This window comes from Rothia sp. LK2492 (assembly GCF_040946345.1).
Classification (GTDB): Bacteria; Actinomycetota; Actinomycetes; order Actinomycetales; family Micrococcaceae; genus Rothia; species Rothia endophytica.
Genome location: NZ_JAYWLX010000005.1, coordinates 1 through 57,671, shown reverse-complemented (window position 1 = coordinate 57,671; position 57,671 = coordinate 1). Strand labels below are relative to the sequence as shown.

The 57,671-nt window shown below is 55.7% G+C and carries 50 protein-coding genes and 1 riboswitch; of the genes, 15 read left to right on the top strand and 35 right to left on the bottom strand.

Annotation, left to right across the window (positions count from 1 at the left end; translation table 11 throughout):
- Positions 1-322 precede the first annotated feature (322 nt).
- Both VVR27_RS07300 and VVR27_RS07295 read left to right on the top strand, forming a co-directional pair.
- Complete coding sequence (locus VVR27_RS07300) at positions 323-907, top strand: flavodoxin domain-containing protein (RefSeq protein ID WP_237202641.1); 585 nt, start codon at positions 323-325, stop codon at positions 905-907.
- Between the two features lie 30 nt (positions 908-937).
- Positions 938-1,501, top strand: coding sequence for a flavodoxin domain-containing protein (locus tag VVR27_RS07295; protein WP_368547755.1), 564 nt, complete (start codon positions 938-940; stop codon positions 1,499-1,501).
- A gap of 79 nt (positions 1,502-1,580) precedes the next feature.
- Here the strand turns inward: VVR27_RS07295 and VVR27_RS07290 are convergent, their stop codons facing one another.
- The 3 genes from VVR27_RS07290 to adhP all read right to left on the bottom strand — a co-directional run bounded on the left by VVR27_RS07290 (position 1,581) and on the right by adhP (position 9,139).
- A complete protein-coding gene (locus VVR27_RS07290) occupies positions 1,581-3,044 on the bottom strand; it encodes a glutamate synthase subunit beta (protein WP_368547754.1) in 1,464 nt (487 codons plus the stop codon).
- Entirely contained in the window at positions 3,037-7,734 is a 4,698-nt protein-coding gene (gene gltB, locus VVR27_RS07285; RefSeq protein ID WP_368547753.1) for a glutamate synthase large subunit, read from the bottom strand. Before gltB ends, VVR27_RS07290 begins: the two co-directional genes overlap by 8 nt.
- Before the next feature lie 361 nt (positions 7,735-8,095).
- On the bottom strand, positions 8,096-9,139 hold the full coding sequence (gene adhP, locus VVR27_RS07280) for an alcohol dehydrogenase AdhP (protein ID WP_368547752.1): 1,044 nt from the start codon (positions 9,137-9,139) through the stop codon (positions 8,096-8,098).
- 302 nt (positions 9,140-9,441) lie between these two features.
- On the opposite strand from adhP, the gene VVR27_RS07275 reads away from it, so the two are divergent.
- Positions 9,442-9,930 (top strand): hypothetical protein, encoded by a 489-nt coding sequence (locus VVR27_RS07275; protein ID WP_368547751.1) that lies wholly within the window; start codon positions 9,442-9,444, stop codon positions 9,928-9,930.
- A gap of 7 nt (positions 9,931-9,937) precedes the next feature.
- Here the strand turns inward: VVR27_RS07275 and lgt are convergent, their stop codons facing one another.
- From lgt to hutU, 9 genes are all read right to left on the bottom strand, one after another.
- Positions 9,938-10,804, bottom strand: a complete 867-nt coding sequence (lgt, locus tag VVR27_RS07270) for a prolipoprotein diacylglyceryl transferase (RefSeq protein WP_368547750.1) — start codon at positions 10,802-10,804, stop codon at positions 9,938-9,940.
- Between the two features lie 13 nt (positions 10,805-10,817).
- The gene (trpA, locus tag VVR27_RS07265; RefSeq protein WP_346872888.1) at positions 10,818-11,663 is read right to left on the bottom strand and encodes a tryptophan synthase subunit alpha; all 846 of its coding nucleotides are present in this window, start codon (positions 11,661-11,663) and stop codon (positions 10,818-10,820) included.
- 3 nt (positions 11,664-11,666) lie between these two features.
- Positions 11,667-12,992 (bottom strand): tryptophan synthase subunit beta, encoded by a 1,326-nt coding sequence (trpB, locus tag VVR27_RS07260; RefSeq protein WP_368547749.1) that lies wholly within the window; start codon positions 12,990-12,992, stop codon positions 11,667-11,669.
- A gap of 46 nt (positions 12,993-13,038) precedes the next feature.
- Positions 13,039-13,857: an indole-3-glycerol phosphate synthase TrpC gene (gene trpC, locus VVR27_RS07255; RefSeq protein WP_368547748.1), complete on the bottom strand. Its 819-nt coding sequence runs from the start codon at positions 13,855-13,857 to the stop codon at positions 13,039-13,041.
- Between the two features lie 208 nt (positions 13,858-14,065).
- Entirely contained in the window at positions 14,066-14,314 is a 249-nt protein-coding gene (locus tag VVR27_RS07250; RefSeq protein ID WP_368547747.1) for an HGxxPAAW family protein, read from the bottom strand.
- Positions 14,315-14,455: 141 nt separating this feature from the next.
- A complete protein-coding gene (gene hutH, locus VVR27_RS07245) occupies positions 14,456-16,000 on the bottom strand; it encodes a histidine ammonia-lyase (RefSeq protein ID WP_368547746.1) in 1,545 nt (514 codons plus the stop codon).
- 27 nt (positions 16,001-16,027) lie between these two features.
- A complete protein-coding gene (gene hutG, locus VVR27_RS07240; protein ID WP_368547745.1) occupies positions 16,028-17,080 on the bottom strand; it encodes a formimidoylglutamase in 1,053 nt (350 codons plus the stop codon).
- Complete coding sequence (hutI, locus tag VVR27_RS07235; RefSeq protein WP_368547744.1) at positions 17,080-18,300, bottom strand: imidazolonepropionase; 1,221 nt, start codon at positions 18,298-18,300, stop codon at positions 17,080-17,082. Before hutI ends, hutG begins: the two co-directional genes overlap by 1 nt.
- 2 nt (positions 18,301-18,302) lie before the next feature.
- Complete coding sequence (gene hutU, locus VVR27_RS07230) at positions 18,303-19,967, bottom strand: urocanate hydratase (protein ID WP_368547743.1); 1,665 nt, start codon at positions 19,965-19,967, stop codon at positions 18,303-18,305.
- A 144-nt stretch (positions 19,968-20,111) separates the two neighbouring features.
- On the opposite strand from hutU, the gene hutC reads away from it, so the two are divergent.
- Positions 20,112-20,858, top strand: coding sequence for a histidine utilization repressor (hutC, locus tag VVR27_RS07225; RefSeq protein WP_368547742.1), 747 nt, complete (start codon positions 20,112-20,114; stop codon positions 20,856-20,858).
- A gap of 14 nt (positions 20,859-20,872) precedes the next feature.
- On the opposite strand, the gene VVR27_RS07220 is transcribed toward hutC, so the two are convergent.
- The 4 genes from VVR27_RS07220 to VVR27_RS07205 form a co-directional block, all read right to left on the bottom strand.
- Entirely contained in the window at positions 20,873-21,514 is a 642-nt protein-coding gene (locus tag VVR27_RS07220) for a Trp biosynthesis-associated membrane protein (RefSeq protein ID WP_368547741.1), read from the bottom strand.
- Entirely contained in the window at positions 21,515-23,083 is a 1,569-nt protein-coding gene (locus VVR27_RS07215) for an anthranilate synthase component I (RefSeq protein WP_368547848.1), read from the bottom strand.
- Between the two features lie 108 nt (positions 23,084-23,191).
- Positions 23,192-23,584 carry a phosphoribosyl-AMP cyclohydrolase gene (hisI, locus tag VVR27_RS07210; RefSeq protein ID WP_345445533.1) on the bottom strand — a complete coding sequence of 131 codons (393 nt, stop codon included), beginning with the start codon at positions 23,582-23,584 and terminating at the stop codon, positions 23,192-23,194.
- Positions 23,585-23,656: 72 nt separating this feature from the next.
- A complete protein-coding gene (locus VVR27_RS07205) occupies positions 23,657-24,427 on the bottom strand; it encodes a lytic murein transglycosylase (protein ID WP_368547740.1) in 771 nt (256 codons plus the stop codon).
- Positions 24,428-24,578: 151 nt separating this feature from the next.
- Here VVR27_RS07205 and VVR27_RS07200 point away from each other — a divergent pair, with 151 nt between their 5' ends.
- The gene (locus VVR27_RS07200) at positions 24,579-25,217 is read left to right on the top strand and encodes a TIGR03085 family metal-binding protein (RefSeq protein ID WP_368547739.1); all 639 of its coding nucleotides are present in this window, start codon (positions 24,579-24,581) and stop codon (positions 25,215-25,217) included.
- A 174-nt stretch (positions 25,218-25,391) separates the two neighbouring features.
- On the opposite strand, the gene VVR27_RS07195 is transcribed toward VVR27_RS07200, so the two are convergent.
- On the bottom strand, positions 25,392-26,246 hold the full coding sequence (locus tag VVR27_RS07195) for a PhzF family phenazine biosynthesis protein (RefSeq protein WP_368547738.1): 855 nt from the start codon (positions 26,244-26,246) through the stop codon (positions 25,392-25,394).
- A gap of 222 nt (positions 26,247-26,468) precedes the next feature.
- On the opposite strand from VVR27_RS07195, the gene VVR27_RS07190 reads away from it, so the two are divergent.
- The 4 genes from VVR27_RS07190 to VVR27_RS07175 all read left to right on the top strand — a co-directional run bounded on the left by VVR27_RS07190 (position 26,469) and on the right by VVR27_RS07175 (position 31,660).
- Positions 26,469-28,460: an N-6 DNA methylase gene (locus VVR27_RS07190; protein ID WP_368547737.1), complete on the top strand. Its 1,992-nt coding sequence runs from the start codon at positions 26,469-26,471 to the stop codon at positions 28,458-28,460.
- Positions 28,460-29,644, top strand: coding sequence for a restriction endonuclease subunit S (locus VVR27_RS07185; protein ID WP_368547736.1), 1,185 nt, complete (start codon positions 28,460-28,462; stop codon positions 29,642-29,644). The genes VVR27_RS07190 and VVR27_RS07185 overlap by 1 nt, the downstream gene beginning before the upstream one ends.
- 35 nt (positions 29,645-29,679) lie before the next feature.
- Positions 29,680-30,993, top strand: coding sequence for a hypothetical protein (locus VVR27_RS07180; RefSeq protein WP_368547735.1), 1,314 nt, complete (start codon positions 29,680-29,682; stop codon positions 30,991-30,993).
- A gap of 106 nt (positions 30,994-31,099) precedes the next feature.
- The gene (locus tag VVR27_RS07175; RefSeq protein WP_368547734.1) at positions 31,100-31,660 is read left to right on the top strand and encodes a hypothetical protein; all 561 of its coding nucleotides are present in this window, start codon (positions 31,100-31,102) and stop codon (positions 31,658-31,660) included.
- Between the two features lie 62 nt (positions 31,661-31,722).
- Here the strand turns inward: VVR27_RS07175 and VVR27_RS07170 are convergent, their stop codons facing one another.
- The gene (locus tag VVR27_RS07170) at positions 31,723-31,914 is read right to left on the bottom strand and encodes a hypothetical protein (protein ID WP_368547733.1); all 192 of its coding nucleotides are present in this window, start codon (positions 31,912-31,914) and stop codon (positions 31,723-31,725) included.
- A 263-nt stretch (positions 31,915-32,177) separates the two neighbouring features.
- Here VVR27_RS07170 and VVR27_RS07165 point away from each other — a divergent pair, with 263 nt between their 5' ends.
- The 3 genes from VVR27_RS07165 (at position 32,178) to VVR27_RS07155 (ending at position 36,464) form a co-directional block, all read left to right on the top strand.
- Positions 32,178-32,444, top strand: a complete 267-nt coding sequence (locus VVR27_RS07165; RefSeq protein WP_368547732.1) for a hypothetical protein — start codon at positions 32,178-32,180, stop codon at positions 32,442-32,444.
- Positions 32,445-32,573: 129 nt separating this feature from the next.
- A complete protein-coding gene (locus tag VVR27_RS07160; protein WP_368547847.1) occupies positions 32,574-35,324 on the top strand; it encodes a type I restriction endonuclease subunit R in 2,751 nt (916 codons plus the stop codon).
- 138 nt (positions 35,325-35,462) lie between these two features.
- A complete protein-coding gene (locus VVR27_RS07155) occupies positions 35,463-36,464 on the top strand; it encodes an Abi family protein (RefSeq protein WP_368547731.1) in 1,002 nt (333 codons plus the stop codon).
- Between the two features lie 1,005 nt (positions 36,465-37,469).
- Here the strand turns inward: VVR27_RS07155 and hisF are convergent.
- From hisF to pnuC, 10 genes are all read right to left on the bottom strand, one after another.
- Positions 37,470-38,231, bottom strand: a complete 762-nt coding sequence (hisF, locus tag VVR27_RS07150; RefSeq protein WP_368547730.1) for an imidazole glycerol phosphate synthase subunit HisF — start codon at positions 38,229-38,231, stop codon at positions 37,470-37,472.
- Between the two features lie 79 nt (positions 38,232-38,310).
- Positions 38,311-39,156, bottom strand: coding sequence for an ATP phosphoribosyltransferase (gene hisG / locus VVR27_RS07145; protein ID WP_346872873.1), 846 nt, complete (start codon positions 39,154-39,156; stop codon positions 38,311-38,313).
- Between the two features lie 17 nt (positions 39,157-39,173).
- Complete coding sequence (locus VVR27_RS07140) at positions 39,174-39,437, bottom strand: phosphoribosyl-ATP diphosphatase (protein WP_251379910.1); 264 nt, start codon at positions 39,435-39,437, stop codon at positions 39,174-39,176.
- A gap of 87 nt (positions 39,438-39,524) precedes the next feature.
- Complete coding sequence (locus tag VVR27_RS07135) at positions 39,525-40,898, bottom strand: threonine/serine exporter family protein (protein WP_368547729.1); 1,374 nt, start codon at positions 40,896-40,898, stop codon at positions 39,525-39,527.
- Positions 40,899-41,056: 158 nt separating this feature from the next.
- A complete protein-coding gene (locus VVR27_RS07130; RefSeq protein WP_368547728.1) occupies positions 41,057-42,175 on the bottom strand; it encodes a thermonuclease family protein in 1,119 nt (372 codons plus the stop codon).
- A 247-nt stretch (positions 42,176-42,422) separates the two neighbouring features.
- Positions 42,423-42,896, bottom strand: a complete 474-nt coding sequence (gene ribH / locus VVR27_RS07125; RefSeq protein WP_368547727.1) for a 6,7-dimethyl-8-ribityllumazine synthase — start codon at positions 42,894-42,896, stop codon at positions 42,423-42,425.
- A 32-nt stretch (positions 42,897-42,928) separates the two neighbouring features.
- On the bottom strand, positions 42,929-43,555 hold the full coding sequence (locus tag VVR27_RS07120; RefSeq protein ID WP_368547726.1) for a GTP cyclohydrolase II: 627 nt from the start codon (positions 43,553-43,555) through the stop codon (positions 42,929-42,931).
- Positions 43,548-44,861, bottom strand: a complete 1,314-nt coding sequence (ribB, locus tag VVR27_RS07115) for a 3,4-dihydroxy-2-butanone-4-phosphate synthase (RefSeq protein WP_368547725.1) — start codon at positions 44,859-44,861, stop codon at positions 43,548-43,550. Before ribB ends, VVR27_RS07120 begins: the two co-directional genes overlap by 8 nt.
- A 5-nt stretch (positions 44,862-44,866) precedes the next feature.
- Complete coding sequence (gene ribD / locus VVR27_RS07110) at positions 44,867-45,946, bottom strand: bifunctional diaminohydroxyphosphoribosylaminopyrimidine deaminase/5-amino-6-(5-phosphoribosylamino)uracil reductase RibD (protein WP_368547724.1); 1,080 nt, start codon at positions 45,944-45,946, stop codon at positions 44,867-44,869.
- Positions 45,946-46,653 carry a nicotinamide riboside transporter PnuC gene (pnuC, locus tag VVR27_RS07105; RefSeq protein WP_368547723.1) on the bottom strand — a complete coding sequence of 236 codons (708 nt, stop codon included), beginning with the start codon at positions 46,651-46,653 and terminating at the stop codon, positions 45,946-45,948. The genes ribD and pnuC overlap by 1 nt, the downstream gene beginning before the upstream one ends.
- 144 nt (positions 46,654-46,797) lie before the next feature.
- Positions 46,798-46,931: riboswitch (FMN riboswitch) on the bottom strand.
- A 206-nt stretch (positions 46,932-47,137) separates the two neighbouring features.
- Between pnuC and VVR27_RS07100 the strand changes: the two genes are divergently transcribed.
- Together VVR27_RS07100 and VVR27_RS07095 are read left to right on the top strand one after the other, a co-directional pair.
- Positions 47,138-48,499 carry an MFS transporter gene (locus VVR27_RS07100; protein ID WP_368547722.1) on the top strand — a complete coding sequence of 454 codons (1,362 nt, stop codon included), beginning with the start codon at positions 47,138-47,140 and terminating at the stop codon, positions 48,497-48,499.
- A 204-nt stretch (positions 48,500-48,703) separates the two neighbouring features.
- Positions 48,704-49,396, top strand: coding sequence for a DUF6318 family protein (locus VVR27_RS07095; RefSeq protein ID WP_368547721.1), 693 nt, complete (start codon positions 48,704-48,706; stop codon positions 49,394-49,396).
- Positions 49,397-49,400: 4 nt separating this feature from the next.
- Here the strand turns inward: VVR27_RS07095 and VVR27_RS07090 are convergent, their stop codons facing one another.
- Complete coding sequence (locus tag VVR27_RS07090) at positions 49,401-50,201, bottom strand: hypothetical protein (RefSeq protein WP_368547720.1); 801 nt, start codon at positions 50,199-50,201, stop codon at positions 49,401-49,403.
- Between the two features lie 70 nt (positions 50,202-50,271).
- Positions 50,272-50,937, bottom strand: a complete 666-nt coding sequence (rpe, locus tag VVR27_RS07085; protein WP_368547719.1) for a ribulose-phosphate 3-epimerase — start codon at positions 50,935-50,937, stop codon at positions 50,272-50,274.
- 162 nt (positions 50,938-51,099) lie between these two features.
- Between rpe and VVR27_RS07080 the strand changes: the two genes are divergently transcribed.
- Positions 51,100-52,452, top strand: coding sequence for a Na+/H+ antiporter family protein (locus tag VVR27_RS07080; protein WP_368547718.1), 1,353 nt, complete (start codon positions 51,100-51,102; stop codon positions 52,450-52,452).
- Between the two features lie 236 nt (positions 52,453-52,688).
- Here the strand turns inward: VVR27_RS07080 and VVR27_RS07075 are convergent, their stop codons facing one another.
- From VVR27_RS07075 to VVR27_RS07055, 5 genes are all read right to left on the bottom strand, one after another.
- Complete coding sequence (locus tag VVR27_RS07075) at positions 52,689-54,566, bottom strand: transcription antitermination factor NusB (RefSeq protein ID WP_409349940.1); 1,878 nt, start codon at positions 54,564-54,566, stop codon at positions 52,689-52,691.
- On the bottom strand, positions 54,563-55,489 hold the full coding sequence (locus VVR27_RS07070) for a methionyl-tRNA formyltransferase (protein ID WP_368547845.1): 927 nt from the start codon (positions 55,487-55,489) through the stop codon (positions 54,563-54,565). The genes VVR27_RS07075 and VVR27_RS07070 overlap by 4 nt, the downstream gene beginning before the upstream one ends.
- 18 nt (positions 55,490-55,507) lie before the next feature.
- Entirely contained in the window at positions 55,508-56,134 is a 627-nt protein-coding gene (gene def / locus VVR27_RS07065) for a peptide deformylase (protein ID WP_368547717.1), read from the bottom strand.
- A 39-nt stretch (positions 56,135-56,173) separates the two neighbouring features.
- A complete protein-coding gene (locus VVR27_RS07060) occupies positions 56,174-57,088 on the bottom strand; it encodes a cytochrome (RefSeq protein WP_368547716.1) in 915 nt (304 codons plus the stop codon).
- A gap of 170 nt (positions 57,089-57,258) precedes the next feature.
- A complete protein-coding gene (locus VVR27_RS07055; protein ID WP_353055969.1) occupies positions 57,259-57,456 on the bottom strand; it encodes a recombinase family protein in 198 nt (65 codons plus the stop codon).
- Positions 57,457-57,671 lie beyond the last annotated feature (215 nt).

The window sequence follows — 57,671 nt, the reverse complement described above, 5'->3', positions numbered from 1 at the left end:
TTATGTTTTGTAGGGGTTGGGCTACCTGCGCAGGCAACCATCGGTGAGGTACTCATCGAGGTAGCCAACAGGCTCCCATATAGTCAGCATAAAACCAACACGTCCACAGTCCATTGTACGTGGTTTCATGGGGTTTTGGGGGACGTTTTACCCCAAAATTACCAACAATGACACCTCAAACCCCACAAAAACACACATAAACGGTCACCAAGCAAAATTTTTTGGCTTGCCACACTCGTTTATATTTGAGAGCGTCAAACAAGGCGCGTATTCTAAGAGATGCACCACAGCGCACCGCTTTAACCCACTTGCAAAGGTTGCTATGAACGCCCCCACGGTTATTATTCTCTTCGGTTCCACCTACGGCCACACGGAACGCTACGCCACGTGGATTGCCGAAGACTTGCGAGCACTCCCCCAAGCACCCACTGTCAAGCTATCTCCAGTCGCAGAAGCAACCGACGAACTCATTAAAAGCGCAGACATTTTGATTGTGGGTGCCAGCTACCTGGGTGGCTTCTTGACCGGCGCACCCACCCTCCGTAAGCGTCGTGAAGCCATGCTTACCGTTGATCGCCGCCTCTTTTATACCGTTTCTTTCAATGGCACCGAGGTCTACCCCCGCTCCTATCTGGATGACCGCGTAATGAAGAGCTACAAGGCCGAAGTTGCCGGGGACAGGCCAGCTTTCCACTTCCGCGGTGGCTTGAAAATGAGCGAAATGTCCAAGCTCCACAAGACAGCACTTACCGGTGTGAAGACTGCCTATAAGCTCAAGCCCAGACAGAACGAGTACGACAAGCAGCTTATTGAAGCATTTGAAAACGGTGGAGCTGACCACACCAATCGCCAGTGGATTGACCCGCTGGTAGATCAGGTAAAAATCTACCTCGAAGAGCTAGCGTAGAGCTCTCATCCCACGAGAAGGGAAACAACCATGAGTCGTATCGTGCTCATTTACGGAAGCCAGTACGGTAGTACCGAGCGTTACTCCCGCTGGATAGCAGAAGAGCTGCGCCAAGCTGGGGTGCTGACGGAGGTAATAGCAGCTTCTGTTGTCACCCCCTCTCACCTAGCCGAAGCAGATATGGTAGTTGCTGGGCTGAGCGACTACGGTGGGCTTCTCACCGGATCTTCCGAGGTCAAAAAACTTGTCAATCAGCTACTGGCTCAGCCCCTAGCTCTGTTCACCGTTTCGTTTGCTGGGCTGGACGGCGCGACCCAGGAAAAACTGGACGGAATCCTACGCAAAAATGTGGGCGAGGCCCTGGTCAATCATGCTAGCGGCACTTTCCACTTCAGGGGCGCACTCGACCATACCCGCTTGTCCCTTAAGCACAAGACGGTCATGATTGGTATTCGCTCTGCCATCGCGGCAATCCCCAAGAAGTCTGAAGCTAACCAACAGATGCTGGATAGCTTCTCGCAGAAAAGCGTGGATTATAGTTCGCCTGAGGCCTGCATACCGCTAGTACAGATGGTCCTCAAAAATCTCGGCTAGATTTCACGGTCTGCATAATAAAAGGTGCCCTGCCCCGTCTCGGAGCAGGGCACCTTCGTGCTGGGTGAGGCTCTTTACGTTAGAGTGCTAGATCGATGGCTCGGTCGCTGGGGAAGACTGGCTCCGGCAGCACGGTTGAACCGGTCAGATGCCGCTCTACCGCGGCAGCGCAGGCACGCCCCTCAGCGATGGCCCACACCACCAGCGACTGGCCACGCCCGGCGTCCCCACAGGAGAAGATACCGGGGACGTTGGTCATGTAGTCCTCAGCGCGTGCCACGTTGGTGCGAGCATCCAGCTCTGCGCCTACCTGCTCACTGATATCGCTGTTCTCCTGACCGGTGAACCCCAGAGCAAGGAAAACCAGATCCGCAGGAATGATGCGCTCGGTGCCACCTTTGGGGCCACGGCGACCATCCTCCCGGATTTCTGTTTCAGCGACCTTAAGCCCGGTCAGTGTGCCGTTTTCCCCCACAAATTCCACGGTGGAGGCAAGGTAGCTGCGCTCACCGCCTTCTTCGTGGGAGGATGACACTTCAAAGACCTTGGGGAACATGGGCCAGGGTTCGTGATCCGCGCGGTCAGCCGAGGGCTGGGCCCCAATAGCCAGTGTGGTAATAGACGCCGCGCCCTGACGCACTGCGGTACCGATGCAGTCGCTACCGGTATCGCCACCACCCAAAACAATAACGTTCTTTCCCGCTGCGTTGATGGTGGGCTCAGCGAGGTCACCAGCAACCACGCGGTTTGACTCGGTCAGATAAGGCATGGCGAAGTGCACGCCCTTTAGGTCAGCACCGGGAATATCCAGCGCACGCGGCTGCGTGGCACCGGTGGCCACGATAACGGCATCATAACGCTTCTTGAGGTCATCCCAGGTGATGTCCGTACCGATTTCGATACCGGTTCTAAAGCGAGTGCCTTCTGCTTCCATGACCGCGATACGGCGGTCCACGATATCTTTTTCCAGTTTGAAATCAGGAATGCCGTAGCGCAGCAGTCCGCCTACCCTATCGTCCCGCTCAAAAACAGCAGTGGTAAAACCTGCCTGGGTGAGTTGTTGGGCGGCAGCTAGACCTGCCGGTCCAGAACCCACTACAGCCACCGTTTTACCCAGCATACGGTCAGGCATAATCGGCTCAATGAAGCCACCTTCAAAAGCTTGCTCAGCGATGGAGTACTCAATCTGCTTAATAGTCACCGCAGGCTGGTTGATTCCCAGCACGCAGGAGGTTTCGCAGGGCGCTGGGCAGACGCGTCCGGTGAACTCGGGGAAGTTGTTGGTAGCGTGCAGGCGTTCAACCGCCTGAGCCGTTTGGCCTCGCCAGGTCAGATCATTCCACTCAGGGATCAGATTGCCCAGGGGGCAGCCCTGGTGACAGAAGGGCACACCGCAGTCCATGCAACGCGATGCCTGCGTTTTAAGGACCGCAGAATTCTGCGCTACCTGCACCTCTTTGAAGTCAAGAATACGCACCGGCACGGGGCGCTTGGGGCGGTCTTGACGGGTGGTTACTTTTAGAAAACCGCGAGGATCAGCCACGAGCGGTCACCTCCAAAATCTTGTTCCAAACCTGCATTGAGGCGGTGTCTTCACCGGCGGCTTCTGCCTCGGCACGAATCAACTGCACGGCAGCAAAATCTCTGGGAAGAACCTTGGTAATGCGGTCAAAGGTAGTGTCTAGGTCAGTTAGTAGTTCAGCAGCCCGAGCCGATCCGGTGTAATCACGGTGCCGCTCTAGGAGGTTCTGCACCTCTAGACGGTCGGCTTCATCAAGCGGCAGGAAGGTCAGCTCGCCGGTTTCGCGGGCCTGCTTATTGACCTTCTTTTCCTCCAGGTCCAGCACATAAGCGATACCTCCGCTCATGCCGGCTCCAAAATTTCTACCGGTCGAACCAATAATCAGGGCAAGACCACCGGTCATATATTCACAGCCATGATCCCCAATTCCCTCAGCGACAGCGGTTGCCCCAGAATTGCGTACCATAAAGCGCTCCCCCACGGCCCCGCCCAGGAACATCTCACCGCTGGTCGCACCGTAGCCGCAAACATTACCGGCAATGACGTTCTGTGCAGAGCTCAGGGGTGCGGCGGCGTCCGGACGCACCGTGATGCTACCTCCCGAAAGCCCCTTGCCGACGTAGTCGTTGGAGTCGCCGGTGAGGGTGATGGAGATACCCGCAGGTAGGAAGGCACCCAAGGATTGCCCGGCATGACCGGTCAGGTTCAGCTCGATAGTCCCTGGCTCTAGCAGGTCAATACCAAAAGTTTTGGTGACCTGGTGCCCCAGCATGGTTCCCACAGAGCGGTCAGTGTTGACGACCTGGGCCTCAATGCTGACGTGCTGACGGTTGGTGAAGGTTTCTTCAGCCTCCTGAATAAAGCGGTTATCGATGTGTGCATCCAGCTCGTGATCCTGGGTGCTGGTGTTGCGAATTTCATCGGCACCATACTTGCTGGCCGTTGAGACCAGAATCTTGGAGAGATCCAAACCCTCAGCTTTCCAGTGTTGCACTGCCTGAGAGACATCCAGGGCCTCTGCATGGCCGATAGCCTCATCCAGGGTGCGGAAGCCCAGCTCTGCCAGATACTCACGCACCTCTTCAGCAATAAACTCAAAGAAGTTAACAACGTGCTGGGCTTGGCCGGTGAAGCGGGCCCTCAGGTCGGGGTTCTGGGTGGCGACACCTACCGGGCAGGTGTCTAGGTGACACTTGCGCATCATAATGCAACCCTCAACGATGAGCGGAGCGGTCGCGAAGCCGAACTCTTCAGCACCGAGTAAGGCAGCAATGATGACGTCTCTGCCGGTCTTGAGCTGACCGTCTGCCTGGACAACTACGCGGTTACGTAGGCCGTTGAGCAACAGGGTCTGCTGGGCTTCAGCCAGGCCAAGTTCCCAGGGCGCACCCGCGTGCTTGAGGGAGTTGAGGGGCGCAGCGCCGGTACCGCCGTCGTGGCCAGAGATGAGTACGACATCGGCCTTAGCTTTGGTGACACCGGCAGCTACAGTGCCAACACCGACTTCAGAAACCAGCTTGACGTGCACACGAGCGCTGGGGTTAGCGCGCTTGCAGTCATATATCAGCTGGGCCAGATCCTCGATGGAGTAAATATCGTGATGCGGCGGAGGTGAAATCAGAGTGACGCCGGGGGTGGAATGGCGGGTCGCAGCTACCCAGGGGTAAACCTTGGCAGCCATAAGTTGGCCGCCCTCACCGGGCTTAGCGCCCTGCGCCATCTTAATCTGAATATCCTCAGCATTGGTCAGGTAGAGAGACGTCACACCAAAGCGGCCCGATGCTACCTGCTTGATAGCTGACCGACGGGCGGGGTCCAGCAGACGGTCAACGTCTTCACCGCCCTCACCAGTGTTGGACTTAGCACCCAGCTGATTCATAGCAATCGCCAGTGTCTCGTGGGCTTCCCGAGAAATAGAGCCATAGGACATAGCACCGGTTGAGAAACGCCTGACGATGGAGGAAACCGGCTCCACCTCCTCCAAACGCACCGGGGTGCGGTTTGCCTTGAAGCTGAAGAGACCGCGCAGGGTCATAAGGTCCCTAGCCTGATCATCGACGAGCTTGGTGTAGCTCTTGAAGATGTCATAGCGGCGGGTCTTGGTGGAGTGCTGCAGGCGGAAGATGGTCTGCGGGTTGAAGAGGTGGGGTGGGCCCTCTCGGCGCCAGTCATATTCGCCGCCTGTTTCCAGGGCGCGGTAAGGTACCGCCACGCCGTCATCGGGGTAGGCAGCGTGGTGACGCTTGCGAATTTCAGCTTCAATAACGCCCAGCCCTACCCCGTCCATCTGCGAGTGGGTGCCGGTGAAGAACTGATCCACTAGGCTCTGGGACAGGCCCAGGGCCTCAAAGGTCTGGGCACCGCAGTAAGAAGATACCGTCGAGATACCCATCTTAGACATAATCTTCTGTAGACCCTTACCCAGTGCCTTGATGAGGTTATAGACAGCCTCAGCTTCGGTGACACCGGTGATTTCACCCTGAGCCACCAGCTCTTCAACGGATTCCATGGCCAGGTAGGGGTTGACCGCCGAGGCTCCGTAGCCTATGAGGGTGGCAATATGGTGGACCTCGCGCACATCGCCTGCCTCCACAATCAGGGCAACCTTGGTGCGGGTAGCACTGCGCAACAGGTGATGGTGAACCGCGCTGGTCAGCAACAGAGACGGGATAGGAGCCCAGGCACCGTTAGAGTTACGGTCAGAAAGAATAAGGAACTGGACGCCGCGCTCAACCGCGGCAGAAACCTGCTCACAGATCTCAGCTAGACGTTCACGGAGGGCGGTCTCCCCACCGTGAGAGGGGTAGAGCCCAGAGACCTTAATAGCCGCCGGCGCGCCGTCCTCATCATCAATATGAAGAATCTTATCTAGCTCATCATTATTGATGACCGGGAAGTCCAGCTCAACGTGGTTGACCCGTACCCGCCCATGACGCAAGAGGTTGCCGTCAGCACCGATAGAAGTCTTGAGACTGGTGACCAGCTCTTCACGGATGGAGTCCAGGGGCGGGTTGGTCACCTGGGCGAAGGACTGCACAAAGTAGTCAAAGAGCAGACGGTGACGCTTAGAGAGCACAGCGATGGGAGTATCGGTACCCATGGCGTAGATGGGTTCAGCACCGGTTGCTGCCATAGGAGCCAGAATCTTGCGCAGTTCCTCTTCGGTGTAGCCGAAGGTCTGCTGACGCTTGAGAATCGATTTACGGGCAGCACGCACGTGCTCACGGTCGGGCAAATCAGCCAGATTGACGATGTTCTCTTCCGCCCAGGTAGCCCAGGGCTGCTCGGCTGCAACGGCTGCCTTGACTTCTTCATCGGGCACAAGGCGGCCGGCTTCGGTGTCCACGTAGAACATCTTGCCCGGTGAGACCCTGCCCTTTTCAATAATCTTGGATTCAGGGATATCAACCACGCCTACCTCGGAGGCCAGGACGACCAGACCATCATCGGTGACCCAGTAGCGCCCAGGCCGCAGCCCGTTGCGGTCCAACACCGAACCCACAGCGTCACCGTCCGTAAAGGCGATGGCTGCTGGGCCGTCCCAAGGCTCCATCAGAGAAGAGTGGTAGCGGTAGAAGGCGCGACGGTCAGCGTCCATGGTCTCGTGGTTTTCCCACGCCTCGGGCACCATCATCATCAGCACCTGGGCCGCTGAACGGCCTGAGAGCATCAGCAGTTCGGCTACCTCGTCATAGGATTGGGAGTCAGAGGCACCGACCGAACAAATGGGAAAGAGCTCTTCAGGGTTGCGGCCCAGCACCGGCGATTTGAGCTGGGACTGGCGGGCGCGCATCCAGTTGCGGTTGCCCTTCACCGTATTGATTTCGCCGTTATGGGCAATGGTGCGGAAAGGCTGGGCCAGCGGCCAGGAGGGGAAGGTGTTGGTCGAAAAGCGTGAGTGAACGATTGCCAGCTTGGTGGCAAAGCGAGGATCGGAGAGATCAGGGTAGAAGGGTTCTAACTGTGCGGTGGTCAGCATACCCTTGTAAACGATGGTCCGAGAGGAAAGGGACGGGAAGTAAACTCCGAGCTTGTGCTGGGCCCGCTTGCGCACGCGAAAAGCTTTTTGATCCAGCTGACGACGCTCTGCCTGGGGGTCAAGATCAATCACGGGGATGTGCCCGGTAAAGGGGGCGTTAACCGACTCGTTAGAATCACCCGATGCCTCAGCAATGAACATCTGAACAAAGTGCGGCATAACTTCGCGGGCTGATTTCCCCACAATATCGGGGTTAACGGGCACGTGGCGCCAGCCCAAGACGCGCAGTCCCTCATCCTGAGCGATACCTGCCAGTGCCTTTTGCTTGTCTTCAGCGTCTACCCCGCCGGTGGGCAGGTAGGCTGTACCGACCGCGTACTTGCCGAGAGGCGGCAGTTCAAAGTCGACCACCTCACGCAAGAAAGCATCAGGGATTTGCAGGAGAATACCCGCGCCGTCGCCGGTGCCTTCGTCAGCGCCTACAGCACCGCGGTGCTCAAGACGGCGCAGCGCAGTGAGGGCGTGATCCACGATGTCATGGCCGGGTTCACCGCGTAGGGTGGCAACCATGGCCAGACCGCAGGCGTCCTTCTCAGCGTCAGGCTGGTAGAGCCCCTGCGCTTCAGGCAGGTTGGCAAAAGTGGTAAAGGGCGAGGGCGCGTGGTTCTTGGTGTGGGGGTCCACAGTGAAATCTTCAGCAGCTGCCAAGTCGTTGGCTGGTGTTCTGCGCATGGGTGACCCTTCCTAATAGCGTGTGCCGGGTGTCTGAATAACAATATGATGCGGTGCTATTACAGAAATGTAAACGTATTCATCACTCTTGATCATCATTCATTGGAAGTTAGCCTATCCCAGTGGGGTGCAAACTGATAAGAGCCCAGTCTTTTCAAGGAAGAAAGGAAGATTTTCGCACCTCTTCTTTAATTAGAGAACACTTTTCTTCCATAATTATTCATATTTTTCCTTTACAAAAAATCTGCAACTGGAAACATAAAAGCAACATAATTTCTCATATTTCGAACACAGTGTCTCACATCAGCTAGAAAAGAGGGATGGTGGCATCAGCCACCACCCCTCTTTTACATCAACCCGATTACTTGGTTTCTCCGGTGAAATCTAGCACCATGCGTCCGTTGATCAGTCCTGCGTGCATTTCATCAAAGATAGCCCGGACGTCCTCCACCGGGCGGAGCTGAACCACGGGCTTAATCAAACCCTGAGCACCGAAAGCAAAAGCTTCTTCCAGGTCCTGGCTGGTACCCACCAGGGATCCCTGTATCCGAATACCATCCAGTACCAGGCGGGGAATGCTAAGATCCATTGACTCGGTGGGCAGACCAACCGCAACCACGGTGCCACCGGCTCGAACTGAATCTACAGCCTGGTTGAAGGCCACCTTAGATACCGCGGTCACCACAGCAGTGTGAGCCCCTACCCCGCCGGTAACATTCTTAATCTCTTCTTCAACGCTTTCAACGTTCTTGCCGTTAATCACCACATCAGCACCGCTGTCCTTAGCGAGCAGCAGCTTGTCTTCGTTGATATCTACGGCAATTACCTGGGCGCCAAAGACGTTCTTAGCGTACTGAACTGCTAGGTTACCCAGACCGCCAGCTCCGAAAGCTACCAGCCATTGACCGGGGCGGACGCCCGACTCCTTGATGGCCTTATAAGTGGTGACACCGGCGCAGGTAATGGAAGTGGCCTCGACCGGGTCCAGAGCATCGGGTACCTTGACGGTGTAATCAGCGTACAGCAGGGTGTATTCGCTCATAGCACCATCTGCCGTGTAGCCAGCGTTGATGACCGAGCGGCAAAGAGTGGCGCGGCCGTCCACACAGTATTCGCAGTGACCGCAGCCCTTGAAGAACCAGGGGACGCTCACACGGTCGCCCACCTGTAGGTGCTCCACACCGGGGCCTACCTCGGTAATAACACCGACGCCTTCGTGGCCGAGAATTCTGCCAGGCTTTTCACCGAAATCACTGGCAGCTACGTGCAGGTCGGTGTGGCACACACCGGAGTATTCAATCTTGACAAGAACCTGACCGTGGCCCACCTCGGGCACGGGGGCATCCTTAATATCGACGGTTCCGTCAAGACGGTCAGAAACAACAATTGCTTTCATGGTGGACATGAGGGGGGCTCCTTTGCCTGGGATTGGAGTTACTACAAGGCAACTCACTAGTTAATCTACTGAGTGGCGCAGGATATGCCAAGGCCCTCAGCAATTTCAAGCAGAGAAACATGAGGTGTTAAGTCACCTAAAACCTCAATGGTTGACAGGGCCTATCTAGCGTGATCCACCAAACTGTCAGGAGGGCAGTTAAAAAGCTATCCAGCCAGAACTTTGATGGACCTGCCCATAGGATATTAGGTATATCACAAGAGAAAAGTGCTCAGCAAAACCTAAAATTGTGGCACCGGCTAGCTGAGGGCGTGAGTTTAGATGACCTGCAGTATGTAAAAGATACCGCCTACTACCGAGACCTTATAGAGCTACTCCCCCTCATCAATAAGGGTGCAGCAGGTTTTGCCACTGAAGTCGATGAACAGGTAGCATCCCAGCTGAGCGGTAACGAGTATGTTCATACAGATCTAAGAGCTGACAACATTCTCATCACTCCGGAGGGGCAGGCAGTGCTGGTGGATTGGCCCTGGGCAAATATCGGCAATGCAGACCTTGATCTGGGACTTATTGCGGTAGATGCTCTCATCCAGGACGGTCAACTCACCGAACAGCAGGTTCTAGAGCTCATGCCAACGCACCGGCGTCCTAGATCAGAATTCTTACACGGCTGCACTGTGGCTCTAGCGGGGTACTATCTCTACACCTCGATGCAGAAACCCAGTACATCAACCAACACCAATCTGATTGAGATGAGGGCCCACCGGGCGTTAGCTCTGCTCCATCGGCTCTTCGGCTAGCGCTCCACTAGTCCCCTGCGCGCACGGCCGCTGTTTCCAGCTCGTCTCGATGGCGCCGGGCACGAGCCCCTGCAAGGGCGAACATGATCAGACCCAGCAGCAGGATGGCTCCCGACGTCCAGACGTGGATGCGCACGCCCAGCAACATTTCTGCCGTATCAATGCGTAGGAAAGCTTCAATCAAAAGGCGGCCGAAACCGTACCAAGCAACGTAGGCCCAGAAGGTCTGCCCGCGCTGGAAGATCCCCCGTTTGCCGAGGTAAATAAGCAGGGCGGCACCCATCAGATTCCAGATGGATTCGTAGAGGAAGGTGGGGTGAAAGAGGGTTCCCGGCGCGTACTGGTCAGGGAAATTATGAGAGGTCGCCGAAATCTCCAGACCCCAGGGCAGGGTGGTCGGTTTGCCGAAAAGCTCCTGGTTGAACCAGTTACCCCAGCGGCCCAGCGCTTGCGCGATCAGGATGCCGGGGGCAGCCGCGTCCGCAAATTTAGCCAACGAAATGCCATACCGTTTACAGGCAATCCAGGCGCCCAACCCACCCACGGAGATGGCACCCATGATACCGATGCCGCCCTCCCAGATTTTGAAGATAGCCAGCGGATCAGCTCCAGCACCAAAGTAGGTTCCGGGATCGGTAATCAGCACGTGGTAAAGGCGGGCACCAATGATGCCAGCGGGGATTGCCCACATGGCAATATCCCAGACCCTCTCGGGGTCCTCCCCCCAGCTTTGCCAACGCTTAGAAGTCAGCCATAGACAAACCGCTATACCCGAAAGAATACAGAGGGCATAAAAGTGGATAGTCAGTGGCCCCAGTGAAAAACTGGAGACGCTGGGGGATGGGATGGACGCTAGAATGACAGACGCTGTCACTGCTCTCCTTTGGTTACTTACCGGCGAGTTCGCGGGTCAGCACACCGACGGCGGCGGGGCCGCCTTCAGTCAGTGCCTTGACCAGTGCAGTACCCACGATAACACCGTCCGCATAGGCACCGATTTCCTCTACGTGCTCCCTCTTAGAAACACCCAGACCTACGCAGGCCGCGGGGGCACCAGCTGACCGTAGGTCAGCTACCAGGGTTCCGGCAGCGTCACTGACCGAGGCGCGAGCGCCGGTAACACCCATGACAGAGACGGCGTAAACAAAGCCGCTAGAAGCCTTAGAAATTATATGCAGGCGCTCCGTTGAGCTAGAGATAGATGCCAGGAAGATGCGATCCAGACCGTACTTTTCTGAGGCAGCGAACCAGTCTGCTGCTTCATCGGGTACGAGGTCTGGGGTGATAATGCCCGAGCCACCGGCTGCTGCCAGCTCCTGGGCGAAGCGGTCAACGCCCCGGCGCAGTACCGGATTCCAGTAGGTCATCACCACGACAACAGCGTTGGTGGCAGCGGTGATTTCGCGCACCGCACGGAAAACGTCATCGGTGCGAAAGCCCTTGGCAATCGCTTCGACGGTGGCACGCTGAATGACGGGGCCATCCATGACAGGATCTGAGTAGGGCAGGCCCAATTCGATGATGTCCACCCCGTTCTTACCCATTTCAATGGCAGCGGCAATTGACTCGTCGACTGAAGGGTAACCGACCGGCAGGTAGCCAATGAGAGCGGCCCTACCTTCAGCCTTGCACTGGGCTAGGCGGGCTGCAACCTTGGAGTGAGGGTTGGGGGCAGGAAACTTTCCATTCTTAACCGAGTAGACGGTGTCGTCCTGAAAATCCACGTGGCTCATAGCTTAGGCACCTTCTGTCTGTGCGGCTTCGGTTGCTGCTTCTTTATTGCCCACATTCAGGCTGGTCGAGGGAATAGCTTTACCCAGGCCGAACCACTTGAGGGCGGTTTCCATATCCTTATCCCCACGACCGGACAGACAAACGACCATGATCTTTTCATGGGCGGTTTCCGGGCTTTCATCGGCCCACTGGCGGGCTACGCGCAGGGCACCCGCGAGCGCGTGAGAAGATTCCAGCGCAGGGATGATGCCCTCCGTGCGGCAGAGCAGACGCAAGGCGTCCATGGCCTCGGTGTCAGTTACCGCCTGGTAGTCCACTCGCCCGATATCTGACAGGTAGGCGTGTTCAGGCCCGACGCCGGGGTAGTCAAGACCCGCTGAGATGGAGTGGGACTCGATGGTCTGTCCGTCTTCGTCCTGCATAAGATAGGTGATAGCGCCGTGCAGCATGCCGGGGCGGCCCAGCGAGATGGTGGCTGCGTGACGGTCGGTGTCGATACCGTCGCCGCCTGCCTCAAAACCAAAGATTTTGACGTCGCGGTCATCCAAGAAAGCATGGAACATGCCAATGGCGTTGGAGCCACCGCCCACGCAGGCAGCGATACCGTCTGGGAGTTTTCCGGTGGCTTCAAGAATCTGCTGGCGAGCTTCGGTGCCGATAGCATCATGGAAGTAGCGCACCATTGCCGGGAAGGGGTGGGCGCCGGCGGCAGTACCTAGCAGGTAGTGGGTGGTATCCACGTTCGATACCCAGTCACGCAAGGCCTCGTTGATAGCGTCTTTGAGGGTACGCGAACCGGTCTGCACTGCGATGACGGTAGCTCCCAGCAACTGCATGCGAGCAACGTTGAGTGCCTGCCGCTCAGTGTCTTCTTCCCCCATGTAGACCACGCACTCCATACCAAAGAGGGCGGCGGCGGTGGCGGTGGCGACGCCGTGCTGGCCAGCGCCAGTCTCGGCAATCAGACGGGTCTTGCCCATACGCTTCGCCAGAAGTGCCTGGCCAATCACGTTATTGATTTTGTGACTGCCGGTGTGGTTGAGGTCTTCGCGCTTAAGGAAGAAGCGTACCCCGCCGCCGTGTTCAGAAAACCGGGGGACCTCGGTGAGCAGAGAGGGGCGGTTGGAGTATTCAGCAGAGAGCTGGCGGAATTCAGCCAGAAACTCTTCATCTTCTTTTGCCTTCTCGAAGGTTTCTTCCAACTCGTCCATGGCGGCAATCAGCGATTCAGCCATGTATCGGCCGCCGTAGTTGCCAAAGTAGGGGCCGGGAGCGTTCTTAAGGCTGCGGTCAGAGGTGAGAAACTGGTCGGCTAGGGTGTCGGTCATACCGTTTCCTTAGATCTAAAAGGGTGGGGGTGAAGGGCAGATAAGGTTAGCGAGCGAGCCAGGCTGTGCGGGCGGCAGCGCCAGCTTCACGGAAGGCGCGGACGGTTTCGGTGGGGGTGCCTGACTTCACCAGGGCCGCGCCCACCAGCACAGCTTTTGCGCCGTGAGATGCGTAATCTTCAACGTCTGCCTCCTCGGCAACCCCTGACTCAGCAACGATGATGGCATCTTCTGGCAGCAAGGGGGCGAGCTGACCAAAATTCGCATTATCAACCTCAAGGGTTTTGAGGTTGCGGACGTTGACGCCCACAATACGGGCACCAGCCGCTTTTGCGCGTTCAATTTCTTCTGGAGTGTGGGTTTCAACCAGGGCGTTCATGCCCAGCTCATGGGTGAGGTCCAAGAACCGGGTGAGGGTGACATCGTCCAATGCAGCAACGATGAGCAGGACCAGGTCAGCGCCGTGGGCCCGGGCCTCCCAAATCTGGTATTCATCAACGGTGAAATCCTTGCGGAGCACCGGAATCGAGACTGCCGCACGCACGGCATCCAGGTCAGCTAGAGAGCCAGCAAAGCGGCGTTTTTCGGTCAGTACTGAAATGACGGCCGCTCCCCCTGCTTCATAGGCCGATGCTAGGGCAGCTGGGTCTGGGATATCAGACAGAGCACCTTTGGAGGGGCTAGACCGCTTAACCTCAGAAATAACCTCAAGGCTGCTCTTGAAAGCCCCGCTCAACGCGGCAAAAGCATCACGTGCCGGAGGCTGCTCTGCGGCTCTGGCTTTGAGGTCATCGAGGGTTGCGGTGCGCTGACGCTCCGCCATGTCCTCGCGGACGCCCCTAATAATGTCATCTAGAACGGTCATAGTGATCCCCTCACAGGCAGCCGGTGCCCTGTTTTTTCGCGTCTTTTTAGTATGTCGTATCAGTGGCTTCAAGGCTAAATGGCAGCCCATTAGGTGAGAATTTCAGCGGCCAGTGAAAACAGGCTGGCAACTGGAACCATTCGTTCCCGCCCGGGTACACAAAAGCGCCCCACAGTGCCTGTGGGACGCTCTAGCTCGCATCATCAGCTTAGTGGTGATACTTGGTGTGCTTGCCGCCCTGGCCGTAGCCAGCTGCTCGCAGAACCAAACCGGCAACTAAACCGATGAGCATGATAGCTACGCCCACAACGAAGATGGGGGTGTTGGCAATGTCGAAGCCAATAGCAGCTACAATAAAGCCCAGGGTAATGATGCCCAACATTGCCCATGAAGCAATAGTATTGCCGTGGTTGGTGTGGGGAAGGTCGGGGACCATCTCAACGGTCTGCTTTGACATGTGAGTCTCCTCAGTGTGTGTATTTTGCGCTCAGGTGCATCGATGAGCGCAAGGGTGCTTAGGTCTATCTTATGAGATAGGAATGCTTTAACCCAATATCGCAGGCTATATGCTCTTAACTTTTACTCTCTCGGTTGAAGACTAGTCCAAGTGCCCGGTGACTTTTTCAGCCGCTGCCAGCAATTCTCCACTGGCCACCAGTTCAACGGTTGCCTGGATTTCTGGTGCCAAATAGCGGTCGCTGCCCGGCCCCGCGACGTCCTGACGTAAGCGAGCGATGACGGCGGCGCTGGCAGGTGCGGGCTGGTGGGGTGCTCGCAGGTCTATGCCACGGGCAGCCGTAAGAATCTCTATGGCTAGTACCCTACTCAGCCCGTCGATTGAGGTTCGCAGTTTACGGGCTGCGCTCCAGCCCATAGAGACGTGGTCTTCTTGCATGGCTGAGGACGGGATGGAGTCTACCGAGGCCGGTGCCGCTAGTCGCTTAAGTTCTGAGACGATGGCTGCCTGGGTGTACTGGGCAATCATGTGCCCAGAGTCCACACCGGGATCATCTGCCAAAAAGGGCGGCAGGCCCCGGTTGCGGGCGGTGTCCAGAAAACGATCGGTGCGACGTTCTGAGATAGAGGCGGCGTCAGCGACTGCAATCGCCAGGAAGTCCAGAACATAGGCCACCGGAGCACCGTGGAAGTTACCGTTAGACTCCACCCGACCATCGAAAGTGACCACCGGGTTGTCGATGGCTGAAGCCAGCTCGCGTAAGGCCACGGTGCGGGCGTGTTCTACGGTGTCTCGCACGGCACCGGCTACCTGCGGGGCGCAACGCAGCGAGTAAGCGTCCTGCACGTAGGTGCTGTGATTGCCCGAATGATGCTGAATAATGTCTGAGCCTTCAAGAACTTTGAGCATGTTGGCTGCGGCAACCTGCTGACCGGGATGCGGGCGCAAGCTGTGCAGGTCGGCAGCAAAAACTCGATCGGTACCCACTAAACCCTCAAGACTCATAGCAGCTGCTACATCCGCCAGGCGGGTCAGACGGTCCAGGTCAGTAATAGCCATCACCAGCATGCCTAACATGCCGTCGGTGCCATTAATGAGCGCCAGCCCCTCTTTCTCCGCCAGCACCACCGGGGTCAGCCCGTGCTGTTGGAGAGCGTCGGCGGTGTCCAATAGCTGGCCCTGCTCATCGCGCACCTGGCCCTCACCGATAATTGCTAGGGCACAGTGGGCCAGCGGAGCCAAATCACCAGAACAGCCCAATGAGCCGTACTCATAGACCACCGGGGTGAGGTTGGCAGAGAGCATATCGGCATAAGCCCGGGCAACTTCGGGGCGCACGCCGGTGCGGCCTGTGGCGAGGGTTGAAAGGCGCAGGAGCATAAGAGCGCGGACGACCTCAGTTTCTACCTCTTTGCCAGACCCCGCGGCGTGAGAGCGGATAAGGCCCCGTTGCAGGGCGGTACGCATCTCCGCCGGGATGTGCTTGGAGGCCAGCGCACCAAAACCGGTGGATACACCGTAGACCGGTATTGTTTGGTGGGCTAGTTGGCGGATGCGCTCGGATGACTTAGCAATTTCAGCCAGAGATTCTTCGCTTAGCACCACGGGAGCACGGTGGCGAGCTACCCTAATGACGTCCTCGAAGCTTAGAGCTCCGATTCCTACGGTAACGGGGGTTTGATTCACGGGGTTTCTCCTCAAAAGTCTGGGGGCTCAGCGCAGCGACGGTGCTGCAGAGCTTAAAGGGGTGTAGTAGGTCAGTACGGTATGAATCAGGCGGGCAGCGGTGTGAGCGGTACGCCCGTCACTATCGAAGCTGGGGTTGAGTTCAGCGACATCGAAAGCTGCTAGTTTGCCGCTAGCTGCCACTTCTTTCAGCACGACGTTGATGATCTCCAGGGGCACTCCGTAGCCTGCTGGGGCGCTGACGCCGGGGGCGATGCTGGCAGGGAGGACATCTAGATCCAGGGTCAGGTAAATGATATCTACAGAGGCCACAAATTCTCGCACCGTGCTCAGCAAGGCTTGCTGGTTCAGCACCCCGCAGTCTTCATCCACCACGTAATCCACCCCCAACTCATGGGCGGTATCAAACAGTTCTTGAGTATTGTTGGCCTCAGAAATGCCCAGCACCGTGTAGCGGCAGTAAGTGTCTGACGCTCTTTCCCGGGTGAGCGCCTGGTAAAAAGGGGTGCCCGAGGTCGGCTGTTCTGCTCGGCGCAGGTCAAAGTGGGCGTCCAGGTTAAGGATGCCCAGACGCCCCAGCTCCTGCGAGGCGGCAGAACCTGCGGTCTTGCGAGCCTGAGAGTCTGCCACACCGGTGTAGGTGCCAAAGGCAACCTCGTGGCCACCTCCCAGTACAACAGGCAGGACGCCGGCATCCACACTTGCCATCACGGCAGCTGCAAGCTTCTTCTGGCCCTCTTCAAGATCTGAAGACACCACAATATCCCCAGCATCCAGCAAAGCCAGGTCTGTGTGGCGGGTGCTATTGCGCCCCTGCGCCAGTGCTAGGCGCCCCAGCGCTGAGCGTAAGGCTGCTGGCCCATCTGCAGCTCCCTGGCGGCCAACATTGCGGCGCACCCCCTCGTCGGAGGCAAAGCCGATGAAGATGGCGTCAGCGGAAGCCGGGCTACCCTGCCCCAAGAAGGTGACGGCCTGGTGCACGCGACGGTGGGCAGTGCCAGTCCCATCGTTCCTCCCGGACCAGGTAGGAGCAGGACGATCGATGAAACGGTGTAAGTCAGAGAGGTTATTCTGATGCATCAGCAACACTCCTTGTGCCTGATATCGCTCACCTTAGGCTGGGCGCCCGGCCCTGCCACCTGCTCCCCTGCTTTCCATACCCGGTGGACCAGGCTAACGCCGGGCCGGTAAGCAAGGTGCAGATGGTTGGGGGCAGCCAGCTCCACCAGGTCAGCGCGAGCGCCCACCCGCAAACTTCCAACATCTTCGCGTTGTAGAGCGCGGGCGCCTCCAGCGGTTGCTGACCACAGGGCTTCATCCGGGCTCATCCCCAAATCACGCACTGCCAGAGCGATACAAAAAGGAATGGACGTGGTGAAGCTGGTTCCCGGGTTGCAGTCTGCCCCCAATGCGAGGGTGGCGCCGGCGTCCAGGAGCCTGCGAGCAGGCGGGTAACTGTTACGGGTAGAGAAATCAGCGCCCGGCAAAACGGTAGCTACCGTGGTCGAGTTCGCCAGGGCGTCCACGTCCGCATCGCTCAGGTAGACCGCGTGATCCACCGAGGCCGCACCCAGCTCGACCGCTAGTTGCACACCTGCACCGTAGGTCAGCTGGTTACCGTGCACCCGTGCCTTTAGCCCGGCTGCCTGCCCTGCGAGCAACACTGCCCGCGATTGCTCTTCGCTAAAAGCGCCCTTCTCGCAGAACACGTCAATCCAGCTGGCATACGGAGCGCAAGCGGGGATCATTTCATCAAGAACCATCTGAACATAATCATCCTGCCGCCCTGCATACTCCGGTGGAGTCACGTGGGCCGCGAGTAGGGTTACCTCATCGGTGCAACCAGCTGCCACCTGCACAGACCGCAGCTCAGATTCGGTGTTTTGCCCGTAGCCACTCTTAATCTCCACGGTGGTTGACCCGCTACGCAGGTACTCCCCCAGCAGGTTGCGGGCGTTAGCCGCTAGCTCACCAGATGAGGCAGCGCGGGTCTGCTCAATGGTAGAACGGATCCCGCCGGCTTCATAAGCCTTCCCCTGCATGCGTGCGGAGAATTCCTCCGACCGGTCTCCCGCAAACACCAGGTGTGAGTGGGATTCAACAAACCCGGGAATTACTGCCCGTCCCTCACAGTCGATGGATTTATCGGCAGCAGGTGCCGCAGAAGCCTGGCCCACCCAGCCCACTGCGCCATCTTCAACCAAAACCGCAGCCTGCTCCACGATGCCGAGGGGCCCGCGCTCAAGACTCGGATCATTAGTGACTAATGATCCGATATTGGTCAACAGCGTGCTCGCCATGGTTACGCTTGCTCCTGCATGGGAATACGCACCCCGCGCTCAGCCGCAACATTAGATGCGTGCTCGTAACCCGCGTCCACATGGCGGATGACGCCCATGCCCGGGTCATTTGTTAGCACCCTCTCTAGCTTCTGCGCAGCCAATTCTGTACCGTCAGCGATACAAACCTGACCGGCGTGAATAGAGCGGCCCATGCCAACGCCACCACCATGATGCAGGGATACCCAAGAGGCACCGGAGGCCGTGTTGAGGAGCGCGTTCAAAAGAGGCCAGTCAGCCACAGCATCAGATCCGTCCTTCATGGCCTCAGTCTCTCGGTAGGGGGAAGCTACCGAACCGGAATCCAGATGATCACGGCCAATAGCTATCGGAGCCGACAGCTCACCATTGGCCACCATCTCATTGAACTTCAGGCCGGCCTTGTGGCGCTCGCCGTAGCCCAGCCAGCAAATACGCGCCGGCAGGCCCTGGAATTCAACCTTCTCACCGGCCATTTTAATCCAGCGCGCCAGGTGCTCATTCTCGGGGAAAAGCTCCAAAATTGCCCGGTCAGTTGCCTCGATGTCTTTGGGGTCACCGGATAGGGCAGCCCAGCGGAAGGGCCCCAGGCCTTCTTCGAACATTGGGCGAATGTAGGCAGGTACAAACCCAGGGAAGTCGAAGGCACGTTGATAACCGGCCTTACGAGCTTCATCGCGGATGGAGTTGCCGTAGTCAAAGACCTCAGCGCCTGCGTCCATGAACCCCACCATGGCCTCGACCTGAGCTGCCATAGAGACACGTGCCTCTTTGGTGAAAAGCTCCGGGTCGCGCTGTGCTTCAGTCTTCCAATCCTCAAAAGTGACCTCTACCGGCAGGTAAGCCAGAGGGTCATGGGCACTGGTCTGGTCGGTGACGATATCGACGGGTGCTTTACGACGCAGAAGCTCAGGGAAGATTTCAGCCGCATTGCCCACAACGCCAATAGAGAGTGGCTTCTTAGCGTCGCGGGCTTCGATAGCTAGTTCTAGAGCATGGTCGAGGTTATCAGCTTTGACGTCCAAGTAGCGGTGTTCGATACGGCGATCAACGCGGGATTCATCGACATCGATGGCAATGACGACGCCCTCGTTCATGGTGACTGCTAGGGGCTGGGCGCCGCCCATGCCACCTAGGCCAGCGGTGAGGGTGATGGTGCCAGCCAGGCTACCGCCAAAACGCTTGCGGGCAACGGCGCCAATGGTTTCGTAGGTGCCCTGCAAAATTCCCTGGGTTCCAATGTAGATCCAGGAGCCCGCGGTCATCTGCCCGTACATCATCAGACCTTCAGCTTCTAGTGCACGGAAGTGCTCCCAGTTAGCCCAGTCTCCCACCAGGTTTGAGTTGGCTAAGAGGACGCGGGGCGACCATTCGTGGGTGCGGAAAACACCCACGGGCTTACCGGACTGGACCAGTAGGGTTTCATCATTTTTCAGTGTTTTGAGGGTGTTTACAATGGCGTCCAACGACTCCCAGTTACGGGCAGCCTTGCCTGTTCCACCGTAGACCACCAGCTCATCGGGGTGCTCGGCGTTAGCGGGGTCAAGGTTGTTCATCAGCATGCGCAGGGCGCCTTCTTGCTGCCATCCTAGGGTGTTGAGTTCATTGCCGGTGGGCGCGTGAATGGGGCGGGGCCCGGTGGTGGTCATGGCTACTCCTTTGTGCACGATATGCCTGCCCTCACCATGTCTGGGTCTGATTTTGACCGATCTGAGCCGGGATATACAGTTGAAACATGAGGGGTGTCACACCCATCATGTTGTATATACAACTATTTTGTCAATGGGGTGGGGATGGAAAAAATAACCGACTTGAGCCAAGAATTCACCGACTACCGCGGTGAAGCGTTGCCCGCCTACAAGCTCCTCAAAAAGCTCCTAACGCATCGTATTTCCAGTGGTTTCTGGTCCAGTGGCGAGCCCATCCCGTCAGAAAACGAAATGACGCATGCTCTGGGCCTCTCGCGGATGACCATTAACCGCGCTATTCGGGAACTCACCGCTGAGGGGCTGCTCTATCGTACTCAGGGAGTAGGCACCTTCGTGGCGCCACAAAAGAGCGCTTCAGCGCTCTTTGAGGTTAAAAACATCGCCGATGAAATCACTGAAAGAGGCCACCTTCACCAGAGCCGCGTGATTCTCCTCGAAGAAATAAGAGCGGTGCAAGCCCCCTGGCCTATTGAAGAAACCCTGGGTAGTCGAGTATTCCACAGCGTCTTGATTCACTGTGATAACGGAGTCCCCCTGCAACGAGAAGAGCGCCTGGTTAACGCAGAGGTAACCCCCCACTACCTTGACCAGGATTTCTCCAGCACCACACCGAATGTTTTTCTAGGCAACTGCCACCCGATAACCCGCGGAACTCACAGTGTTGAGGCAGTCCTGCCCAGCGCCCAGCAGGCTCAAGAGTTAGAGATTGATCCCGCTGAGCCCTGCCTCAAGCTCCTGCGTACCACCTGGTCAGGTGACACTGTCATTAGTCAGGTGGCCCTCTTATACCCGGGTAGTCGTGGCCGACTTGAAGGCAGCTTCGGTATCTAGCGCTGCGTTAAGGTCTAGCGGTCGGTGGGGTCTTGACCTTCGCTCAGGGAATCCCAGGCGTCGATATCGTCTACTTCATCCACTGTGCTAATCCGCTGGGCGCGGGCAGCTGCACGGTCATACTTACGGCCAACAGCCCAATGCGATGAGGCAAAAAACGCCCATACGCCGCAGGCAATCACCAGCAAACCGCCGACTACAGCTAGCCAGGGCATGATGGTCACAAGATAAGAATTAGCGGCAGCGGTGGTCCCCGTTGCAGCGCTTACATCGGTGGCAGCTGCCACTTGAGGGTTGCGGTAAACGCCCACAGCTGAGACAGCTATGCCTAAACCCACCAGCACCATAAGAGCACTCACGATTTTCTTGAGCTTAGGCCCAGTAAAGCGCACAGCGATTGCCGCTGCGAGGGCTACGAGTGCTAGGGCACTCACCGCGCTGGCGGCGTCCGCACCAGAAATTTCAAGGGTGGTAGTTTCAAGCACGGTGGTCACCTCAGCCCGAATCCAGATGGGCAGGGTCGAGGCAAAAGCTAGACCTGCGGCCAGCAAAGAGGCCCCCATGACGCGCCCAGGGGTAGAGAAATTAGGCTTCTTATCAACATCACTGCGGACGCTGGCAGTAACCTTCTGTGAAGGATCGGGTGCGGTGCTCATTTATTGACCTTCCCCAGCTGGCAAGGGTGCCAGTCCGGATGCGGTGATAACAGCGCGCAGGGGCGCTGCAGCCTTATCCACAGTTTCTTGGGCCTCGCTTGCTGGGACTGAATCCATGACGATACCTGCCCCCGCCTGAACATAGCCCTTGCCACCTTTAAGAACGGCGGTTCGGATAGCGATGGCCATATCCATGTTGCCGGCGAAGTCGAAGTAGCCGCACACACCGCCGTAAATCCCGCGGGCACTGACTTCGTATTCGTCTAACAGTTGCATGGCGCGGGGCTTTGGCGCACCAGAGAGGGTGCCTGCAGGGAAGGCAACGCGCAGAACGTCATAGGCGCTCCTTCCCTCAGCCAGCTGCGCCTTGACCTCCGAGGAGATGTGCATGATGTGGCTAAAGCGCTCAATTTCCATAAATTGAGTAACCTCCACACTGCCCGGAACCGCGATGCGGGAGAGGTCATTACGCGCCAGGTCGATCAGCATGAGGTGCTCGGAACGTTCCTTTTCATCAGCCAATAGCTCTTCAGCTAAAGCGATATCAGCCTCACGGGTAGCCCCGCGGGGGCGGGACCCAGCGATGGGGTGGGTGGTAGCGGTGCCGTCATTGAGAGTCACCAGAGCCTCAGGTGATGAACCAACAATCTGAAAGGGCTGACCATCTTCTGTAGATTCAAAGTTAAAGAGATACATGTAGGGTGAAGGGTTGCTCTGGCGCAGCACACGGTAAACGTCGAGGGCGCTGGCAGAGTTCTCTGTTTCAAAGCGGCGGGAGATCACGATCTGAAAGACATCGCCATCAAGAATGTTTTTCTTGGACTTATCGATGGCGTCCAAGAAACCCTGCTCATCCCAAGTGTGCTTAACACCCGCTACCTTTTCCTCTACAGTGGCGGTGCCCACCAAGGTTGAAACAGCGCCACCAGCGGGCTGGGCCACCTTATCGAGCATATCTAGTACGCGGGAGGTGGCATCGGCGTAGGCGGCATCCACGTTATCGTCGGTGCCGTTGAAGTTAATAGCGTTGGCAATGAGCGTGACGGTGCCGTCCGAGTTATCGTGCACCGCCATGTCCGAGACAATATTCAGGGCGAACTCGGGCAGGTTGACGTCGCTGGCGGGCCCCCCGGGCAGTTTTTCCCAGTGCCGAACCACGTCCCACCCCATAAACCCCACCATGCCGCTGGTGAGCGGGGGAAGACCATCGAACGGCTCGGTGTGGAGCATCTCAAGGGTTTGGCGTACGGCATCAACCGGGTCACCCTGAGTGGGTGCTCCCTGGGGAGTCAGCCCCTGCCAGACAATCTCCCCTGCCTTTGTGCTTAGCGTAGATCGGCTAGCCACCCCTACAAAGGAATAGCGGGACCACTGCTTCTGCTCATTAGCTGATTCCAGCAGAAAGGTGCCCGGGGCAGGCTCACCCTCAGCGCACACCAGCGAACGGTAAAGCCCGATAGGAGTTATTGCATCAGCCAGCACCTTAACCCGCACCGGTATAACGCGACGGGTGGCGGCGAGCGCGCGGAACTCTTCTAGAGTTGGTTCAATGATTCCAAGATCCTGCATGGTCTCTACCTCTGACAAAATTGCTGGGCTAGGCGGTTTGTGGATGCCGAGTGCACGCGGTGGACGCGCCCCGTAACGTGAAATTTTTTGGGCGGCTAGAATGCCGGTCTAAGGGCGTGCCCCTACCTGTGCTTCTAGGTGGCCGCCGGCTTCAAAACAGGTGGTTGTACCGGTATGGCAGGCTGCACCTACCTGATCGACCAGGATGAGCAGAGCATCACCGTCGCAGTCGATGCTGACGTCTTTGACGTACTGGCTATGCCCGCTGGTGTCCCCCTTGCGCCAGTATTCCTGGCGGGATCGGGACCAGAAAGTGACCCGTCCTTCGGTGAGGGTTCTGCGCAGGGCCTCGTCGTTCATCCAACCCAGCATGAGCACATCTTTAGTGTCATACTGCTGAATGATTGCTGCGAAAAGCCCGTTACCATCTCGCTTGAGTTGGGCGGCAAGGGCCGGGTCAAGCGGGGAATCTGCGGGGGTGCTCTGCTGTGCTGTGTTCACCCCATCTATCCTAACTGATACGCCGGGGCGCCTGCTGGTGGTGATAGGGCTTCTCAGCATCTGGGCTTGCCTCTACTCTGCGGCTTCGGACTCAGACAAGGTTGCCTGTCGATACTCTTCTGTGTAGGTAGCGACGTGGTGGGTATAGGCAATGGAGCGGTTATAGGAGAGTATTCCGCGCTGCCACCCTTCATCGGTAGTTACATCGCGTTGCCCCTGGCATAGATAGACTGCGGCAGCCAGCGCTGCATCATCGATGTGGTGGGGGTCTTTAATCCCGTCCCCGTTGCCGTCTTGGCCGATGTAATCCCATGTTGAGGGGATGAACTGCAGAGGCCCCACTGCCCTGTCCCATTCTTTATCGCCATCCAGTGCTCCGTCATCGGTATCTTCAATCGCCATGAGACCAGGGCTGCCATCCAGCGCTGGGCCGTAAATCTTGGGGCGTACAAGCCCTGATTCATCAGTGTTAGCCCCCTGGTAGGTGCCATGAAGGGTTTCAACAGCGCCAAGACCCGCGATGGTGTTCCAGCCCAGTTGGCACTGGGGGTAGGTTTGAGTGACCCGCAAGGACGCCCCCGCATAGGCTGCCAGAACCCTGCGAGGAATATCGGTTGCCTCAGCGGTGGCATCAAGCCAGGAACTATCAGCCAGTTCAGTGATGGGGGTCTGCCCTGCGGGGCTTTCCTGCGCGGACGCCGGCAGCACCTGCTCAGGCGCGGCGGGCAGCGTGGTGGGCAGGTCCTCCCGGGATGCTCCTTGGAAGGATGCCGAACAGCCGCTGACGGCAAGGGCAGCCAGGGCAAGCAGGGGGCTCAGGCGGGCTTTGGTAGAAACTGGCATAGAACCTTTCACGGTGGGGCTGGTAAGAGCCTAGCTGGCGCAGGTCAAGAACCGGTGCGTGAGAGCTGAATGTTTCCTGCATGTCGTAACCTGCGCCCCAAGTCCTGCGGCTCCTGCTCCCGGGCCTATCTTCGGGTTTAGACTGGGAGCTATGACCTCTTCAGCCCTTGTTACCTCCGAACGATCCGCTCTCGTGCAGGCTCTTGCCGACGCCGGGCCGTCCGCCATCACTCTCTGTGAGGGCTGGGAAACCCGCCACCTAGCAGCCCACCTGCTGCTGCGCGAGTCCAAGCCCACCCTGGCAGCCGGGGTCATGGGCGGCCCGCTAGGAGCCCGCACCGAGCGCGCCACCAACCGGCTGGCCGATGAGCTGACCGGCCAGAGCCGCTACGAGAAGGCCCTGCGCGATTTCGAGGCCCTGCCGGGCTACCTGCACATGCGCTCGCACTTGCCCGGCCTGGATGAGGCAATGAACCTGATTGAGTATTTTGTGCATACCGAGGACGTCCGCCGCGCCTCACTCGTTGACGGCGAGGAGCTAGCCCCGCGCGTCCTGGCCGAAGACGTGCAGGAGAAGATGTGGCAGGTGCTACGGGCGCGGGCCCGCATGATGGCTGGGAAGAAGTACCCTGACGGGCTGGTGTTGGAAGCGCCGGGCTACTCCCCCGCTGTTCATACCGTGGTTGCCCCGCCTGCTGGCCGGGTGGCAACCGTGCTGACCGGCGAGCTGGGCGAACTAGTGCTCTACCTCTTCGGGCGCGAGGCTGTGGCCCGGGTTGAGGTGGGCTAAAGCCCTTTCTCCTGCGGCGGTCATACATGTGGTGGCCCACGGGTTTTTGAATGTAATCGAAATTGCCATCTGCGCGTTATTTTATCGCGCAGATGGCATTTTCGATTACCTTCAATGAGCGGACGCCCGCCCCGGCTTGGCGGGGCAGCACAAGCCAACAGATGGAGTAAAGACCTAAAGACTAACCTCTCCCCTGATGAGGGTGTGAGTCCTTCCGCCAACCCAAATGTCGGGTAATCCGGTGGGGGTGCCCTGCCCTACTGTGATGGTGAGTCTGCCGTCGCGGTGCAGGCAGGTGCCCTGGCGTACGGTGTAGGTTCCGGCAACCCGGTTCTCGCGGGCGAGCCACTGGGCGACGGAGGCGTTGAGGGAGCCGGTGACCGGGTCCTCAGAAACACCGATGCCGGGCACGAAGGCGCGGATGTCGTAGGCGATGTCTGAACCTGCCGGGTGCATGGCGAAGACGCCGAGTTTGAGGTCTGTGCCGCGGGCGAAGTCCGGGGTGAGGGCGACCAGCCCGTCGGGGTCTGCGATTTCGACGGCGGACCAGCCGGGCCCGTTGTCGACCCACTGGTGGGAGAGAATCTGGCTGCGCTCCAGCCCTAGGGCTGTGGCGATGCCTGCCAGGGTTGCCTCATCGAGGGCACCGGTGCGGACGGTTGCCGGGGCAGCGAAGGCGAGCTCTTGGCCGCTGCGGGTGATGTCGATGAAACCTGCGGCGCATTCTTGCACGATGACGTCGGGGCGCTGCGGCTGGCCACCTGCTTCTAGCCAGGCGTGGGCACTGCCCAGGGTGGGGTGCCCGGCGAAGGGCAGTTCGCCGCCGGGGGTGAAGATGCGGACGGCATAGTCGGCCCGAGCATCAGTCGGTTGGGTGATGAAGGTGGTTTCTGAGAGATTGGTCCAGCGGGCAAAATCCTGCATGTGTTCGTCGGTGAGGCCGCTGCCGTCGAGTACCACGGCGAGGGGGTTGCCTTTCAGAGGTGCCGAGCCGAATACATCAACCTGGGTGAAGGGGCGGGTTTTCATGTGTGGTCCTTTCGCCTGCGCTTCTATGGGGTTTACTTCTACCCTACCGGGCGGCTGGCTAGCTCACCTCCCAGCGCTGGTGAGCAGGTGAGACACAAGAACTGCACTTCAACTTCCCAGCTTTCCCCTTGAGTATGATTAGTTTTCATCGGGGTAAAAGCTCTGCCTGGTGGCTAGGGCTTTTATGCTGAGCCATTAGTTTGCCAATGTTGAGGGGCTTGTGTGTCTTTTTTGAACTATTCTCAGTTCATTTGGAATGTGGCTGATGTGTTGCGCGGTACCTATAAGCAGCATCAGTACGGTCAGATTATTTTGCCTTTCACGGTGTTGGCGCGCCTCGATGCAGTGCTTGAGCCGACCAAGCAGGCTGTTCTTGAGGCGACAATGGACTATGTGCTCGATACGATCTCTCCGGCGATGCTCTCTGCCCGGGCGGGGCACGATTACAGTTTCTATAATCTCTCCCAGCACAACCTCAAGACCGTGGCTAATGACCCCGACACTCTTGAGCAGAACCTGCGTTCTTACATTAACCAGTTCAGTGAGAACGTGCGCGATATTTTTGAGAAGTATAAGTTTGAAGACACTATCGCAGACCTGGCTGCCCAGAACCTGCTCTATCAGGTGATTCAGCATTTCTCGCGGGTGAACCTGCACCCAGAGAATGTGAGCAATGAGCAGATGGGCAACATCTTCGAAGAGCTCATTCGCAAGTTCGCTGAGGCTTCGAATGAGACTGCCGGTGAGCACTTCACCCCGCGCGAGGTCATTGAGCTGATGGTTAACCTGTTGCTAGTTGATGATGAAGATTTGCGCACTGATTATATTGCCCGGTCGGTCTATGATCCCACCGCTGGCACCGGCGGTATGCTGTCGGTGGCTGACGATAAGATTCACCAGCTCAACCCCACAGCCGATGTGAGCCTGCTGGGCCAGGAGCTCAACCCCGAGTCCTATGCGATTTGTAAGGCGGACATGGTGGTCAAGGGCCAGGACGTCGATAACATCGCCCTGGGTAATACCCTGACTGACCCGGCTTTTGAGAACCGCACCTTCCATTACGGGCTGAGCAACCCGCCCTTTGGCGTGGACTGGAAGGGCGCTAAGGCTGTGGTTGAGGCTGAGCATAAGAACCAGGGTTTTACGGGCCGGTTTGGTGCTGGTCTGTCCCGGGTATCTGACGGCTCGCTGCTCTTCTTGCAGCACCTGATTTCTAAGCTCAACGAGCCGACGGTTGCTAGCAATGGTGTTGCCCAGGTGGGCGGACGCGGGGCCATTGTGTTGAATGGTTCTCCCCTCTTTACGGGTGGCGCGGGTTCTGGTGAGTCCAATATTCGTAAGTGGGTTTTGGACCAGGACTACCTTGAGGCAATTATTGGCCTGCCCACTGACATGTTCTATAACACCGGTATTTCTACCTATATTTGGGTGTTGAATAAGCAGAAGAAGGCTGAGCGTAGGGGTAGGGTTCAGCTGATTGATGCGACGAATATGTTTGAGAAGATGCGTAAGTCGGTGGGGTCTAAGCGTAAGCGGTTGAGTGAGGAGCAGATTGCTGAGATTACCCGCTTGTATGCTGCTTTTGATGCTGCGGATGATAAGCGTTCTAAGGTTTTTGATCGTGAGGAGTTTATGTACCGCACGATTACAGTGGAGCGCCCTTTGCGGTTGAATTGGGGTTTTACTGCTGAGCGGGTTGAGAGGTTGTTGGCTTCTAAGGAGTTTGGCAAGCTCAAGTTGGCTGAGGGTGAGGACGCCGCTGTGCGGGCTTCTCTTGCTTCTTTGGTTGAGAGCAAGGCGGGTGCCGTTGGAGGTGACCAAGCTGGTGTTAAGGCTGAGCTGTTGCAGGTGTTTGCGGACGCCGGCGCCCTGGTGAAGCCTGCAGCTTTGGCTAAGTTGGTGGATGAGTTGGCTGAGCGCGATGAATCCGCCGAGATTGTAACGAAGGCTAAGAAGCCGGTGGCTGATACTGCCCTGCGTGATACTGAGAATGTTCCCTGGGGCGAGGATATTCACGAGTACCTGGAACGCGAGGTCAAGCCTTTTGTGCCTGACGCTTGGATTGATGAGTCTAAGACTAAGGAGGGCGCGGAGATTCCTTTTACCCGCCACTTCTACGAGTACGTACCACCGCGCTCCCTGGAGGAGATTGACCGCGACCTCAACGAGGTGCTGGGCCGAATCAAAAATAGGCTGGAAGAGGTGCTTGGATAATGGCAGCAAAAACCGCTCAACTCAAATACCTCGCAGAAGTAACTCTTGGAAAAATGCTACAGCCTGCTGAAAGCATTCAGATTGACCAAGAAATGAAGCCATATTTGAAGGCCTCTTCGATTACGACTTCAGGACTAGATTTGGGAAATCTTCAGGAGATGCCCTTTTCCGCAAAAGAGCAATCTCATCTTGACCTTCGTAAAAATGATGTAGTCGTAGTTGAGGGTGGATCTATAGGCAGAAGCGCCTACATTAAGGAAGACTTGCCTGGAATCCATTTCCAAAATTATGTAAATCGAGTAAGGCCGTTATCGGGTAACGATGGTAGGTATATTAACTACGCTTTAGTGTTCTTAGAGCAATCAGGATATTTTGAATCCATTACGGATCAAGCAACGATTAGTCATCTGACTGCTGAAAAGTTGGAAAGAGTTCCTATCCCTGTGCGGAGTTTTGAGGAACAAAAACGTATCGCAGATAAGCTTGACCGCGAGCTGGCAGAGGTTGATGATTTCATAGCTGATCAACAGCACTTACTCGAGTTGGCTACTGAAAAGTTTAATGCTGAGATTCGCAGTCTAACACACCCTGAAGGTGTTGAAACAGTTCCATTAAAGCGCTTTGCTGACATCACATTAGGCAAGATGATTACACCTTCAGATAAAGGTGGCATGGAGTTAGCACCCTATATCAGAGCAGCCAATATCCAGCCTGGCGGTGTTTTCACTTATCAGTCTGACTATAAGAAGATGTGGTTTTCTTCTAACGAGTTATCTTACTTGGATTTGAAAAAGGGTGATGTTCTGATATTTGAAGGTGGTGCTGGTTTTGGTAGAAGTGCTATTTTGACTGAAGATTTGCCAGGTTGGGGTTTCCAGAACTCGATAAATCGTGTTCAAGTAAATAAAAAGATGGCTGACCCAAACTTCATTAGCTTATCTTTGCGTACGCAGCTATTGTTCGGAGACCAAAACAGCCTGACTAACCAGTCAACAATTCCCCACTTAACGGCTGAAAAGCTAGCGCTCACCAGAATCCCCAACATCAACTTTGATTCACAGAAGCACCTATCAAATATTATAATAAATAAATCAAAGTATTTTACAGAACTTTTTAAAAATATATCACAATCGACAGAAATTCTTGATGAAATAAGAAAATCAAAGATTGAACAAATTTTTTAATCCACAACTTTCTAAATACTCGAAGGATACTAGCAATGGAAAATAATACTAACTACCCTATTTCAAGCAAAGAAAATTATTGGTTCGTAGACATCAACCATTACAATCTAAACTTTTCAAAACAACACGATACCGATGATATTGACTGGATAAGAGTTGGAGCAACACTAGAAGCTGCTGGAAGCATGATAAAAAATAACGAAATAATCAAAGACAAGAAAGATAATAAATTTATTCAGCTCGATGACTCAACACTTTCAATTGAAGAGAAAAAATTAGTAAAAAAATGGCTAATTGGCAATGTGTCTGGACATCCACGGTCATCAACCCCAGCATCAGGTGCTGCCCACTTAGAATTGTGCCTATCCGCAAACAGAAACCTGAAGCTACCTATTTTAAGAAAATACACCGAGGAGCGATATTTTAGTCGCGATATCCCCCGCGGGAATAAATCATTACCGTTAAGAAGGTTTTATCGAAACCACGAACAAACTGATGAATACTATTGGACAGGTCGTTTCTCTAACAACTGGATGCGTTTTACAATTAAAGATGAATTAGACGAAGAATATATCAATCAAAAATTTAAAGTAAAAGAAGATGTTGAAAAGCGGCATACAACAATTAAATTTTCTCGATTTAAAAGCCAACTCAAATTAGAAAATAGATGGAGAATGCTTTTATCTGTGATGCTTATGTGTTCATCACTGGAACGGTACATTTTAAATATTTCAATGCTAGCTTTTAGAGCCGATCCAACACTCACTCCTGGATTTCCAAAAGCAATTGACGGAACCATACTCACTAAACGGTCAGTGGCTATGGTCGCACCAAACTTTGAATCATTAGTTAAAGGTACCTGGTACAGAAGAGCATCCAATTTTAAAAAAATTTTTAAAGATATTCCAGAGGGCTTTAAAAATAATATTAATGAACTTGAAAAAATAAGAATATTGCGCAACAGAATAGCACATGAATTTGCACAAGACGGAAATAGATCTCAAACCCCTCTCCAGTTGATAGAGGAAGCGATGAATCATGAATATAAATATAAAGACTACCCAGATATCTCACATAAACGAATAATTAAATACCTATCAATCATCGACAGCACAGCTAAATCTATAGATAGATTCTTAGTCACAGAGTTTATTGGAAATTTTGAACTTATAGATATTTTTATGGAATGGTCAGAAAACCCTACTAAGGTTGAATCAAAACTGGGTTTTAATAATAAGCATCGATTAACTGAACTTGAAAATTTCCGAAGATTCTTAGCCCAATCTCAAGGAATTCATATTTCCGTAGACTACACTAGAGAATTAATTAAATATGTAAACTCTCTATAATATAAAGTTAAATTTATTAGTAAGAAATATATTTGCTAAAACAGTCTAGAAAAACTATTGGATAAAATGAAAATTTCAGAATTTTTAAACCAATCACTATCATTGATTGGAAAGAAAATATACTGCTCACGACAATTCAGAACCACCGAATCTTGAAAGCAAACCTAAACTTAATGAATATGGGAAATTTATTAGCAGTTATCCCTGTCCCTCTGATGGCGGGAAAGTTAGGTTTGAATTTGAGAACAATTCGATAGATATACCTTCAGCAAATGCTACTGCAATATATAAAACCTCGGTTGTATTAAGGTCTTATCATCTAGATGACAGGTTATCTCCAGAAGAATTTATTCAAGCTAATTTAGTTTATGACACAGAAAATGCGGGACATGGTAAAATTATAGCAACAGCTATCTTTGCTTTATTTACTTTTACTCTAGCTTGTTTTGTGTTCGCTTTTAATCTAGCAACAACAGGGTACGGAGAATATATTTTTGCAGTTATCATATTATGGCTTTCTTTTATTGTTCTGGTCGCTATTATCCCAATTCAGATGCCCCAGCGGTATGAAATACCTGCCAAAATGGCTCAAGCAGTGGTTGAACTACGTCGTAAAAATACTAAACCCGAGGATGGCTTGAACTGTTATGTTAATGATCCAAATTAGTCTTAAAATAAATATAATCTTTAATCCGAAAATTAAATTTTAGTAAATATTACTGAAATTATTTAATTTAACTTTACTAGGATACTTTCTGCAAATTTTTCTGCAGCCATATGAAATTGAGTAGAACCGCGTTTCACTCGGTGTACGCCTGTCTTATCTAGTATAGGTTTACTTAAATTCTGTGAAAAACTTGGCGTACCAAGCCATAAAATTTTTTCAAGACTCTCTTTATCCAACAGGGCGAATTCGCCCAACTAATTCTTCCATCGGGGGGCACCGGCTTCAAAAGAACCTACAGAGGTTGCGCACCATCATCCTAATCGGTTAACTTGTAAATTTGTAAACCAAAATTTTGTACATTGAATGTACAAGTTGTTTAAGTATACATGTACAAAATTTATCTCTTTGGCTAATTCACGACTTAATAAATTCCTGATTCCCTGGGTTGCTCCTAAACTAAGAACAGTTAGTTTTTGCATAGTTTGTTGCTCAGCTCCTCAGATCAGGAACCCCGCCCATGCCCAGTACGCACCTCGAACGTCCTCTCCAGCAAGACATCTGCGCCCACCTGGCCGCTCACGGGTGGGTGCACTCCCCCAACTCCGCAGGCTATGACGCCCGTCGTGCCCTCTACCCCGCCGACGTCCTCACCTGGCTACAAACCAGCGACCCCAAAAACTACTCCACCCTCATCAAACCCGGCACAAACCCTACCGCGCGACAAGCCCAAGAAAACCGCCTGCTCGACCGGCTCGTCACCAAACTCGCAGCCCCAGAAGAATAAGGCGGCGGAACCCTCAACGTCCTACGCAAAGGCTTCAGCGTACCCGGCGCACGCCGCCCCTTCCACCTACTCGCCTACCGACCCCAAGACAACCGCTACCCCGAACTCACCGCCCTCTACCACAAGAACATCCTGCGCGTCGTCGAAGAAGTCCGCTACAACCCAACAGACGAAACCGCCCGCCTCGACCTCGTGCTCTTCATCAACGGCCTACCCATAGCCACCATCGAACTCAAAAGCGAATACACCCAAACCCTGCAAGACGCCATCAACCAATACCGCACCGACCGCAACCCCACCACCTCACCCTTGCTCCAAGAAAACCGCGGCGCCCTCGTCCACTTCGCCCTCTCCCAAGACGAAATCGCCATGACCACCAAACTGGCAGGAAAAGCAACCAGCTTCCTCCCCTTCAACCGCGGCGCCAACGGCGGCGCAGGCAACCCCATCATCAACGGCAAACTAGCCACCAGCTACTTCTGGGAAGAAATCCTCGACCCCAACACCTGGATCACCATCCTCACCAAATTCATCTACACCAACCACCAAAAAATCACCGACCCCCTCACCGGCAAAACCACCTCACTCAGCCACATCAGATTCCCCCGCTACCACCAGTGGCGAGCCGTCACCAAACTCGTCCAAGCAGCCCGAACCGAAGGCGCAGGGCACAAATACCTGGTGCAACACTCAGCAGGCTCCGGTAAAACCGACTCCATCGCCTGGACGGCCCACCGGCTCTCCAACCTGCACACCCCAGACGGCGAGCGCGTCTTCGACTCCGTCATCGTCATCGCCGACCGGCAGGTGCTCGACCAGCAGCTCCAGGACGCCATCGACCAGCTCGTCACCACCGCCGGTACCTTCCAGCCCATTACGCGCGGCAGCGGCGACTCCAAATCTAAGCAGCTCGTCGAAGCGCTAACCACCGGCGTCCCCATCATCGGCGTGACCCTACAAACCTTCCCCTTCGCCCTGGCAGAAATGACGAAGGAGGGCGGCCAGCTCGCCGGTAAGCACTTTGCGATTATTGCCGACGAAGCCCACTCCTCCCAGTCGGGTAAGGCAACCGACTCCATCAAGGAAATGCTCAACACCGAGATTGACGCCGGTATCGAAGAATCAGACCCCGAAGCTGACCAGGTGGCCCTGACCAAGATGGCCCAGCGTGTGGTCGGTGAGGGCCACCAGGTGTCCTTCTTTGCCTTCACCGCAACGCCCAAGGCAAAGACCCTTGAGGTCTTTGGGCGACGGGCCGACGGCACCGGCCCTCACCAGCCCTTCGACCTCTACCCCATGAAGCAAGCCATTGAAGAAGGCTTCATTCTTGACGTGCTCAAGAACTACACCACCTACCAGATGGCAGCCAAAATCGCCCAGAAAAACGAGGACAGCGGTGCAGACGAAGAAATCGACATCCGCAAGGGCACCAAGAGCCTCATCAACTTTGTGGAGCTGCACCCCACCAACGTTGCCTCCAAGGTAGCGGTGATTCTTGAGCACTTTGAGGGCCGAGTCAAGCAGGAACTCGGCGGTAAAGCCAAAGCCATGGTGGTGACGTCCTCGCGCGCTGCTGCCGTGCGCTACCAGCGGGCTTTTGAAAAAGCTATCGCAGAGAAGGGTTTGCCCCTCAAGACCCTGGTTGCTTTCTCCGGTGAACTGCCCGACCCCGATCTTGAGGTTCTGCCCGGGGTTGATACACCCACCGTGACTGAGGCGTCCATGAACCCTGACCTCAAAGGCAGGAACCTGGCTGAGGTCTTCAACCAGGACGGCCAGCATATCCTAATCGTGGCCAACAAGTACCAGACCGGCTTTGACCAGCCCCTTCTAGTTGCCATGTACGTGGATAAGGAACTCTCGGGCATCACCGCCGTGCAGACCCTCTCCCGCCTCAACCGCCGCGCTGACGGCAAAGAGAACACCTACATTCTGGACTTCGTCAACGACCCCGAACAGATACGCGCCGCCTTCGCCGAGTACTACGAGGACGCCCGCATCGAGACCGAATCAGACCTCGACCTGGTTGCCAAACAGGTCGACAAGCTCGACGCGGCCGTTATCTACAACCGGACAGATGTGGAACAGTTCTGGGAGAAGTGGGTTGCCCCCGGTGCCCGGCAGGCGTCCTTTGACTCCCTCATCTCCATACCCGTGCAGCGGTTTGTGACGCGCTGGCGGGCAGCGCAGGAAGGGGTTGATGGTTCTGCTGACCGAGCCGCCCTTGAGGTACTGCTGGAGTTCCGCTCAACCCTGGCCCAGTACGTGAAGTCCTACGCCTTCTTCTCGCAAATTTTCAACTTCGGCGACCCCTACTACGAGAAACTCTCTGCCTTCGCTGACCTGCTTGGGCGCAAGCTGCGCCGCTTCACCCTCGATGAGGTGTCACCCGAGGTAGTGAACGTGGACGACATCGTGCTCACCCACTACCGCCTCGAAAAGCTACGTGAAGAGGAAGACTTGAAACTCTCGTCCTCGCAGGCAGCTGGGTTGCAGGGCATGACGGAGGCCGGCCTCGCCAGCATTCAGGAGCGCGAGCGCAAAGCCCGCTCTGAGCTGATTGAGAAGATTAATAAGTACTTCCACGGCCTTGATTTGAGTGACGAGCACCAGGTGGGCTTTGCTACGACCTTCGTGGCTGAGGCGGCCAAGGACGCCGGGCTCAAGCAAAGCGCCATGGCCAACACTAAGGTGGACTTCTACCACTCCAAGAATGTGCGCTCCGGCCTGGCCAATAAGCTCTGGGACTACAGCTCAGATACCGCTGACCTGATTGACCACGTGCGCAAGCTGCCGGCGGAGCAGTTCGTGGAGTTCATGCTCGACATGGGCCTGTACGAGCTGCTGCGGGGCGAGAAGGTGGAGGAGATGAGCCACTAAATCTGTAAGTTACTCTTGAGAGACAATGGAACATTTCATGTGATATGGTGAAGGTATCAGACACCGCCCACCTCTGTTACATGGAACCCCAAAGTTCTGCATGTATCATGTGGCGGTTTTCATTTTAAGTAGGTACTTATGGCTGAAAAAGGCTTCCTAGACCACCCAGATCTCATCGACAGACTTGAGCAACTGGGAATGCACATCAACGATAAGACTAAAGCTGAAGCAGAGCTCAGAAGACTCGGCTATCACCGCACGAGTGGCTACAGGTATCCCTTTAGAAAACTTCGAGAGCCCCTCACAGATGAGCTCATTAGACGCAGAGAGTTCCGCCATGATGAGTTTGAAGCTGGCTCAAGATTCGAAGACTCTATCGCGCTTGCTGATTTTGATACCAAGCTCCGGGCCGTCATCTTGACTGGCATCTTTGACTTAGAGGTAAGACTAAGAACTGCTATCGCGCATGTGATCGCACAGAAAAATCCCAAAGGGCATCTTGAGATTTCATGCTTAGATTCCACTAAATGCTGTGAACTTACTTCTTCCCAAAATGAAACATCCAAGTTTGAGGCTTGGAAAGCTCAGTACGAGAGCGCTAAAAAATCCAAAAATAATGACGATTTCATAGCACACCATACTCTTGTCTACAAGACAGAAATTCCAGTGTGGGCAGCACTAGAAATTGTGTCCTTTGGAACCCTCATTCACTTTTATCTTTTGATGAAGGTAGAAGACCAAAATGATGTGGCAAGAAAGTTCGGGGTTCGACAAGGCACCAAGTTTGGCTCATGGCTACTTTCAATCATGGACTTAAGGAACGACTGCGCTCATGGCGCAAGAGTTTTCAATAAGAGCATGAAGAGAAATGTATCTGTTCCTCCGAACTCTTACTTCAAAAAATATCTACAACATATTGATAAGACACTCCCAGCCGACAAAGTTTACATGCCGTGTGTCTTACTTGCCCACATGCTTAGATGCCATGAGTCTGGAACCAATTGGCACAACACGTTCAAAACCCAGATTAAAAAGCTACCCCAAATATATCTGAAAGAACTATCTGAACCGCTTATTACTGCCAAACGGAACATGGGTTTTCCTAGCAACTGGCAAGAATTAGAAATCTGGAATAACTAATATTCCACATGGACCTGCACGAACTGCTTCGGGGCGAGAAGGTGGAGGAGCTGAGCCACTAGATTCGTATTTTCTGAGAATCCAGAATAAGGCTAACGGCTGTGGTGTTCTCCCCTTCCTCATCACAGAAAAGAATAGGAGCGATAGGCTGAACGTCAGTGAAGAAATATATCATTTCTAGGATAGGAGGGTAGGAAATGACTATTAGCGCTGTGAGTTCTGCGATGTATAGAGCAGTAAGAAAAGCTAAAAAGGTACTGAAGACCAGTGGCAAAACTACAACTCGTCGCTCACACACCGAACATACGCGTGGCACAGATGGGCTAACAGACGCAAAACGGAGTCTCTATGCTCTACAGGCAAAGTCTCTGCACAACAGCCTGCCCATTAAAGACCTCGAAAAGGCATTTAGCCGTCTAGCTGCAGAGAAACACTAAAGCCCTGTAGGTTTTATTTTCGAAATTCCGCTGGGAGAGGTAAGGCAAGCCTGGCTCACAGCGAAGCTGCTGGCTCGATGAAGTGAGCGAGTGCGAGCGCGCGAGCACACTAGAGCGAACGAAATCCGCCGTCAGGCGGGGCGTGAGGGTCAGGCTTGCGCCTATTCCGCCCGCAGATTTATTTCCTCGCGCGCTCGGAATCTGCTGGGCTCCATCCAGCGTGAGCCTGGTGCTCCTTACTCGTCGTCTCCTACCGTACTTCGTACCCCACCGCCCAGATTACTAGACCGGCCTTATATTGCGTTTATGTAGGCTCAAATGAATCTTTACATAGACTCGAAGTTAAACTTGTACATCCTCTGTACAAAATTTTGTACAGAGGATGTACAAGTTGTTAAAAGTACTAGGTGGTTTCGCTAGTTTACCTAGGGAGCTCAGCGCTTCCTTCGTCTAAAGGTTCTAGCCGAGCTTGCACAATGCTCTCACGTACTTCAGGGATAGAACTAAGGTAAAGAGTTTCCTGAGTTGCTAGCCAATCATCTTCAGTAGTCATCATCAAGATGCTTTCCTACCGCACCTCGTACCCAGCCGCCCGGATTGCGTCCTTCACTTCCCCAATGCTGACCTCTCCGAAGTGGAAAATGGACGCTGCCAGCACGGCGTCCGCACCAGCCTCAACAGCAGGTGGGAAATGCTCGGGAGCGCCAGCGCCACCCGAGGCAATCAGCGGAATAGAGACGACCTCGCGCACCGCGCGAATCATGGGCAGGTCAAAACCAGCCTTAGTTCCGTCAGCGTCAATCGAGTTCAGAAGAATCTCCCCCACCCCGCGATCCTGAGCTTCAGCAGCCCATTCCAGCAGGTCAAGACCGGTATCCTTGCGCCCACCGTGGGTAGTTACTTCCCAGCCAGATGCAGTGTTACCGGTCTTCTTAGCGTCAAGGGACAGTACCAAAACCTGAGAGCCAAATCGCTCGGTAATCTCATTAATTACTTCGGGGCGATGAATGGCAGCAGTGTTAATGGACGCCTTATCGGCACCGGTGCGCAGCAGACGGTCAACGTCCTCAGCGGTACGCACTCCACCACCAACAGTCAGAGGAATAAAGACCTGCTCAGCGGTCTGCCCCACCACCTCAAAAGTAGTGGCTCGGTCGGAGGAAGACGCCGTGACATCCAGGAAGGTTAGTTCATCAGCGCCAGCCTCGTTATAGCGCTTAGCTAGCTCAACCGGGTCACCGGCATCCCGCAAGCCTTCAAATTTAACGCCCTTCACCACGCGGCCAGCGTCCACATCCAGGCAAGGAATCACACGAATAGCAACGCCCACAGCGCCACCTCACTTTCACACGAGAAATTAATTAAGTAAAAAGGCGGCGCCCCTCAGTGAGGACGCCGCCGCAAGAGTTTTACAGGCGAGCAGCCTGGATGGCGGTCACCAGAATGCCCCTACCACCGATGTGGTAGAGAGAATCCATCACTCGGTTAGCTGACTTGCGCGGAACCATAGAGCGCACCGCAACCCAGCCTTCACGAGACAGGGGAGAAATCGTGGGAGATTCCAGGCCCGGGGTTAGAGTAGTCGCCTGAGGAAGCAAGGATTCTTCAATGTTGTAGTCAATCAGCACATACTGGCGAGCAATCAGCACACCTTCTAGACGACGCTGCAGGCGCTCCAGCCCCGCGTGGTCTTCAACGCCGGGGCGCTTAATCAGCAGAGCTTCGCTGCGCATAATGGGGTCACCGAAAGGCTCCAGACCGGCTGCGCGCATAGTGTTGCCAGTTTCAACTACGTCAGCGATCGCGTCCGCTACGCCCAGACGGATGGAGGACTCGATGGCGCCGTCCAGACGGATAACTTCAGCGTCGATACCTGAGCGTTCCAGGTAGTTAGTCAGCAGTTTCTTGTAGGAGGTCGCAATGCGCTTGCCCTTGAGTTGGGCGGGGTCAGAGAAGACTCCAGCCGGGCCAGCAAAACGGAAGGTTGATTTAGCGAAATCTAGCTTGAGAGCTTCTTCTGCGTGGGTCCCAGAATCCTGTAGCAGGTCGCGGCCGGTGATTCCGACGTCAAGAGTTCCCTCGCCTACATAGACCGCAATATCACGGGGGCGCAGGTAAAAGAACTCAATCTCATTCTCTTGGTCCACGAGCACTAGTTCGCGGGAATCACGGCGCTGGAGGTAGCCAGCTTCGGTGAGCATGGTGGCAGCTGCCTGTGAGAGCATGCCTTTATTGGGGACTGCAACGCGCAGCATATTGGTTTTCCTTTTGCTTAGAGGTACGTGTAGATATCTTCGGGAGTCAGTCCCTTGGCGATCATCATGACCTGCAAATGGTAAATCAATTGTGAAGCTTCCTCAGCGAACTCAGCGTCCGACTGGAACTCAGCAGCCATCCAGACCTCGGCGGCCTCTTCAACAATTTTCTTGCCGATGAAATGGACGCCCTGATCCAGCTCTGCAACGGTGCCAGAGCCTTCGGGGCGGGTTTCTGCTTTTTCGGTTAGTTCTGCGAATAGCGATTCAAAGTTCTTCACCGTCTAACTCTAACCCCTGGCCTTAGCATGGCTCAAAGTTTGAACGGTTTGTTTCTCACATGCCGAGGTGTTCCCTTCCTTTAGAAGTTAGCGTTGCCCGCCACCATCACTCTCAACCTTAGAAAATGGCTTACTAAATACGGGCAAGATAATGTCCTGAGCATTGTACTCATCGACCATCACCTTGCTAAAGGTTTGCCCTGGGTGGCTATGTTTAAACTGGGCGCGTCTGAGGGCCCACATCATTTCTGATACCAGGTACTGTCCAGCAGTGCCGCCTGCCGATAGACAGTAGGTAATCAGCAGCGCCTGCCCCAGCGTCCCCAGTGCACCTTCTACGCTAAAGAGGGTTCCCAGCATGCCTTGATAAATCATCATCCCCGGAAAAAGAGGCAAAAAGCTGACAGTCATAATAGCGTTAGAGGTTAATTTCATCGGCTTTGCTAAGAGGACGCAGGCGCCCCCTACCGTGAGGGCGGCTAGAGCTGTGGCGGCGTGAGGGCTTAACCCTAGATTAGTGATGAGAAGGTAGGTTGCCTGTGCAGCTACACCCGTTGCGGCTAAGACCAGCAACTGCCATTTTCTTCCGCCGCAGGAAATCGCAAAACCCAGACTAACGAGGGCAGCTCCGACGATGGGGTCAGTGGAAACCTCGGTTTCAGCATCCAAAAGTCTGATGAAGATAAGGTTGTCGGGGGCGAACAGGCGAGAAACACCGATACCAACGCTAACGCCTGTCACCAGACCAGCTGTGCAGATAATTGCATCCATTAGTCGACCAAGAGCCGAAAGGTACCACCCTGTAATGGAGTCCTGCGCCGCTGCGTAAGCTGCGATTCCCGCCAGGTAAGCGGCTAGGGACGACACCACGATAATCGCTACGTCTGTTGTCGCTGTCAGCATGCTGAAAACCGTGGCGCTGAGCACCGCTGTAAAGCCTGCACCCGCAAACCTAAACAGGCCCGGGGCACGAGCAAAATTAACCCAGCTGTAGACCAATGAAACCAGAAGAGAAGAAATCAGAGCACCGAGAGCAGTAATCCAGGTAGCTCCAATGATTTGGCTGAAACCTATGCCAAGTAGACCAAATCCTAACATCGACCACATCCATGAAAGCGACTGTAAGGAGCTCTGCTCTTGTTCGAGAAGTTCGATACCCTCACCTGCACTAATTTCGTGAGTGAGAAACCGTTGAACTGTATCTTCGGTCTTTGACCGCCATTGAATGTCTAGGCCGGCGGGGGTGACTTCAAAAATCTCCGTATAGGGCAGCTGGTTCTCGCCGCGTGAATCGCTAATGATGAGTTGCCCCATCGTGACGCTCACAGTCACGCTAGTAAGACCCGCTGCTGTACTGATGCCCAGTAGGGTTTTGGTGGTTGAGGCAGAGCTTGCCCCACTGCGGATGAGTGAATCGCCCACTAGAGATAAGAATTTATAGGTTTCAACGTAGTGGGTCATGCTATCGAGGCTATCGCTTCTAACGCCCGATCATCAAACAGGCTTAACCTAAGTACCACCACGGCAAGACCTACGGCTTTTATCGAGGTCAGGTAACATCAACCGGCGGTTCGAAGGTATCTAACTGGCTGAAAAAACAAATATTTTCACTTTTGAGCTTAGGGACAAGGTTTCCATGTCTTACCGCCAGGGGCGTAACAGCGCGGCCCAGTGTAGTTGGGATAAGGTTCTTGAACCGGAGCTGGCTCCTGATAAGTAGGTTGAGGAGCAGGCTGGGCAGGTTCCGGGTTCGGGTTATCTGGAGCTGGAGCAGGTGCATACTCCGGCTGAACCACCTGTTCTGCTGCTACTCTGTCAGCTTCCGCTTGAGCTGCTTCGGCCTGTTCTGCTGCGATTCTCTGGGCGGCGGCTTGCTGTTCAGCGGCTAATTGCTCCATTTCTACCGCATCGTGCTGTGTATTAGTCTCACCAGCAATTCCATCATCTACAGCGGACTGAGCCGGAATTGTTTGCACGTACTTAGATTTCAGATCTTTTAACTGAATTAGTTGTTTTTGGGCAGCGAATGTAGCGCCATAAGAAGCTAAGTGCGCAAATGCTTCGTCGGTGGGTACTTTTTCAAGAATCTCAATGAGCAGGTCTGCCTCTGATAGTAAAGAATTGAGTTCTTCCTGAGTTTGGGCACTCTCCATTCGAGACTGTAGAGCATTAATTTGTGCAGGAATCGAACATGCAATATCAGGGCTGAATAAACCAGTCTTAGTATTGATAGCCATATTTTGGGCATTAAGAACCCTGGCATAGAATTTGCTGTTGGGTTCGAATACTACCGCAGTACCAAAACCGGATCGAGCTATTTCTTCATTGACAAATTCGCCATCGAGTAAGAATACACCGGCAAGTGTTCTGTCGTATTTGTCCTTTTTTTGGACATCATATTCAAGATGAACCTGAGTACCAGCAGGTAATTTACGCTCTAAGAACTCCGTTGCTTCAGGCCCGAGACATTGAACGGTCTTATTAGGGTGTTTTGTCTCAGGAGTATCGATGTTAAGCAGGCGGATAACTGTTGCTTTGCCTGAATCATCAACTTCAATAGTATCGCCGTCTATCACCCGTTTTACGGTAGCTGACGCAGATAAAGCCTGCGTTGTTGTTGCTACTTGCGATGTTGCCGAAGGTTCCGGTTTTGGCTGAACCTCATCTGTAGACGAACAACCGACCACGAGCAGTAGCGCTGGAATTACCAGCATTGCACGGCGAATACCTGTTTTCATATTTCCTCTGTGACATGTGTGCTTATGTATGAAGGTTTCTGCTCAGCTAGCAGAGTAAAGCAGGCCACAATAAGCCTTCATCTACTTTAAGCCATTGCAAACAGGCTTTGTTACCCATCAGTAATATGGACAGAATATTTACACAAAATAGTGACCCGTTAACTATGTCAACCGAAACTTTACTGGCATGATCTTACTCCATGCCAGTGAAGTTTCGGCTTACATCCAGTGATACGGACTAAGTCAGCTAACTGATGTTACGCAAGGCCAGCACTGTCTCTACTGCAGCGGCGAAAGCCTCATAACCCTTATCCTCTGAGGAGCCGGGTAGTCCAGCCCTGTCAATCCCCTGCTGCTCTGTATCGCAGGTCAGGACGCCGAAGCCCACGGGAGTCTTGCTCTGCACTGAAACGGTGGTCAATCCTGTGGTTGCAGCATCACATACATAATCAAAGTGAGGGGTGCCCCCACGTACCACTACGCCCAGGGCAACCACAGCATCAAAGGAATCAGCCAGGGTAGCTGCAGCCACCGGCAGTTCAAAGGTGCCAGGTACACGCACCACGGTCGGTTCGATACCCGCGTCGACTGCCGCACGGCGAGCGCCATCCAGCAGTCCGTCCATAATTTGGGTATGCCAGGACGCCGCCACAACGGCGACCTTTAGTCCTTTGGCTTCTTCGGGGGTGAGGGTGGGGGCGGGTGCTCCTGCTCCGCTCATGGGGTTCTCCTTAGGGTAGTGAACAGAAAAAGTTAGAAGGTCAGGCGGTGACGCATGCGGTCACGTTTTGTGGCTAGATAGCGGGCATTTTCTGCCCGCGGGATGATTTCATCGGGGACCAGTTCGGTGATGGTTAGCCCCAACTCCGCCAGTGCCTCTGCTTTGGCGGGGTTATTGGTAAGTAACCGTAACTCCCTGATACCCAGTTCCTTGATCATCACCACTGCCTGGGTGTAGTCCCTGGCATCCGCTGGCAGCCCCAGAGAGAGGTTGGCGTCCAGGGTGTCTAGCCCGGCGTCCTGCAGGGCGTAGGCCCGCAGTTTGTTAACCAGGCCAATCCCGCGGCCCTCGTGGTTCCGCATGTAGATGAGCACACCGCCTTGTTCGGCCATCATTTCTAGGGCCTGTTCGAGTTGCGGGCCGCAGTCGCAGCGGTAGGAGCCAAAGATGTCGCCGGTAGCGCATTCGGAGTGAATGCGCACCAGTGGCGCTTGGTTTGCCTGCGAGCGGCTCTGGGGCTGACCTTCAGTGGGTAAGGCCGTGAGAGCTAGGTGCTCGCTGCCATCGGCAAAACCAAATGCCTGCATCAAGAAAACCCCGTGAGGGGTGGGAACAGTGACCGGTTCACTGGTTTGGGTGAGACCTGTTGGGTTAGTCATGCTGACTCTCCAGGTAGCTGACTAGGTCAGCAATAGAAATCATGGGCAGGTGGTGTTCGGTGGCAAAGGTACGCAGGGCATCAAAGCGCATCATGTGGCCAGTGTCGTGCACTAGCTCGGCGATGACTCCTACTCCGGATAGGCCCGCAAGCTGAGTGAGTTCAACCGCGGCTTCGGTGTGGCCGGGGCGCTGGCGCACCCCGCCGTCTACTGCGCGGAGGGGCAGGATGTGCCCGGGGCGGGTGAGATCAGCCGGGCCGGACGCCGCGTGGGCCAGTACCTGCACGGTGCGGGCGCGGTCAGCGGCCGAAATGCCGGTGGTTACTCCCTCTCGGGCATCGCAGGTGAGGGTGTAGGCGGTGCCCTTGGAATCCTCATTGTGCTGGACCATGGGCGGTAGGTTGAGGGTGTCAGCTCGCTGGTTACTCATGGGAGCGCAGATGACACCTGAGGTGTAGCGTACGGTGAAACCCATGAGATCAGCGGTGGCGTGTTCAGCGGCGAAGATGATATCGCCCTCGTTCTCGCGGTCCTCGTCATCGACCACCACGACCGCTCCCCCACGTCCAATCTGTTCGATGGCGTCTTGGATGGTATCTAGGGCGGACGGCGTTTGAGTTTCGGTCTCGGGGCTAGCCGGTAGGGTGGCGTCTATACCCAAACCCGCAATTGCACCGGATACTTCCAGTAACCGCTGAACGTATTTGGCGAGGGCGTCGGTTTCAAGATTGACGGTGTCCCCCACCTGAACGTGGCCCAAAGTGGTGGCTTCTAGGGTGGCAGGAATCAGCCCCACCTCGAACCATGGATTCGCCTCCCCTGCCGGTGAAACCGCGGTGATGGTGAGGGAGACACCAGAAATAGTAATGGAGCCCTTGTGTGCCAGCTGGCCTGCCAACTCGCGGGGCACGTGCACGCGCAGGGTCCGCCAGCTGGCGTAGTCTTCCACCCGAGCAATGGTGCCCAGCCCATCTACGTGACCTTGCACCACGTGCCCATCAAACCGCCCACCGGCGGGCATGCAGCGTTCTAGATTGACGCGGGAAGCCGGAGTTAACGTGCCCAGGTTAGTACGAGCCAGGGTTTCACCCATCATGTCAGCGGCAAAAACGCCCTCGCCCAGTTCCTGGGTGCGGGTAGCGGTTAGGCATACCCCATTAATGGCAAGGGAGCCGCCGTGGGCAAGGTCAGAGATAATCTCCCCGGCATCGACGGTTAGTACAGCTGACTCCACCTCGCCGCTAGCAGAGGTGACAGGTTCAAGCGAGAGGACGGTGCCGGTTGCAGCAACAATTCCTGTAAACATGTGGGTTACCTTTCGGACGGCGCAGGGGTACCCTGCTGATCGGTAAGAAGTAAGTGGGTGGCAGTATCGGCACCCAACTGGCGGAGGGCAGGCTGTAACCCCAAATCATCGAGTTGCCAGTGGTGGGCTTGGCTGAGGGTATCGACCCCAAGGTCGGTCACGGCGGCGCGTCCTGCTCCTAGAAGCAGCGGGGCTCGATACCAGATCAGCTCATCGACCAGATTTGCTGCCAAAAAAGCCGATAGCACGGTGGGGCCACCCTCAATCATCAGGTGGCGCACTCCCCTGCGATAGAGTTCAGCAGCAGCGATTCGCGGGTCGCGAGTAGCCAAGTGAAGTGCTTTACCTGCGAGAGTTTCAGCAGCAAGGTGAGAGTGGGACGGCAGAGTATGGCCCATCACAGCGCGCAGGGGCTGGCGGGGTGCCAGTTGCCCATCGATTCGTGCGGTGAGCTGGGGATTATCAGCTTTCACTGTGCCGGTACCCACCAAAATGGCGTCCGCACGCGCTCGGAGAGTGTGCCCATCAGCACGAGCTTCTGGGCCGGTAATCCACTGGCTGCTACCATCAGCCGCCGCTATGAAGCCGTCTAAGCTTGAGGCAATTTTGGCGGTGATGAAAGGACGCCGACCGGCGGCGGCTAACCATCGGGCGTTTAGCTCATAGGCTTCTTGTTCCAGCAGCCCGTGGCTTACCTGAACTCCGCGGCTCCGCAGATAGTCGGCGCCGCCGCTGGCTTCAGCGGTGGTATCGGCGTAAGCGTAGATCAGCTCCCTGATTCCGGCTTCCGCCACGGCATGAGAGCAGGGGCCGGTGCGGCCGGTATGGTTGCAGGGCTCAAGCGTGACTAGCATGCGGGCACCGCGCAGATCTGTGCCTGCCTGGTGAGCGCAGGTGAGGGCGTCCGCTTCAGCATGAGGGGTACCAGCACCTCGGTGCCAGCCAACGCTCAGCACTCGGTTCTCAGGGGAGAGAACTACCGCACCCACCAGGGGGTTAGCGCCACGCTGCCCACACCGGGCAGCATGTAGAGCAAGAGCCATAGCCTGAGAGTCGGTGAGTTCTTGCCCGATATTCCCTAGCATTAGCGAACGTCTACCGTGGGATCAGGGAAGGCTGTTTCGACCTGAACACGGGCAGCTTCCTGGTTGCGGGTGCGCCACCATACAAAGAAGCCAATGAGGGTAAAGATACCGTAGAAGATGTACATAAAAGCACTGGCGTAGTAGCCGGCGCTCCACAGCAGGGGCACACCGACGATATCAACGGCTACCCAGACCAGCCAGAATTCTACCCAGCCTTTAGCCATGCCATAGGTTGCCAGCAGGGAGCCAGCGAAGATCCAAGCGTCAGACCACACCGGCTCATAGGAGCCGAGTGCACGGAAGATTGGGGTCAGCACGCCAGTACCAATCAGCATGAAAGCGACCATGAAGAGGCGTTCTTTCCAGCTAGCCCACTGGGGAATGACGGCGGCTTGGGTACTGCCGCTATGACGCGTTTGGTTCCAGCGGTACCAGCCCCAGATTGAAACGGCAATGAACATGATTTGACGCCCGGCTTGCCCCAGCAGGTTAGAGGTGCCGTAGGTCGTGCCAAAGAGGGTACCCAAGAAAACGGTGAGGAGCAGAAGATTACCGATAATGCCCACCGGCCATGCCCACACCTTGCGGCGCATACCGCCCAGGGCCGAAAGCAGACCAAAAATGTTGCCAAGGACTTCGCGCACCAATAGGGATTGATTATCACCAACCGCTATTTGAGCGTCGAAGAGCCACCGTAGAAAATCCATATGTTTCCCTTATGCTGGTGGCTCCGGGAGAACAAACGGACTACGGGCAGAGGCTAAAACTGAGGACGCCGCTGAGCGGAGCACTGGGTTTTGGCCGGTGCAGGTACCCCACCCCACCGGGTATAACAGTGGGACGGGTGTTTGTTCGTGCTACCTTCCATCCAGACTGTACTGTCTGCCAAGGAATTTCACCTTGCAGGTATCGGGCACTCAAGAGTGCCGTCAATTAGCGGGCTGTCACCGCAGGTTCGGATTTTCACCGGGTCCCGGAGCACGATTTTTTATTTATGTTTCAGTTATAGCACAGCAACACCCCTTTCTATTCCCTTGTCGACCGTCACCAACTATCGTTGAGAAATCCCCTACTGTTTGGCGGGGTTAAAAGACATGAAATATACTGTCTTATAGAGGCGTTCCGCTAGGTTTTAACCGCCGCTTTGGGATAAAGTCATGGTGACTTTATTACCTTTGAGAAATGTTTCCTATGCCCTCCCACAACCTCCCACCGGGGACACTAGCCAGCACCCCGGCGTCCACCGATGATCTCAATGACCGTCTAGATCAGCTACCCGTCACCCGGCGTCATGCTCGCCTCTTAGGAGTAACCGGTATTGGGTGGGCGCTTGATGCCATGGATATCGGGCTCATTTCTTTTGTCATGGCTGCCCTGATAGCACACTGGCATATTAGCTCTGGGCAAGCCTCCTTGCTTGCCTCTCTCGGTTTTCTGGGGATGGCACTGGGGGCAACTTTTGGCGGAAAACTCTCTGATAAGTACGGCAGACGGCACATTTTTGCCATCACCCTTCTGGTCTATGGGGTGGCTACAGGGTTATCAGCTCTGGCCCTCACCTTTACCACCTTGCTGGTGCTGCGTTTCATCGTAGGTCTGGGTCTAGGCGCTGAGCTTCCGGTTGCCTCCACCTATATTTCTGAATTTTCCCCCCGCAGAGTGCGCGGCCGGATGGTGGTCATTCTTGAAGCATTCTGGGCTCTAGGGTGGATTGCTGCAGCCCTCATCGGGACCTTCGTCGTAGGCAGTTCAGAAAACGGCTGGCGATTTGCCCTCGCTTTTGGTTGCATACCGGCTGCGTATGCTGCGGTGGTGCGGCTAGGTTTGCCAGAGTCAGTGCGCTATTTGGTGTCCCGCGGACGCCGCGAAGAAGCCCAACAGGTTGTTGAAAGTTTTGAGCGGTCGCGGCCTCTGCGCGCTTCTTCTGAAACCACTCAAGCCATCATTGAGGAGAGCCCAGATCTTGGGGCCCAAGCAGCAACCTCCATCTGGTCGCCCGCACTCAAGCGTCGTACCGGTGCCCTGTGGGTGATTTGGTTCTGCGTTAACCTGGCTTATTACGGCGCCTTTATCTGGATACCTTCACTACTGGTGGCAGCAGGTTTTGATTTGGTGAAGTCGTTTACCTTTACCCTCATCATGACCCTGGCTCAGCTACCCGGTTATGCGGTGAGCGCCTGGCTAATTGAAGCGTGGGGGCGCCGCGCCACCCTCGTCACCTTCTTGGCAGGTTCAGCGCTATCTGCCGTGGCGTACGGTCTAGCCGCTGAGCCCTGGATGATCATTACCGCTGGCTGTTTCCTCTCCTTCTTTAACCTGGGTGCCTGGGGTGCTCTCTACGCGGTGGGCCCGGAGCTTTACCCGGTTCAGTTGCGTGGAGCTGGGACCGGTGCAGCTGCTGGCTTTGGACGTCTAGCCTCAATTGCCGCCCCGCTGATCGTCCCGGTGCTCGTCGGTTTGGTAGGGGTCACCGGTCTCTTTGCGGTCTTTGCCGCCGCCTTCTGCACAGCTGCAGCAGCGACCCTATTTCTTCCGGAGACGAAAGCTCGCTAAGAGCCTTCTGCTAGGTCTACGAGGTCGTGAACGAGGGCTGTGGATGGTCTCGCGGTATGAGAGAAAAACGTGTCACATTTCAGTTTATTCTCTGAGATCCCCTGTGGATGAGGTGCTTTGTTAGCCGTGGCACTTTTCCGCCGGTAATACTGGTGCACACAAGAAGCCCAGTTTCAGGCAGACCTCAACCCCGGAGGAAACATCATGTTTCGTTCTACTGCACCCAAAATTATCCCCGCTTTTGCTGCTTTTGCACTGCTGCTCAGCGGCTGCGGAGTGCTCACCTCGCCCCCAGCGTCCACCGAAATTAACGCCGAGGAGACGCCGGTAACCAGCGCCTCACCCACCTCAAGCTCGCCTCCCTCATCAACTGCTGCAACAGAACCAACCGGCAACACTTCTCACCATGAGGATAGCGTCTACACTCCGGCAACGAATAAGGCTCCAGCGCAGAACCCACCAAAACCCACAATCTACGATGAATCCACCGAGTTAACTGCCCGGGGCCTCAGCTACGCCACGATGGATTGGATGGTCAGCCACAACTACGCCGTAACCACCGGCGATAGCGCGGTAGCCAGAGCAGCTATCGATAGCAAGACGCTGCCAGCCTTCGTAGAAATGTATGACACCTACGATGAGGTCTATCGGCAGGACAGCTGGATTGTAGGGGGGATTATGTATCTCGAACCTGCCCCAAAAAGTTTTGCTGAAACCGAGCAACCCGGTGTTTACAGCATGAACGTTCGCTACGGCCGTGAGTGCGGATCCTGGACAATGGACCACACCGAAACATACGAATGTACGGAAGGCTCCAGGGGTATACCAGCGACTATCTTTGCACGTTTCACCGGTGAGCGATGGATAATTGAGGACCTGCTCTTCGCCCCAGCCTAACTCCTCACCACCCGCTCTCCTGGCCTTTTTGCAGGGAGAATAGAAGCTCATCTGCAAAAGAAGCATCTTCCCACAGCCCTACAGTTGCAAAGAGTTTTTTAGCCTGAACCAGATGGTCACCAGCCTGATCGGTGTTACCTAGTTGAGCCTGCACTAGGGCAAGCTGCTGGTGGATAGCCCCCAACAGTTCTTGCTCCCCCAGCTCCTCTGCGCTGTGGTGTGCCTGGGTGAGATAGAGCAGAGCAGTTTCTGTGTTCCCTTGAGCCGCCAGCCCCTGAGCCATCGACAGGCGGGTCTGAATCATCTGGTCAGCTTTCTGCTCTGCCTCATAAAGGTCATAGGCGGCCGCCAGCATCTCCTGCGCTTTATCCTCAGCCCCTTCAGCCCGGTCAAGGCCGGCGATACAGGTCAGGTTATGGGCTGTGTCCAGCGTCCGCCCGCTGCCCTCATAGCCGTAAAGCCCCTGCACATACCAGATGCGCGCAGCAACCAGCTGCCCCATCTGGGCGTAAATTGACCCGACCTCTGTGGCAAAATCTGCCACCTGCTCAGCATCAGGTTTAGTATCAATCAGGACGCCGTGCGCACGCTTGACCTGCTCAAAGGCGATCTCAAGATGACCTAAGTCCCGGTTAGTTTCTGAAGCTACCTTCAGAGCAATAATCAACCCATAGCTCTCCCCCGCCCCTTCAAACCCTGCAATCGCAGTTTCCAGCTGGGGCAGGGCCTCTGCCAGCTGCCCTGCCTCAATGAGCTCCTGGGCTGCGGTGAGCGCGCTGTCTGCTTGCTCTAAAGCAATATTCATAGTCCCTGTGTTTTCGGTTCTTGTGCCACGCGAGGCGGTCAAAGGCTGGTGGTTGGTTGAGTCAAATGATCTAGTGACGGTGGGCGGACGCGGCAGCTTGGCGCAAACCGGCAATAGATGCTTCTACATCATCGGTTCCATAGACCGATGAACCCGCCACAAAACACGTAGCCCCTGCCTCTGCAGCGCGTACAATGGTTTCTTCGGTGATGCCGCCGTCCACCTGCACCATGACCGGAGCATCAGAGCCCTCAAGAGCTGCGGCAGCACGGCGAATCTTGGGCAGGGTGACATCAAGGAACTTTTGGCCGCCAAAGCCAGGCTCAACGGTCATAATCAGGAGCATATCTAGCTCTATCAACATATCCAGGTAGGGTTCCACTGCTGTTGCAGGCCTCAGTGCCATGCCCGCCTTAGCACCGCTCTCACGCAGAGTGCGGGCCAGTTTGATGGGCGCAATGGCAGCCTCAGCGTGGAAAGTTACCGACTCGCACCCCACCTCAGCGTAATCCGGCGCCCAGCGGTCGGCGTCCTCAATCATTAGGTGCACATCAAAAGGCACCGGGGAAACTTCTTTGAGCCGCTTAACCACCGGCAGACCCCACGTCAGGTTGGGCACGAAGTGGCCGTCCATCACGTCAATATGGGCGGCATCAGCTGTCGTAATCGCAGTTAGTTCCTCACCCAGTCGAGAGAAATCTGCACTCAGAATGGAGGGGTTAATGTGGCAGGTCATGTGGTGCTCCCTTGTACTAGCGGCCGGACTTCTCTCTATCTTATCGGCTAGAGCAACGCTGAACATAAGCGCCGTCACAGGTCATATGACGGTATTACAGAGTTCTGCCCCCGCGGCGAGGGGTAAACTCTTAGGGTCTTTTACACACAACAAAGGTTTCTCATGAACGCAGTTTTGCTTGCGGTAATCATTATGCTGGCGCTTTCAGCAGCGCGCGTGCACGTGGTCCTGGCGCTCTTTATCGGGGCCCTGGTGGGCGGTCTAGCCGGAGGCCTGGGCTTGGATGGCACCATGGTTGCCTACCAAGATGGACTCTCTGGCGGAGCCATGCTAGCCCTCTCTTATGCTCTGCTGGGTGCGTTCGCTATGGCCGTCTCTAGTTCTGGTCTGCCTCAGCTCCTGGCTAACCGTCTCATTAGCAGGGTCGGCAGCGAATCAAACGAGGTCAACGCCCGCATCGAGTTCACCATGCGCTGGCTGCTATTGGTCGGAATCCTTGCCATGGCGATTATGAGCCAGAACCTAATCCCCGTTCACATTGCCTTTATCCCGCTGATTATTCCGCCGCTGCTCGCTGTATTCAACCGACTGAAAGTTGACCGCCGCCTCATTGCTTGCGTGCTGACTTTCGGCCTGGTCACCACTTACATGTTTATCCCGGTGGGTTTTGGTTCAATCTTCCTCAACGATATTCTGCTCGGCAACATCGAGCTTGCCGGCATGAGCGTAGCCGGCATCAACGTCATGAAGGCAATGAGCATCCCTGCCTTGGGCATGGTCATTGGTTTGCTCATCGCGGTCTTTTTCACCTACCGCAAGCCCCGCAATTATCACTCTATCGATCTTGCCCCCACCGACTATGAGACCAAAGAGCCTTCCCGCTTCAGTGTCATCGTAGCGATCATCGCGATCATCGCTACTTTTACGGTTCAGGTCATCATGCAGAGCATGGGCACCGAAGCTAACTCCCTTCTGGTAGGTGCCCTGGTTGGTCTCATGATTTTCATGCTGACCGGTGCCGTCAAATGGCGTGAAGCTGACGACGTGTTCACTGCCGGTATGCGCATGATGGCGCTCATCGGCTTCATCATGATTTCAGCCCAGGGTTTCGCAGCGGTCATGGATGCCACCGGTGCCGTGGACCCCCTGGTGACCGTGGTAGCTGACCTCTTTGCAGGAAACAAGGGCGCAGCGGCAATAGCGATGCTGGTGGTCGGTCTCATCGTCACCATGGGTATCGGTTCTTCCTTCTCCACCCTGCCCATCATTGCCACTATCTACGTGCCCCTCTGCCTGGCGCTGGGTTTCTCCCCTCTAGCAACGGTTTCCATCATCGGCACCGCTGGCGCTCTAGGTGATGCCGGGTCCCCTGCGTCCGATTCAACGCTGGGCCCCACCGCGGGTCTGAACGTGGATGGGCAGCACGACCATATTCGCGACTCAGTGATTCCCACCTTCCTACACTTCAACCTGCCCCTTCTGGCGGCCGGCTGGATAGCTGCCATGGTTCTCTAGCCAGCCAGTAGACAAACAAAAATAACTCCCGGCATGCTCTGCCGGGAGTTATTTATATGCTTCAGGGCGGGGCTAACCACTAGGAAAAATAGCGGACGGTGCAGTGCGCGGCGAAGCTGGCTCGGGGCTGGCGTGAATCGCCCTAGTGAGCGAAGCGAACCAGGCGAGAGGGTCAGCTTGCCGCAGCTGTGCACGTCCGCAGTAGTGAATCCTGGTGGTTAGCCGGTAAGTTCTTGCTACTTCTTGCGGAAGAGGGCAAAGAACATGGCATCTGTGCCGTGCACGTGAGGCCAGAGCTGGCCGGTGGTGGCGGCCGGGTTCTTGTCGTCCGGGGTGAAGCCCGGGTCAAGATCACCGGTCAGGACGCTGGTGCCCGCTTCATCGGTGAGAGCAGCTGCTCGCAGGGCAGCTGCTGAATCAAGCAGTTCAACCTGCCCGGTACGAAGAATATCGTGCACAATGTTCTGGGTTTCAGCCATGTGCGGTGAGCAGGTCACGTAGGCAATGAGACCGCCGGGGCGGGTGACAGAGGCGGCAGCCTTGAAGAGGTCCAGTTGTAGGGGCAGCAACTCGGCGATATCCCGCGGGGTTTTACGCCAGCGAGCCTCGGGGCGGCGGCGCAGGGCACCCAGACCAGAGCAGGGAACATCCACCATCACGCGGTCAAACATCTGACCAGTTGCGGTCTTTTCGATCTGGCGTCCATCGCCGGTCACCACGCTATAGGAACCAGCGGGCAACGGTTGCAGTGACTGCTCAACCAGGCGAGCACGGTGCTCAGCCGACTCATTAGCCAGCAGTCGGGCACCGCGCTGAGCACCCAGGGCGCCCAACAGGGCAGCCTTACCGCCGGGGCCGGCGCAGAGATCAAGCCAATTGGAGTCCTCACCCTGAAGTTCAGCTTGAGCCAGCGCGCGAGCCACCAGCTGGGATCCGGCGTCCTGGGCGCGCACGGTACCCTCACGCACCGAATCTAAGCGGGCAAGATCGCCTGATGAATAGAGAGCTGAACCTGTAACTAAAGTGCCGTCTTCAGCACCCTTGGAGCGGGCCTCATCCAGGGACCCCAGACCGGGAAGTTCCACTAGGTTGACCGTGGGAGCCGCGTTATCAGCGTCCAACAGTGCCTCAATTTCGGCGGGCTTCCTGCCGTGGGCAGCCAGTGACTGGCGGAAGGCGCGCACAATCCAAGCTGGATGGGACTTATCCAGTGCCATGCGCTGAAGATCATCGGTGGCCTCGTTGCTAATGAGCTGATGCCACTCTTCGGAGCTACGTTCTGAGACCCTGCGGAGCACTGCGTTCACAAAGTTGGCTGGGCCGGTGCCGATCTCGGCACGGGCCAGGGCAACGGTCTGGTTGAGGGCGGCGTGATCGGGCACGCGCATAGCCAGCAGCTGGTGGACGCCCAGACGCAGAACCAGCAGAATCTTGGTGCCAATTCTGGCTACTTCACGGTCCACGCAGTGCGCCAGAATGGCATCATAGGTGCCCTGGTTACGCAGGGTGCCGTAGGTAAGTTCGGTAGCGAAACCGGCGTCTCGCTGGTCCAGATGATAGGCACGGATGGTTTTGGGTAGAACCAGGTTAGCGTAGGCATCCTCAGTAGCTACAGCTACCAGAACCTCAAAAGCTGCGGTACGGGCAGCATCACCGCTGCGGGCACGCTGAGAAGGGGCAGAGGCACTGAAGTCACGCTCATGCTGACCGCGACGGTTACGTTCCCGGCCCTGCACATTACGGCGGGTTTCTCCCCCGCCATCTCGCTTAAACTCCTGACGCTCCCCCTGGTTATCTCGATTGCCACCGCGGGAATCCGGGCGGCCCTCGCCACCACGTCTGTTACCGCCGCGGGCACCAAAGCCACCGCGGCTCTCATTATTACGTTCTTCGCCGCGGTAGCCCCGTTTTTCTGAGCTGTCGTTACGCCTGCTGTTATAGCCCTGGTCCTCCCGGTCACGGCGGGGCTGGCTATCGCTACGACGGTCATCGGATGAGCGGGCACCGCTGCGGCCCTGGCCTGCACGGTTTTGCCCTGATCGGTCAGCACCGCGGCTCTGGTTGCGGTCTCGGTTCTGGTGGTTGCGGCTACCGCCGCCTGCGTTCATGCTCATGCCAGCACTACTTTCTGTTCGGTGAGTGCTGAGCCAAGGCCTCGTGCCCAGTCAGCTGCGTTCATCATTTTCTTGCCCGAAGGCTGTACCTGAGTTAGTTCTAGGCTGCCATCTGCACAGGTGACCACGGGTTTTTTGGCGACTAGACGGACGGTACCGGGCGCACCCTCTGCTGGCGCGTCGCTGGGCAAAAGGAGGCCCAGCTTCAAGCGGGCACCAGCGTATTCACACCAGGCACCGGGTTCGGGGGTTACACCTCGTACCTGTGCAATGATGTCTGCCCGGTTGCTTGTGAAGTCAACTTTGCCGTCTGCGATGGTGAGCTTCGCGGCGTGGGTAGGATCGCCGGTCTGGGGTATTCCCGTAGCACCAGCTTTAATCTCAGCAAAGGTTGAAGCAAGCAGGGCACCGCCAGTGGACGCCAGTTTCTCTAGCATGCTGCCAGCACTATCTTCAGGCCCCACCAGCGCCGATTCGGTGGCGAAAACAGGGCCGGTATCCAGCCCGGTTTCTATGCGGAAGGTGTTAGAGAAAATCTCGGTCTCCCCCGCCATAAGTGCTCGCTGCACCGGTGCAGCACCGCGCCAGGCAGGAAGAGCAGAAAAGTGCAGGTTGATCCAGCCGTGAGGCAGAAGATCCAGGGCGCGGGCGGGCAGGATAGCACCGTAGGCAACGACTGCGGCGATATCGGCACCAACCGCAGCAACAGCGTCCTGGGTTTCGTCATCCCAGCGGTTGGCCTTAATGACGGGGATGCCTAGCTCAGTCGCTCGGGCAGCAACGGGTGAGGGGGTGAGCACGCGCTTGCGCCCTACCGGAGCGTCCTCGCGGGTCAGTACAGCTACGACCTCGTAGCCTGCCTCCAGCAGACCATCGAGCGGGGCCACCGCGATCTGCGGCGTTCCAGCGTAAATAACTTTCATCATCTTCTCTGTCTCTGCCTAGATACCGAAAGAACCGGGTTGAGCGCTACCGCTCTGCGTGGTTCCTGGCTGAGCTGTGCCAAAAGAACCACCGGTTGCTCCGAAGACGGAGCTTAAGTGAGCGGCGCGCTCCCCCTGCACGGCAGCGGCGACGTCGTTGTAGTTGTTCTGGCGGATTTTGCGCCAGACATTTTTCTTCTCTTCGCCCACCAGTCGGTCGATGAACATGGTCCCGCCCAGGTGGTCAGTTTCGTGCTGGAGCATGCGGGCAAACAACCCCTCACCGTCGTATATCACCGGTTCACCGTAGCAGTCCACGCCGGTCACCCGTGCCCAATTTTTACGGGGTGTCTCGGCAGATACGCCGGGTACCGACAGGCAACCTTCACCGCCTTCTTGCGGCTCTTGCCCGGTCTCTAGCACGGGGTTAATAATGTGTCCCTCGCGGTCATCAATGCCACCAAAGGTAAAGATGCGCTTAGAAATACCAACCTGCGGGCCTGCCAGACCTACCCCTCCCACGTCGTACATGGTTTCGAGCATGTCAGCAATTAGCTTCTCTAGATCAGCGTCAAAGACGGTGACCTCATCGCAGGCGGTGCGCAGCACCGGGTCGCCAACGGTTCGAATGGACAGGATGGTCATGGGGCTCTTTTCTCTTATCTAGGGGTTCAGGGGCCAGGATCAGGACGCCGCGGCGTCCGGGGTCTTTTCAAGCTGGCTTGCAGCGACGTGGGCTGCTTCCAGCTCTTTGGGGGTGGGCGGTGGAATCACCGGCATAAGCGCCTCGTGATCGGCCTCGGTCAGCTCCCGATTGTAGTCCCACACGCGCTTGAGGGCGCAAAACTTGAACCAGTTACTTTTCAGGAGGTGAGGGTTAGCCTGCTGAGGCACCACCTGGGTCTCGCCCAGAGCAACGCCCATCAAGATAGGGGCTTCACCGTGCTTCCATGGCTCCCAGTCGCCCTGCTCGGCATCGACCAGCGCTTCTTCAGCTTTAAGACCGGCAACCAGCTGCATGACCACTTTGTCGTCCAACGGCTTGACCCGACCCTTGCGGTCGGTGCCCTTGGTTTTGTAGTCGATGATGCAGGTGTGCCCAGCAATCTCAGCAACCAAATCTAGGGTGCCGGCGTAACCTACGGTCTCATTCCAAATAGTTACTTCGGTGGCCAGGGGCTTGGGGCGGTACAGCTCCCACCACTCGTCAAAACGATCAGCAAAAGCCTGCTCCCCGTGAGCAATGAGGTTCTCGCGATACCCCTCTACTTCGTGGGGCTGCCCCATGGATCGCAGGGCAACTTGTTCGGCATAGTTGTGCACGCGGTCCCCGCGGGCTGCCGCGGCATCCCTAAAGCGTTCAGAGGCTGAGGCGGCATCTCTAATGACCGCAAACTTAAGGCCAGCTGAACTGCTGGCTCTGTAGGAGCGCTGGTCTTCCAGCGCCGCCTTAGCAGCCATGTAGCCGTGCCAGCCACTCAGGTCGTTGGCTTGCTGCCCGATCACCGTAGTAATCGAAGGAACCAGTAGCTCACCGCCCACTTCGCGCGCGTACATGCGACCGTAATCGGTGGCGCTAGCGAGCATAGGAGTGGTCATGGTGTCCTGACGGGTTGGGAGCCGCGCCGGTTGGCGCTCTCTCGATTATACGCGGCGCGCTCGCACTTGCTAAGGGGGTGGCAGGGTTAGCTCAGCTACTCCCCTAACATCATAATAGCGGGCATATGCTATACCATCTCTGGTTGGCTCAATCAAAGTACATCATGTTCCTACTCAGCAAGGGAGGCTATCTTTTTTAGCACAAGCCGTCCTGCCTGAGTAGAAGTAGCTATATCCAGGGCTTGGAGCTTGATGTTGCGTTGGTCTAAATCCCGAGCTGTTCGCAAGGTATCTAACGTTGTTCTACCTAAGCAATCAAATCGAGTCACGACAATAGTGTCGCCATCCCGCGCGAAATATAAGTGCATCAATAAGGCCCGGACGTTAAGCCTTAAACCCGGAAGCAACATCTTTACAGAAGCATTCACACCCGTAATCCATCAGAGTCTTCTCCTGACTATCAAGAAGTTCTACTGGTTCACGGGTGGATATGCGACAGTAGCCTATTTTCATCTGGAGCTTTCTGGGTCAAGAGGCAAATACTCATTACCCAGAACACTATAGAAAATTACCCAAAGACCTA

Excerpts from the sequence above, each read along its gene's own strand:
- VVR27_RS07300 (WP_237202641.1), top strand. The coding sequence starts at position 323 with ATGAACGCCCCCACGGTTATTATTCTCTTCGGTTCCACCTACGGCCAC.
- VVR27_RS07295 (WP_368547755.1), top strand. The coding sequence starts at position 938 with ATGAGTCGTATCGTGCTCATTTACGGAAGCCAGTACGGTAGTACCGAG.
- gltB (WP_368547753.1), bottom strand. The coding sequence starts at position 7,734 with ATGCGCAGAACACCAGCCAACGACTTGGCAGCTGCTGAAGATTTCACT.
- adhP (WP_368547752.1), bottom strand. The coding sequence starts at position 9,139 with ATGTCCACCATGAAAGCAATTGTTGTTTCTGACCGTCTTGACGGAACC.
- trpA (WP_346872888.1), bottom strand. The coding sequence starts at position 11,663 with ATGAGCCACGTGGATTTTCAGGACGACACCGTCTACTCGGTTAAGAAT.
- trpB (WP_368547749.1), bottom strand. The coding sequence starts at position 12,992 with ATGACCGACACCCTAGCCGACCAGTTTCTCACCTCTGACCGCAGCCTT.
- trpC (WP_368547748.1), bottom strand. The coding sequence starts at position 13,857 with ATGACCGTTCTAGATGACATTATTAGGGGCGTCCGCGAGGACATGGCG.
- VVR27_RS07250 (WP_368547747.1), bottom strand. The coding sequence starts at position 14,314 with ATGTCAAAGCAGACCGTTGAGATGGTCCCCGACCTTCCCCACACCAAC.
- hutG (WP_368547745.1), bottom strand. The coding sequence starts at position 17,080 with ATGCATCAGAATAACCTCTCTGACTTACACCGTTTCATCGATCGTCCT.
- hutI (WP_368547744.1), bottom strand. The coding sequence starts at position 18,300 with ATGGCGAGCACGCTGTTGACCAATATCGGATCATTAGTCACTAATGAT.
- hutU (WP_368547743.1), bottom strand. The coding sequence starts at position 19,967 with ATGACCACCACCGGGCCCCGCCCCATTCACGCGCCCACCGGCAATGAA.
- hutC (WP_368547742.1), top strand. The coding sequence starts at position 20,112 with ATGGAAAAAATAACCGACTTGAGCCAAGAATTCACCGACTACCGCGGT.
- VVR27_RS07220 (WP_368547741.1), bottom strand. The coding sequence starts at position 21,514 with ATGAGCACCGCACCCGATCCTTCACAGAAGGTTACTGCCAGCGTCCGC.
- VVR27_RS07215 (WP_368547848.1), bottom strand. The coding sequence starts at position 23,083 with ATGCAGGATCTTGGAATCATTGAACCAACTCTAGAAGAGTTCCGCGCG.
- VVR27_RS07205 (WP_368547740.1), bottom strand. The coding sequence starts at position 24,427 with ATGCCAGTTTCTACCAAAGCCCGCCTGAGCCCCCTGCTTGCCCTGGCT.
- VVR27_RS07200 (WP_368547739.1), top strand. The coding sequence starts at position 24,579 with ATGACCTCTTCAGCCCTTGTTACCTCCGAACGATCCGCTCTCGTGCAG.
- VVR27_RS07195 (WP_368547738.1), bottom strand. The coding sequence starts at position 26,246 with ATGAAAACCCGCCCCTTCACCCAGGTTGATGTATTCGGCTCGGCACCT.
- VVR27_RS07185 (WP_368547736.1), top strand. The coding sequence starts at position 28,460 with ATGGCAGCAAAAACCGCTCAACTCAAATACCTCGCAGAAGTAACTCTT.
- VVR27_RS07180 (WP_368547735.1), top strand. The coding sequence starts at position 29,680 with ATGGAAAATAATACTAACTACCCTATTTCAAGCAAAGAAAATTATTGG.
- VVR27_RS07165 (WP_368547732.1), top strand. The coding sequence starts at position 32,178 with ATGCCCAGTACGCACCTCGAACGTCCTCTCCAGCAAGACATCTGCGCC.
- VVR27_RS07155 (WP_368547731.1), top strand. The coding sequence starts at position 35,463 with ATGGCTGAAAAAGGCTTCCTAGACCACCCAGATCTCATCGACAGACTT.
- hisG (WP_346872873.1), bottom strand. The coding sequence starts at position 39,156 with ATGCTGCGCGTTGCAGTCCCCAATAAAGGCATGCTCTCACAGGCAGCT.
- VVR27_RS07135 (WP_368547729.1), bottom strand. The coding sequence starts at position 40,898 with ATGACCCACTACGTTGAAACCTATAAATTCTTATCTCTAGTGGGCGAT.
- VVR27_RS07130 (WP_368547728.1), bottom strand. The coding sequence starts at position 42,175 with ATGAAAACAGGTATTCGCCGTGCAATGCTGGTAATTCCAGCGCTACTG.
- ribH (WP_368547727.1), bottom strand. The coding sequence starts at position 42,896 with ATGAGCGGAGCAGGAGCACCCGCCCCCACCCTCACCCCCGAAGAAGCC.
- VVR27_RS07120 (WP_368547726.1), bottom strand. The coding sequence starts at position 43,555 with ATGACTAACCCAACAGGTCTCACCCAAACCAGTGAACCGGTCACTGTT.
- ribB (WP_368547725.1), bottom strand. The coding sequence starts at position 44,861 with ATGTTTACAGGAATTGTTGCTGCAACCGGCACCGTCCTCTCGCTTGAA.
- ribD (WP_368547724.1), bottom strand. The coding sequence starts at position 45,946 with ATGCTAGGGAATATCGGGCAAGAACTCACCGACTCTCAGGCTATGGCT.
- pnuC (WP_368547723.1), bottom strand. The coding sequence starts at position 46,653 with ATGGATTTTCTACGGTGGCTCTTCGACGCTCAAATAGCGGTTGGTGAT.
- VVR27_RS07100 (WP_368547722.1), top strand. The coding sequence starts at position 47,138 with ATGCCCTCCCACAACCTCCCACCGGGGACACTAGCCAGCACCCCGGCG.
- VVR27_RS07095 (WP_368547721.1), top strand. The coding sequence starts at position 48,704 with ATGTTTCGTTCTACTGCACCCAAAATTATCCCCGCTTTTGCTGCTTTT.
- VVR27_RS07090 (WP_368547720.1), bottom strand. The coding sequence starts at position 50,201 with ATGAATATTGCTTTAGAGCAAGCAGACAGCGCGCTCACCGCAGCCCAG.
- rpe (WP_368547719.1), bottom strand. The coding sequence starts at position 50,937 with ATGACCTGCCACATTAACCCCTCCATTCTGAGTGCAGATTTCTCTCGA.
- VVR27_RS07080 (WP_368547718.1), top strand. The coding sequence starts at position 51,100 with ATGAACGCAGTTTTGCTTGCGGTAATCATTATGCTGGCGCTTTCAGCA.
- VVR27_RS07075 (WP_409349940.1), bottom strand. The coding sequence starts at position 54,566 with ATGAGCATGAACGCAGGCGGCGGTAGCCGCAACCACCAGAACCGAGAC.
- VVR27_RS07070 (WP_368547845.1), bottom strand. The coding sequence starts at position 55,489 with ATGAAAGTTATTTACGCTGGAACGCCGCAGATCGCGGTGGCCCCGCTC.
- def (WP_368547717.1), bottom strand. The coding sequence starts at position 56,134 with ATGACCATCCTGTCCATTCGAACCGTTGGCGACCCGGTGCTGCGCACC.
- VVR27_RS07060 (WP_368547716.1), bottom strand. The coding sequence starts at position 57,088 with ATGACCACTCCTATGCTCGCTAGCGCCACCGATTACGGTCGCATGTAC.
- VVR27_RS07055 (WP_353055969.1), bottom strand. The coding sequence starts at position 57,456 with ATGCACTTATATTTCGCGCGGGATGGCGACACTATTGTCGTGACTCGA.